The sequence below is a fragment of the Fibrella arboris genome (assembly GCF_041321095.1).
In the GTDB taxonomy this organism is placed as follows: domain Bacteria; phylum Bacteroidota; class Bacteroidia; order Cytophagales; family Spirosomataceae; genus Fibrella; species Fibrella arboris.
Window position 1 is genome coordinate 1 of sequence record NZ_JBGGWE010000011.1, and the last position, 57,520, is coordinate 57,520.

A 57,520-nucleotide genomic window follows, 5' to 3' on the forward strand; every position below is an offset into this window, starting at 1 on the left:
CGTCGCGTAGCGACCTAACAATTCAGCGTGGTCAGGTCGCTACGCGACGGAAGGAGACTCAGGCAACTCAACGTTCTATAGACATTAGGTTGCTACGCGACGAGTTGGCTAACGCAACTTAATCTTCTACAAATATTTAAGTCCGCCGATGCGGCCATGCGACGAGTTGCCTAACAAAAACAGCTTCTGAAACCTGCAACTGCTCTACTTGAACCGTTGGATACTATAGGCCGATGAGGTCAGGCTGGCGGGACTTGTGGCCGACCCTATTTCACCAATCCGGGCATTGATCGTATAGACCTGACCGTTTACAACGGTGTTTGTCGTGGCCTGGTCGTACCCCGCCGCATCGGTTTTTACGACCGAGGCCGTCGCCCAGTTATTGGCGCCGCGTAACTGGGTTACCTGATTCCGGTTGTTCACTACGTAGAGATCGTCGTTGATGAGCACCATTCCATCGCCACCGGTAACGGGGGCAAAACCACTGACTTCCGTAATCGAATTGCTGTTGGCCAGATCAATCTTGTACAACTTACCAGTGGAAGCCACCACGACGATCAAATAATTATTGGGGTGAAAAACTATACCATTCAAGCCAAACTGCCCGGTAGGTACGCCCAGAATGGGGTTATTTACCAGAATTGAGGCGGCACCATCGCTGCCCACCCGGTAAACGACCGGCGAAAAAGAGTCGGTCACATACGCTACACCCTGTCCGTCAATAGCCACGTCGTTAGCTAAGTGTTGGGCAGCAGGCAGCAACGCAGCCAGATCAGTGCGCCGTTCAATCTGTCTCGAGCTAATGTCATACACAAAAAGGCCAGCTGTTTTTCCAACCAGTTGCGTGGTGGCTTTGTCAGCTACGGCCTGAGCGGCATTACACACGTAGATCTTCCCATTGTACACTTTCACGCCCTGTGTCGAAATCAGACCCGCGTCGGTAAAAAGGTCTGCATAGTTTCCGTTCAGGTCAACGGTGCCCACTTTCCCCTGCGTCAATGACGTAACCACAAACTGGTTGAGTGAGGGCGCATAGGCGATCCCTTCGGGGTACTGCCGACTAGCGGTAAACGATGTACGCTCGGCAAAGGCTGGTGCGTTCACGTCCGTACCATTGTTCTTACAGGCATTCAGGCTCATCAGGCCAATAACCGATGCCATCATTACTCCCTTTTTCATAGTTGAATAAATAATTGTTTATACATCTAAATCATTGGCAGGACGGTTTGTTCTTCAAAACCTATTGAATTGATATAGTTATAAACCTTAACCGGTAGCTCAACCAACAAACAACCACTCCTGAAAGTGGTTTTAATGGTAAAAACAGACACTCGTTATGACTCATTTCACCACCCTTACCGAGGCTATGCAGAATTTGCAGAGCCATGGCTACACCGAAGAATTTGCGCCCGAAAAAGATTACCTCAAGGTGACCAGCAAAGACGATGTCAAGTGTAAAAGCGACGAGTTCAAAGTCGATGAGTTTCACCGCTTCGAAGGCACCTCTGATCCCGGCGACGAAATGACGCTGTATGCCATCTCGTGTACCAATGGGATGAAGGGCCTGTTCGTAGCAGCACAAGGCACGTACTCAAACGAAGTATCGTCTGAATTGATGGCTAAATTCAACGTATCTGACCGCGCCGAAGTCAACACTGAGGGGGCCGTGCAACCACTGACGACTGAGGAAAGCCAGTCGTAGGCGCCCGGGCATACCAGTCCTCCACTGCCGTGGCCAGGCAACGTACCTGGCCACGGCAGTGGAGGACTGGACTTTATCGTGCCCTCCCTGTCAGAATTCGGGGTTTTGTGTCGTATATTTGCGAACTTTCCCCATCTTATAGGCTTAATTATCAAGGGGAAATCGTGTATGAAACTAGCTGAATTTAGATTTGACCTCCCCGAAAGTCTGATTGCCAAATATCCGGTTGAACGAGGCGAAGCCCGGTTGATGGTCGTTGACCGTAAAACCAAAACCATTGAACACAAAAAATTCGGCGACATCCTGAGCTATTTCTCAGATGGCGACGTGATGGTGATCAACAACACAAAAGTATTTCCGGCTCGGCTGTACGGTAATAAAGAAAAAACGGGGGCAAAAATCGAAGTGTTTCTACTGCGCGAGTTGAACCGCGAAATGAAACTCTGGGACGTGCTGGTTGATCCCGCGCGGAAGATTCGGGTAGGTAACAAACTGTATTTTGGCGATAGCGACCTCGTTGCCGAAGTCATCGACAACACAACCTCACGTGGTCGCACCATCCGCTTCCTGTTCGACGGTAATCACGACGAATTCATGAAAGCGGTGGACCAACTGGGTGAAATGCCTATTCCCCGCGAGATCATGCGCGAATCGGTTGAGGCTGATCGGGAACACTACCAGACTGTTTTTGCCCAGCATGTGGGCGCTGTAGCTGCCCCAACGGCCGGTCTGCACTTTACCCGCGCCATGATGAAGCGCATGGAGATCAAAGGCATTCATTTTGCCCCCATTACGCTGCATATTGGCCTGGGTACGTTCCGTCAGGTAGATGTAGAAGACCTGACAAAGCACAAAACAGATTCTGAGAATTTCCGTATCGGCCCCGAAGCAACCGAGATCGTCAACGCAGGTCTTGACGCTGGCAAACGCGTATGTGCTATCGGGACAACAGCGCTGAAAGCCATAGAATCATCCGTCTCTGCCAATAGCCGCCTGAAACCCGTTGAAGGCTGGACAGATCGGTTCATTTTCCCGCCTTACGATTTCAAAATCGCTAATGCGCTGCTGACAAATATGCACCTGCCAGAGTCAGTGCTCCTGATGATGACGTCAGCCTTTGGCGGCCATGAACTGATCAAAGAAGCGTACCAGGTGGCGATCAAAGAAAAATACCGCTTCTTCACCTATGGTGATGCCATGTTGATTTTATAAAAAGTCCGGCAAGTCGTGTAAGTGGATAGTCCTGAGTCTGGTTCGTTAATGCGTAGTTGCATCTTCCAGACTCAGGACTATTCACTTATACGACTTGCCGGATTTCTACCGTGCTTATTCAGACTTCATTCTTTTGCGACGGACAACTGATTTTTATGCCATTATAGTAGCGGGCGGCAGCGGAAGCCGGATGAAAGCTGATGTGGCCAAACAGTTTCTCATGGTGCAGGATAAGCCTATTCTCCAGCATACGATTGAGCAGTTTCTCGCTTACTCCCCCGATCTGCCCATTCGGCTCGTACTACCGGAGCGCGATATGGCCATCTGGGAATCACTCTGTGCAAGCCACCAGTTTCATCCTACCACGGTTACCACGGTCATTGGCGGTGCAACACGTTTTCAGTCGGTACGAAACGGGCTTGCCACCATTCCGCCAGCGTCAGATGCAACCGGGTTGGTTGCCGTGCATGATGGTGTTCGTCCCTATGTAACACCAGCTATTATTGCCGAAAGCTTCGCTACAGCCTCACATAAAGGAAGTGCAGTCACCTGTGTAGCGGCTAAGGATTCAATACGCCTGCTGAACAGTAATGGGACCAGCAAAGCCATTGACCGTGCTCAGGTACGTCTAATACAGACGCCGCAGACGTTTCGTCTCGATTGGTTTCGTAAAGCCTTCTCTAATCCCGAACAGGCCAATTTCACCGATTGTGCCAGCGTACTTGAGTTGGCGGGCTATCCTATTTCGCTGATTGACGGTGATTACGAAAACATCAAGATCACAACTCCCGACGATCTGAAATGAGTTTACTGTTTACAGTCTTCTGTTCTCTGTGGCGCTGCTGACGTAAAAAAGGGTTAATTAGCAGCGCCACAGAAAACAGAAGACTATAAACAGTAAACTCATTCTATGCGCCCCAGACAACTTCCATCCTACTACATCGACGGCCTGCGGGCAGGCGATCGGCTGGTGCTTAGTCGGGCAATTACGTTGGTAGAAAGTCGCTTATCCACCGATCAACTGTTGGCACAGCAGGTACTGGACGGTGTTCTGCCCTACATTCCGCAAACATCCGTGCGGGTGGGTATTACAGGCGTGCCGGGTGTAGGAAAGAGCACCTTCATCGAAGTTTTTGGCACACATCTTACGGCGCTTGGCAAGCAATTGGCCGTGTTGGCTATAGACCCGACCAGCCAACGGTCAGGGGGCAGCATCCTGGGTGATAAAACCCGGATGGAGGCCCTATCGATGAATCCAAGGGCCTATATCCGACCGTCTCCGGCAGGCGATTCTCTGGGTGGTGTGGCACAACGAACGCGTGAAACCATGCTGCTATGTGAAGCTGCCGGATTCGATGTCATTCTGGTTGAAACGGTGGGGGTCGGGCAATCTGAAACACTGGTGCACGGCATGGTCGATTTCTTCCTGCTGCTAATGCTGGCGGGCGCAGGTGATGAGTTGCAGGGCATGAAACGCGGTATAATGGAACTCGCCGATGCGCTGGCCATTACTAAAGCCGACGGCGATAATACCAACGCGGCCAACCGCGCCCGGGTAGACTATCAGAATGCGCTTCACCTCTTCCCGCCTACCGGTACGGGCTGGCAGCCACCCGTAGTTACCTGTTCGGCAACAACCGGCTTGGGTATTGCTGACATATGGACATTGATTCATGAGCACCAGCAACGCTTGACAAAAACGGGAGAGCGCAGCCGTCACCGTCAGAATCAGATGCTCGACTGGTTCCGCTTCCTGCTTCGGCAACGGATTGAGCAGCACTTTTATAGTAAACCCGGCTTTTCGGAACGTGTAAGTCAGCTCGAGCAACAGGTACGTCTGGGTACGTTGCTTCCGACCCAGGCTGCCGAAAAATTGGTTTAAAAAGACCATGTCTGGTGAGCAGTTCAAGTCATTAATGGTCAAGCTTCCATCGCTGCTGGCCAGATTAAATGTTTATACATATAAACTATTCATGACGAGGCCTCTGTTGTGACTCTGTATTTGTCAATGCAAACATCCAACATGTCAACTAGCTTATTCGAACCTGCCGTCTTAGGGAATTTAACAGTAAAGAATCGGGTCGTTATGGCCCCAATGACCCGTAACCGCGCCACAGCTGGCCACGATGTAACGCCGATTATGGCGACTTACTATGCGCAGCGAGCGTCTGCTGGCCTCCTCATCACAGAAGGTATTGCCCCTTCAGCCAATGGCAATGGCTATGCTCGTGTTCCCGGTCTTTACAGCCCTACTCAGGTAGAGGGCTGGCAGGCCGTTACATCAGCCGTTCACGAAAAGGGCGGCAAAATAGTGGCTCAGCTCATGCATAGCGGCCGTATCAGTCATTTGGCCAATATGGAGAAGGGAGCCGAGATTTTGGCCCCGTCGGCCATCGCGGCGGCCGGGCAGATTTACACCGATAAGCTAGGGATGCAGGATCAGCCAACGCCCCGCGAAATGACCAAAGTCGACATTGACAAGACAATTCTTGAGTTTGTCGCTGCGGCCAAAAACGCGATTGCTGCCGGTTTCGACGGGGTCGAACTGCACGGGGCTAATGGGTACCTGATCGAACAATTCCTACGCCCCACCTCGAATCAGCGTACAGATGAGTATGGAGGCTCAACCGAAAATTATGCCCGCTTCGCCATTGACGTGACAATCGCTGTGTCCAAGGCTATCGGCGTTGATAAAACAGGTATTCGCCTATCACCGTATGGCGTATTCAACGATATGCCGTACTCGCCTGATTATGATGCCATAGCGTTATACGTTGCTGAAAAACTGAATGGCATCGCTATGTACATACACCTCGTTGACCACGAATCGATGGGAGCACCGGCGGTTGATACCAGCATAGTTGAGGCCATTCGGAAGGCATTTACCGGTACGTTGATCCTGAGCGGCGGCTACGACGCCCAACGGGCTGAAGAAACAATACGTGCTGGTCGGGCTGAACTCATTGCGTTTGGGCGCCCGTTCATCGCCAATCCTGATTTAGTTGAGCGAATGCAACATAATATGGCCTTGAATCAGCCTGATTTCAGCACTTTCTACACACCGGGAGAAGCGGGCTACACAGATTATCCGACCCTGATAGAAACTGTTGCCTAAGTTATCCGCCATTACCAATAAAAAGCTCCATGCGACCCCGTATGGAGCTTTTTATTGGTAATGGCCCAGGCACTGGCTTGTCGAAGAGTCAACGGCAACAGCTTGTTATTCTGTTGGCTATATTCTGAACTAAATATATCGGTTTTATATACGTTAGATAAATTAATTTCATAACCTTCTAAGCGCAATAATATCTTTCTATTATCCTATTGAGTATATTTGTACACGTACAGTTTCCTATTCCTAAATCCTTTCCTTTCGTTTTCACCACTGTTCCGCTTCGGCGAAGCAATTTGCTACTGAAGAACGTCAATACGCTGATCGCGATCGAGCAAGCAGTATTAACAAAAAGCCCTGACTAAATAGGTCAGGGCTTTTTGTTAATACTGCTTGCTCGATCGCGATCAGGCATATGTGTTTAACATAACCGGCATAACCAGCATCAGAATCTCTTCATTCTCCTCTTTATCGGCAGGAATGATCAATCCAGCACGGTTTGGCGCCGACATTTCGAGCGAAATCATTTTAGCACTCAGATTACTCAACATCTCCGACATCAGCTTGGCGTTGAAGCCGATCTCCATGTCGTCGCCTTCGTACTCGCAGAGCAATTTCTCATTGGCTTCATTTGAATAATCAAGGTCTTCAGCCGAGATAGTGAGGCTATTCGCCTTCATCGACAACCTGATCTGGTGTGTTGTCCGGTTGGCGTAAATCATGATCCGTTTCAGCGAGTTCAGCAGTTCGGCACGCCCAATCGTCATTACGTTTGTGTTGTTGGTCGGAATCGCGTTCTCATAATCAGGGAAGCGCTCATCGATCAGCCGGCAGATAAGCTGAGTTGCTCCAAACGTGAAGGAGGCATTTGCTTGGCTTAGTTCAACCTTTACGTCTACGCCTTCCGGAAGCGACGTTTTCAACAGCGACAGTGCCTTACGGGGAATGATCAGCGACGTACTGGCTGAAGTCTGGATGTCGGTGCGGCGATAGCGAATGAGCCGATGCCCATCGGTAGCTACAAACGTGGCGTTATCGCCGTTCAATTGTAGATAAACCCCAGTCATAGCCGGACGCAGATCATCTGTGCTCGTCGCAAAAGCCGTATTGTTTACGGCACTCAACAGGGCGTCTGACGATAGCTCGACGGATTGATTTTTGTTTACCCCCGGGATCTTTGGAAAATCAATAGGGTTCTCGCCCGATAATTTAAACCGGCCATTGTCGGTCAGAATTTCGGTACCGAATGTGTCTGTATTGATATTGACCGTAATGGGTTGCTCTGGCAGGCTACGAAGCGTATCGAGCAGTAGTTTGGCAGGAATTGCAATAGCTCCATTTTCTGACGCATCCACCGGGATTTGCGTAGTCATGGTCGTTTGCAGATCCGACGCTGTTACGGTCAACGTACCGTCTTCAATACGAAACAAAAAGTTTTCGAGAATCGGTACGATCGGGTTGGTCGCAACCACCCCATTGATGTTCATCAGGTTCTTGAGCAGAACGGACGAAGAGACGATGAATTTCATGCGCTGGAGGCGTCAGTAGGTTCTTGTGTATTTGAACAAAAGTAGCAAAAAATAGGCCTTTTTGGAAGTCCTGATTTCCCTTTTATCACTACAGATAATTGAGCTAATACGCGTACCGACGGCGCCGAACTACCTGCCAGATAAGACCACCAACAGCCAGGAACGCCAGGGGCACTACTACATTAAAAGCCTGCCACCAGGTACGTTCCTGCGCTAGTTTTACCGTATCGAGCGGGCGCAGGGGTACCTCGCGGGTACGAGCCATTATCAAGCCTTGTGGATCAACCATGTAATCGATTGCGTTCAGGACAAACTCTTTATTAGCAAACTGATTGCGCGAGAAACGATCATAGCCTAGCGGAAGTGGCGCTTTACGTTTGTAATCGACATCATTCACCATCAGGTCTCCATCCGAGCAGATAAACACTTTACCAGTTGCTGCGCTCTGCTTAAACGACCGCGCTACCGAATCGGGCACTAGTTGGTTGGCATACAACGACGTGAACTTTCCTTCCAACAATACGCTAACTGCCTTGACACCTCCCGTGTAGGTTGCCGGATCTGGCTGTTGCCGGGCCTCATTGTACGACACCAGCGTTGGCAATTTAAGAATAGTCGTGTAAGGTGATGTTTTCAGTAAAACCGTTTTCGCAACACCCCGCACTCGTATGGTATCAACCGTACTAATAAAACGGCCATATACCGCATCCAGATTTCGGGTAATGGGGCTTTCCCCAAAGGAGTTCAGCACGGGATAGAATCGCCAGGGGACCAACTGTACATTTGGCTTGTCTCCCAACGTACCTACGTTAAGCGGAATTACGCCACATGTCAGGTCTTTCACCATATCACGGTTGACACGGGCGCCCCAGTTAAAAAATAGGTCGTCAAGTCCTAAGGGCATGGGCTGTGCATACGAACCTTCTGAACTTACGCTGTCTACCCGCTGACCATCAACAAAAAACAGTGCGCTCCCCCCTTTCACCACATACTGATCTAGTTTGAATACATCGCTTTCTGAAAACGGCTTATCAGGTTTCATGATCATCAGTGCATCAACACCTTCGATTGGGCCAGGCTTCGTTAAATCGACAAAAAACAGATCGTACTGTTCCTGAATGGAGGCCAACAAGTCAGAAAATCGCTCGGGGGGTACCTGTGTGTGACCGTAGACCATGCCCACCCGCCGCCGACTCCCTTCCGGCTGCGTCAATCGCCGGATGGCTGCTGCCAGCTGATACTCTACGCCCTCATAGGACTGATTCAATTGCTCGGCAGGGGTAGCCGCTTTATTTCCCTTAAGTAACAGCACACCTATTTCTTTTCCTTCGTAACTGACTACAGCTCCTGGCACAATAAGCTGCTCAGTTCGTGTTCCCCCCTGATTGGCAAATAGGTTGGTGGGCTGCAATCCCAATTTCGCCAGGCTTTCCAACCGTTTCATTTGCTCCTCCGACGTACCTGTAATCGGATCAATGAATCGGAAACTAATGTTACTTCCAGCTTCTGATTCAAACTCCTCTACCGTTTCACGAACGGCCGTTTCAAGGCGCTTGAAGCCAGGAGGCAACTTTCCTGTCAGAAAAACATCGATATGTACACGCGCAGGCAACGTACCCAGTAGTTGCTGAGTACCTTCCGAGAGTGTATAGCGCCTGTCACTCGTCAGATCGAGCCGGGTATACACGAAAGCTGAAAGTGCGTTTATAAGTAGTAAGCCTACTCCAAAAAGCAGGAAGCGTTTAATAGTCAGTGGCATAGACCTTATTAACGAAAAAGCCGACGCCGTTAAGGCGTCGGCTCTACGAAAATTGAAAAAAGACATTAGCGCCATGCGCCCGGTAAGGCACTGGCCAGAAGTTACTCTTCTTTCTTCTACCGCATCAACTTTATGAAGTCATCAAAAAGGTAACGCGAATCGTGTGGGCCGGGCGAGGCTTCCGGGTGATATTGCACCGAGAAGGCAGGCTTGTCTTTGCGCCGAATGCCCTCAATGGTTTTATCGTTGAGGTTAATGTGGGTCACTTCTACATTGGCGTGATCCATTACCTCATCGGCCATTACGGCAAAACCATGGTTCTGTGAAGTTACCTCGCATAATCCGGTAATCAGGTTCTTGACCGGGTGGTTGAGGCCACGGTGGCCGTTGTGCATCTTATAAGTGCCGATTCCGCTAGCCAGCGACAAGATCTGATGGCCCAGGCAAATGCCAAATAGTGGTTTTTCGGTATCCAACGCCTGCTTTACAGTATCTACAGCATAGGGCATGGCGGCAGGATCACCGGGGCCATTAGAGATAAAGAAACCATCGGGACTAAATGCCTGCAATTCCGCAAAAGACGTTTTCGCTGGAAAAACCTTGCAGTAGGCCCCCCGATCAGCCAGGTTCTGAACAATGCTTTTCTTAACACCCAAATCTAGCACAGCAACCCGGAAACGGGCGTCTTGTTGCCCTAGTTCGTAGGTAGCTGGTGTACATACTTCAGATGATAATTCAAGTCCTGCCATATCAGGTACGTTGGCCAATTCATTCCGCAATAAATCAGCATCCAGTATGACAGAGGAAATGATGCAATTCATCACGCCCTTGTCCCGGATATGCCGCACAAGTTGGCGGGTATCTATTCCGTGAATCCCGACAATATTGGCCTGCTCAAAGTACTGCTGCAGTGAGCCATCTGCTAAATGTCGCGAGTAGGTTGGCGAAAAGAAATTGCAAACCATTGCCCGGATTTTTACGCCGGCCGACTCCTCTTCAGCCCCTAGCTGAACACCATAATTGCCAATGTGCGACGTTGTGTTGACGATCACCTGACCAAAATACGACGGATCCGTGTAAATTTCCTGATAGCCGGTCATGCCGGTGTTGAAACAAATTTCACCACCAGCTGTACCCATTTTGCCAAGAGCAAAACCTTTGAATACAGTACCATCCTGCAAAACCAGTAATGCTTCGGGTTGTTGAGGGCGTGTCATTATGGTATAATTGATGTTTTTGGTTAAAAAAAAGGGTTAACCGAAAACCGGTTAACCCCATTTCTTTATGACGAATAGCTTCTCACTATTCAGCGGCGGGCTTTGTTTCGTCATCCTTCGTCTCTTCAGCAGCAGGCGCTTCATCAGTTGATGTAGCTTCAGCTACAGGTGCCTCTTCGGCAGCTGCCACTGGCGCTTCGTCAACAGGAGCCTCTTCAACTACTTCGGCCGAAGGGGCTTCTTCCGTAGCTGCTGCTACGGGAGTCTCCTCAGTTGTTCCTTCTGTCTTGCGACCTGCCCCACCCCGACGGCTACGACGAGTCTTGGTAGTAGCCTGTTCAGCGGCAGCAGCCAACAACGTTTCGTTGAAATCGACCAGTTCGATCAGGCAGGTTTCAGCAGCGTCACCTTTCCGGTTGCCCAGTTTGATGATGCGGGTGTATCCGCCAGGGCGAGAAGCGATCTTATCCGACACAACGCCGAACAGTTCCTTCATGCCCTCTTTGTGGTTCAGTGACTGGAAGACAACTTTACGATTCTGGTTGTTATCTTCTTTGGCACGCGTTAGAATCGGCTCAACATACTTACGAAGCTCTTTCGCCTTCGCAACCGTAGTCTCGATCCGCTTGTGCATAATCAGCGAAACGGCCATATTCGACAGCATTGCGTCGCGGTGCGAATGGGTTCGGCTGAGGTGATTATCTTTTTTACCGTGTCTCATTGTAGTAGTTTGTCGTTTGTCGTTTGTCGTTCGAAGCGACTAAACGTCAAGCTTCGAACGGTAAACGTCAAACTGAGCTTATTCTTCGTCTAACCGATACTTCACAACGTCCATACCAAAGGTCAGACCTTTATCAGCAACCAATTGCTCTAATTCAGTCAGCGACTTCTTACCAAAGTTGCGGAACTTCATCATATCCGATATCTCCAGACGCACCAAATCGCCCAATGTCCGTACTTCGGCAGACTTCAGGCAGTTGTAGGCACGCACTGACAGGTCCAGATCAGCCAGTGACGTTTTGAGTAGCTTGCGCATATGCAGCATCTCTTCGTCAACGACATTGTCTTCTTCCGGCTTCACGGTGTCAAACGTCATCGTCTGATCCGAGAACAGCATGAAGTGTTGGATCAGGATATGAGCAGCGCCTTTCAACGCCTCTTCCGGATGAATTGAGCCGTCGGTCTCGATATCGAGCACCAGCTTTTCATAGTCCGTCTTTTGCTCAACCCGCGTGTTTTCAACACCAAATTTCACATTCTTCACGGGTGTATATACCGCATCGATTGGAATATGTCCAAACGGCAGTTCGTTGGCCCGTGGCTCATCGGCAGGAACGTACCCACGACCTTTCTCAACGAAGATTTCCATCTCCAGGTCACGTGTATTATCGATGTTACAAATAACCAGATCTGGATTCAACACTTCAAAAGAAGCTGTAGCTTTGCTGATATCACCAGCTTTGAGCACCGACTGACCTTTGATGTTTACCGTGATCTTGTTGTCGACCATGTCGTTAACCTTCTTAAACCGAACCATTTTCAGGTTCAGAATGATCTCGGTTACATCTTCAACAACGCCTTCAATCGAAGAGAATTCGTGCAGAACGCCGGGAAATTTGACGCTTGTGATGGCGTAACCTTCCAGCGACGACAGCAGTATGCGGCGTAAAGCATTTCCTATCGTAACGCCATAACCCTTTTCGAGAGGCTTAAACTCAAATACACCGTGAAAGTCGTCGGCTTTTTCCATTACGACTTTATCGGGCATTTGGAAAGCTAATATAGACATACCTTTTCGTGGTTAACAGCCTAAAATTAAGACTACAGTTGGTCGAAGCAGCTCGCAGATATACTGCCAACCACATCGACCAACTGTACTCATTTATTACTTAGAGTACAATTCAACGATCAATTGTTCGTTGACGTTCTCAGGAATTTGATCACGTTCAGGGTAGCTGATAAACGTACCAGCTAATTGTTGCTGATCCCACTCCAGCCAATTAAACCGCTTTGCATTACGAGCCGACAGGCTGGTTGTAATGGCTTCAAGCGATTTCGATTTCTCACGTACAGCGATAATCTGACCGGGCTTCAGCGAGTACGAAGCAATGTTCACTACTTCGCCATCAACAGTAATATGTTTGTGAGCCACCAACTGGCGGGCAGCCCGACGAGTTGAAGCAATACCCATCCGATAAACGGTATTGTCTAAACGGGCTTCGCAGAGTTTCAGCAGGTTTTCGCCTGTGATACCTTCCTTAACAGCAGCCCGATGAAACAATCCGCGGAACTGACGCTCCAGGATACCATAGATGTACTTCACTTTTTGTTTTGCCTGAAGCTGCTCAGCATATTCTGAGGTCTTACGCTTCCGGCCGCGTCCGTGCATACCGGGCGCATAGTTTTTCTTTTGTAAGGCTTTGACAGGGCCGATGATAGCCTCACCAAACTTACGGGCAATTTTGCCTTTTGGGCCAATATAACGTGCCATTATAAGAAATGAATAATGTGAAAAAGAGATCAGACACAACTCAATGTCGCCTAACCGTATTCATTGCTGCGGCAATAACCTGACTATAATTAACTACTATGCCAAATGATTGCAATCAACTTTAACCAATACTATACGCGCCGACGTTTGGGAGGGCGGCAACCGTTATGGGGCAGCGGGGTAATATCACGGATTGTAGTCACTTCGATACCCGTATTCTGTACAGTCCGAATAGCCGATTCACGACCAGCGCCTGGACCTTTTACAAACACTTCTGCCTTCCGCATGCCCAATTCATGGGCCACTTGTGCGCAGTTCTGTGCAGCTGTCTGAGCCGCATAAGGGGTATTTTTCTTCGAACCACGGAAGCCCATCTTACCGGCAGATGCCCATGAGATGACCTGACCGTTCATGTTCGTGATCGAAATGATAATGTTGTTGAAGGTAGCCCGGATGTGCACCTGACCTACTGACTCAACTACGACGACCCGCTTTTTAGCTTTGTCTTTACGTTTTGCTTGTGCCATTTGCTTAGATAATCGTCATTAGAATGAAGCGGTCACTTATTGTCATCAATAATCATTTGCCGAAAGCATTGTGCTAAACGATGAATGACTAGCTAATCACAATGAATGACGTTTCAATGCATGACCAGTTACTTATTTCGTTGCTTTCTTCTTGTTGGCAACCGTCTTACGTTTCCCTTTCCGAGTCCGTGAGTTATTCTTGGTTTTCTGACCACGAACGGGCAGACCTTTGCGGTGACGTAGACCACGGTAGCAACCGATGTCCATCAACCGTTTGATGCTAAGTTGCACTTCTGACTTCAGTGCACCTTCAACTTTAAACTCTTCGCTGATAGCGTTACGAACAGCACTAGACTCTTCGTCGTTCCACTCACTAACTTTTTTGTTTTCATCGATACCAGCTTTTGCCAGGATCGTTTTTGCTGCGCTCCGACCGATTCCGTAGATGTACGTCAGCGAAATAGCGCCGCGCTTCTTATCGGGGATATCAACACCTGCAATACGTGCCATGTGTGCTTAACCTTGTCTTTGTTTGTAACGGGGATTCTTCTTGTTGATCACGTACAGCTTCCCTTTCCGCCGGATCACGATGCAGTCTGCACTGCGCTTTTTAATTGACGCTTTAACCTTCATGGTTGCTTGCCTGTTTACTTGTAACGGTACACAATTCGCGCCTTACTCAAATCATAAGGCGACATCTCCAATTTAACACGGTCACCGGGCAGAATTTTGATGTAGTTCATCCTCATCTTTCCCGAGATGTGTGCAATCACTTCATGCTTGTTGGCGAGTTCTACCCGAAACATTGCGTTTGATAACGCTTCGAGGATCACACCATCTTGTTCAATCGAATTCTGTTTTGCCATATAGACGTTAAACCGCTGTTGCAGTACTCAACTCGATTTCCATACTAGTTCCGGCCGTTACTGCTTCGATGTACTCGAACGTAGTCAGTATATCGACCTTTCCTTTACGAACTGCCACGGTATGTTCAAAGTGTGCCGACGGTTTACGATCAGAAGTTCGAATAGTCCACCCATCACGTTCCTGTACAACCCCCTTCTTACCAAAATTAATCATGGGCTCAATAGCAAGCACCATACCATCTTTCAGTTTTATACCCTGACCACGCTTACCATAATTAGGTACTTGTGGCTCTTCATGCAACGATCGACCCACGCCATGTCCCACTAATTCACGCACAACAGTATAGCCAAAGTGCTCAGTGTACGATTGGATAGCATAGCCAATATCCCCAATCCGATTACCATCAATGGCCTTAGCTACGCCAACGTACAAAGACTCTTTTGTACGCGTTAGTAGCTTACGTGTACCCAAAGCAACTTCGCCAACTGGGTACGTATACGCGCTGTCTGCATGGTATCCATTTCGATAAACACCGCAATCAACCGAAATAATATCGCCTTCCTGTAGCTCGTAGCTTGTTGGAAAACCGTGTACGACTACTTCGTTCACCGAAATGCACAGAGCTCCCGGAAAACGGGTTGCTGTACCATTATTGAAGCCAAGAAACGAGGGAACGCCACCGTTATCCTTAATGAACGCCTGGGCAACGGTGTCAAGTTCCTTGGTTGTAATACCAGGACGAATCAGCTTGGCCACTTCAGCATGTGTTTTGCCTAGGACCTGACCATTCTCACGAATGATCTCGATTTCTTCGTCGCTTCGTAATGTAATCATACTGTGTATTAAGCAGGTACACCTTCTGTACGTCCCTTCACTCGACCAGACTTCATCAGGCCTTCGTAACGACGCATGAGCAGATAGCTTTCAATCTGTTGCAGCGTATCCAATACAACACCAACCATAATAAGTAATGACGTTCCACCAAAGAAGGAAGCGAAACTCGATGTCATACCTAGTTGGCTGGCCAATGAAGGAAGAATAGCCACGATAGCCAGCATAACAGCGCCCGGTAACGTAATGTGGTCAAGCACAGTACCAATGTATTCAGACGTTGACAAACCTGGCTTAACACCGGGAATAAAACCACCGCTTCGTTTCATATCATCAGATATCTGAACAGGGTTAACCGAGATAGCTGTGTAAAAAAACGTGAAGACAATGATCAGGAAGGCAAATAACAGGTTGTACTGCCAGGACGTATAGTCCTGGAAGGTATTATACAACGAAGCCATCGTCTCACTCTTCTCAGCGCCCAATCCAAAGGCAAAGCCTGGAATGAACATGAGTGCCTGAGCAAAAATGATCGGCATTACACCAGCGGCATTAAGCTTCAATGGCAAATATTGCCGTTGACCACCAACAACTTTATTTCCAACAACCTGTTTAGCATACTGGATTGGAATTCGACGCACCGCCTGAGTGAGCAATACGGCACCCATGATGACGAAGTACAGACCAACCATTTCAATAAAGAAAATAAAGATCTGTGACGTACCCCGTGATAGAGCCTCACCGTAAATAGCACCTGGAAGCCGTGATACGATACCGATCATGATGATCATAGAAATACCGTTTCCGATCCCTTTATCAGTGATACGCTCACCAAGCCACATACAGAAAATAGTACCAGCCGTCAGGATGAAAACAGCGGCAATCGTGAACAACGTCCGGTCGATAAATAAGGCATCGGCCGGAATAGTTGTACGGATGTATGTAATCGCCTGAACAGCTGTCACGAAGATGGTTAACACCCGCGTAATTTGGTTCAGCTTCTTCCGGCCCGACTCGCCTTCCTTTTGCATTTTCTGGAAGTAGGGCAGCGCCAACGTCAACAATTGAATAGCAATTGATGCCGAGATATAGGGCATGATACCCAACGCAAAGATGGATGCCTTACTAAAAGCTCCACCTAAAAACGTATCCAACAGACCTAGCAATCCCTGAGGACGCAGGTTTAAACGGGCCGGATCGACACCGGGGAGCACGATGTGCGTACCCAGCCGGAAGACCGTTATAAACAAAAGAGTGTTGAGGATACGCGTCCTCAACTCCTCAATTGAGAAGATATTCTTAATAGTCTCTATGAAACGGTTCATACAAGTCGTACGCGGCTTCCGGTGGTTAAATCGCAGACTCTTTCTTAGTAACCCGCTCGATGACGGTCACTTTACCTCCAGCTTTTTCGATCGCTTCTTTAGCAGCTGATGAAAAACCATGGGCTGATACTTCCAGGGCAGACGTTACCTCACCACGGCTCAATACCTTGATAAGGTCGTTTTTGCCAGCTAAACCATGCTCACGCAGAACAGCGAAATCAATGCTGGTCAAGTTGGCTGATGTGGCCAGTTCCTGTAGTGTATCCAGGTTGATAGGCTTATACTCTACCCGGGTTGGGTTCGTAAATCCAAATTTAGGTAAGCGACGCTGAAGGGGCATCTGACCACCTTCAAAGCTTAACTTACGGCTATAGCCAGAGCGTGATTGAGCACCTTTGTGGCCACGGGTCGACGTTCCGCCCATTCCGGAACCTTGACCGCGACCGACTCGCTTGCGCTGCTGAACTGACCCTTTTGCCGGCTTAATGTGACTGAGATTCATTGTCAGTTTAGTTTATAATAAATGGCTTACGCCAAATGTTCAATTATAACCAGATGCTCAACCTTGCGGATAACGCCAGCAATAGATGGATTGTAATCCAGCTCAATGCTCCGGTTAATTTTACCCAAACCCAGTGACTGAATAGCCAGCTTCTGAGTTTTTGGGCGTTTGATAGTGCTACGCACTTGAGTGATTCGTACCCGTGCCATGTTTCGTCTCGATTAACCGTTGAATACCTTCTTCAGCGACACCTGACGCTGGAAAGCAACCTGGTGAGGCAAACGCATCTTAATCAGCGCATCAATCGTAGCTTTGACTACGTTATGCGGATTCGATGACCCTTTTGATTTTGCCAATACATCATGAATACCTGCGCTCTCTAATACGGCGCGCATGGCACCACCTGCGATAACACCTGTACCTGGAGCGGCTGGTTTTACCAAAACGAAACCGCCGCCAAAACGACCTTCCATCTCGTGTGGTACAGTGCGTTTCAGCAAAGGCACCTGGAACAGGTTCTTCTTTGCATCTTCAACACCTTTGGTAATAGCGTCTGTTACTTCATTCGCCTTACCCAAGCCATACCCTACTACACCGTTGCCATCACCAACAACTACGATGGCCGCAAAGCTAAAGCGACGACCACCTTTCACTACTTTGGCTACCCGGTTGATCGCTACTACGCGCTCTTTCAGATCAGCCTCGTTTACTTTTGACGGTTTTACGTTCGATACCATTCTCTTAGAAATTGAGGCCACCCTCACGGGCACCGTCAGCCAGGGCTTTCACCTTGCCGTGATACAAATAGCCGTTCCGGTCAAAAACCACCGACTGTACATTCTGGGCGGCGGCCTTTTCGGCTAACCGCTGACCGACCTTCTTTGCCGTTTCAACTGTGAAACCACTTACTTCGGTCTTCAATTCCATTGAAGAAGCAGACACAAGTGTCTTTCCTGCTTCGTCATCAATGATTTGAGCGTAAATCGCTTTGTTCGAGCGAAATACGGATAAACGGGGACGCGAAGGCGAACCGGATACTTTCGACCGGATACCAAACTTGATCCGTTGCCGTCTTGATTGTTTCGTTGCTGCCATTTTATTTGATACCGACCAAATGGGCGCTTATTACTTCTTACTAGCTGATTTACCAGCTTTCCGGCGAACCACTTCACCAACAAAGCGGATACCTTTTCCTTTGTATGGCTCAACCTTGCGGAGTGAGCGAATCTTAGCAGCCACATCACCGATCAACTGCTTGTCAGTCCCTTCAAGAATAACTTTGGGGTTCTGCCCTTTTTCAGTGATGGCTGTTACTTTAATCTCCGCTGGAATGGCCAGAAAGATATTGTGCGAATAACCCAGGTTCAATTCAAGAACATTATTGGCAACCGAGGCTTTATAACCTACACCAATAATTTCCAGATCAATTTTGAAGCCCGTGCTAACGCCAACGACCATGTTGTTAACCAACGCACGGTACAGGCCATGAAGCGCCTTGTGCCGCTTCTGCTCAGTGGGGCGTGTTACCTTCACAATACCTTCTTCCAGAGACACCGTGATGTCGCGGTCGATCGCCTGTGACAGGCTGCCTTTAGGTCCTTTAACCGTTACTACATTCTCAGCGTCTACCGAGAGTGTAACGGCCGAAGGCAATTCGATTTGTTTATTCCCTACGCGTGACATAGTGTTTCTTAGGTATTAATAAACGTAACACAACACCTCGCCGCCTATGTTGAGCGTCCGGGCTTCTTTGTCCGTCATAACGCCTTTCGACGTTGATACAATGGCGACACCAAGACCATTCAATATACGGGGCAGTGTAGCGGCACCGGTATACTGACGAAGACCTGGACGGCTAACCCGCTGCAGATCAACGATCGCTGATTGCTTTGTAGTGGGGTTATATTTCAAGGCAATCTTGATTGTGCCTTGAGGACCAGTTTCATCAAACTTGTAGTTCTGGATGAAACCTTTATCGAAAAGCACTTTCGTGATTTCTTTTTTAATATTTGATGCAGGGATTTCTACCACCCGGTGCTTGGCACGGATGGCATTTCTGACGCGGGTCAAAAAATCTGCTATCGGATCTGTATTCATTTCTGCAAGGAGTTACTTGCTTGCCTGTTTCTGAAAAAGGCTTGCAAAAGTACGGAAACTGTTTGAGAAATAAAACCTTACCAGCTTGACTTCGTTACACCCGGAATCTTCCCGGCGCTGGCCATCTCGCGGAAGGTCACACGCGAAATGCCAAATTTGCGCATGTAGCCACGAGGGCGGCCCGTCAATTTGCAACGGTTGTGAAGACGAACCGGTGAGGCATTCCGTGGCAGTTTATCTAAGCCAACATAGTCGCCAGCCGCTTTCAGCGCAGCCCGTTTTGTCGCGTATTTAGCGACTAAACCTTGCCGCTTGCGCTCTCTTGCTTTGAGTGATTCTTTAGCCATGGTTGGTTTTACTTATTTTTTGTTGCTGGCGAAAGGCATACCCAAAGCCCGCAGCAATTCGATGCTTTCCGCATCTGTATTTGCCGTTGTTACAAAGGTGATGTCCATTCCTGAGATACGTGACACCTTATCGATGCTGATCTCCGGGAAGATGATCTGTTCTTTGACACCGAACGTATAGTTACCACGGCCGTCAAATCCTTTGTCGCTAATTCCTTTGAAATCACGAACACGGGGCAGAGCCACTGTGGTCAGGCGATCCAGGAATTCATACATCTTGTCACCACGCAACGTAACTTTCGCACCGATCGGCATATTCTCCCGCAGTTTGAAGTTAGATACGGCTTTCTTAGACATGGTCGGAACAGCCTTCTGTCCGGTAATTGTCGTCAATTCGTCTACACCTACATCGACCAGTTTCTTATCAGCCACAGCGGCACCGATGCCTTTGTTGATAACAATTTTGGTCAGGCGTGGCACCTGCATAGCTGACTTATACTCAAACTTTTGTTTGAGCTGTTCAGCTACTTCGTTTACATACTTATCTTTCAATCGTGGCGTGCTTGCCATTTCTTTGTCCGTTTAGTGTGTTTTAGAACACATTAGCCGATTAGAGCAGGTTGTTCGTCTTTTTAGAAAAACGCTGCAACTTCCCTTTGTCGTTCAGGCGGCGGCCCGTCCGGGTCGGCTCACCTGTGGCAGGATCAACGAGCATCAGATTACTGATGTGGATCGTACCTTCTTCTTTACGCAGTTCACCTTGTGGGTTCTGAGCCGTTGGCTTGATGTGCTTGGTGATCATAGCCACGCCCTCCACCTTTGCCCGGTCCTTTTCCCGGATTACTTCTTTGATGACGCCCCGTTGTCCTTTGCTGTTACCAGAGATTACCACTACGGTATCACCAGTTTTGATGTGGAACTTGTGCGGAACGACTACTTTCTTCTTTTCCATCCTGATGCCTTAGTTTAGATAACCTCGGGGGCTAACGAAACGATTTTCATGAATTGCTTCTCGCGCAGTTCACGGGCAACCGGCCCGAAGATGCGCGTGCCACGTGGCTCGTCGTTGTTGTTCAATAACACGGCCGCGTTGTCTTCAAAGCGGATGTACGAACCGTCTTTACGACGTACCTCTTTTTTGGTCCGAACGACAACGGCTTTAGATACCGTGCCTTTCTTCATATTACTTGACGGGATAGCGGCTTTGACCGTAACAACGATCTTATCACCTAGTGAAGCGTAACGCTTGCCAGTACCGCCCAGTACGCGGATAACCAGTACTTCTTTTGCACCGCTGTTATCTGCCACACCTAATCTTGATTCCTGCTGTACCATGGCTGCTTACTTCGCTTTCTCGATGATTTCAACTAAACGCCAACGCTTGTTCTTGCTCAACGGACGGGTCTCCATGATCCGAACCGTGTCGCCGATACCGCACTCATTGTTCTCGTCATGTGCCGTGAACTTGGTGGTGCTGGTCATAAATTTGCCATACTTGGTGTGCTTCTCTTTCCGGTCAACGGCAACGGTGATGGTCTTCTGCATTTTATTGCTGGTAACCTTTCCGATCCGCTCTTTCCGGGCACTCCGCTGGGCGGCATCCCGCTCAACTGATGCTGTGGCAACGGGTGTTGTTGCTGCTACAGGCTGAGTTTGCTCTTGTTGTGATTCCATTGCGATACGTAGCTAACGGGTTATGCCTGATTTTCCTTCTGGGTCAACTCCGTGTATAACCGGGCAATTAGCTTGCGGCTTTCCCGAATACGCATGGGATTCTCGATAGGAGATACCGCATGGGCGAAGGTCAGCTTCTGCAATTGCGCTTTTTCGGCACTGATCTGCTCAACGAGCTGGTCGACCGACAGGGCTTTGATTTCTTGCTTTTTCATGGCTTTCTGATCTCCTGTGGTTTATGCCTCTTGTTCAATGTAATCCCGACGAACGATGAACTTCGTGCGTACAGGTAGTTTCTGAGCGGCTAACCGCAGTGCTTCCTGGGCAGTAGCGAGGGGAACACCGGTCGCCTCGAACATGATCGTTCCTGGCTTCACAACGGCTACCCAATACTCTGGAGCACCTTTACCTTTACCCATCCGTACTTCGGCAGGCTTCTTGGTGATGGGTTTGTCAGGGAAAATACGAATCCAGACCTGACCTTCCCGTTTCATAGCCCGCGTTACTGATATACGAGCTGCTTCGATTTGCCGAGCCGTGATACGACCGGGCTCGAGTGATTTGATGCCGAATGTTCCGAAGGCGATCTCGTACCCGCGTGTTGCGAGTCCTTTGATCCGGCCTTTGTGCATTTTGCGAAACTTGGTTCTTCTTGGCTGTAACATTGCTGTTATAGTGAGTTAAGGAATCGTGGGTTAATCCAGGTACGTTGACGCTGAGGCCCCCACGTTTCGCTGATGTCTATCGACGACCGCCGCCGCCACCGCCGGGACGACCTGCGCCGCCACCACCACGATTGTTGCCGCCAGCTGCTCCGCCACGGTTGTTGCCTCCGCGATCATTGCTGTTGCCACCCCGGTCATTCCGACCACGGCCGCCACGATCACCGCCACGCTCATCGCCACGGTCACGACCACGACGATCACCGCGATCATTGCTTCCGCCTGCCCGATCACCAGCCGAAGCCTGTGACATCAGGGCAGCAGGAGACAGATCACGCTTACCGTACAGCTCACCTTTGAAGACCCATACTTTAATACCAATCTTACCATAAACCGTCTGAGCTTCAGACAACGCATAGTCGATATCGGCACGCATGGTGTGTAGGGGTACACGACCTTCTTTATATTGCTCTGAACGGGCAATTTCAGCACCACCTAGGCGGCCTGACACTTTTACTTTAATGCCTTGCGCACCAACACGGATAGCTGAGTTGATCGCCTGCTTCATGGCCCGACGGAATGAAATCCGCGCTTCAAGCTGCTGAGCAATGGCTTCACCAATCAGTTTGGCATCGATTTCAGGGCGTTTGATCTCGAAGATATTGATCTGGACGTCTTTACCCGTGATCTTTTTCAGCTCTTCCTTGATCTTATCCACTTCACCGCCACCTTTACCGATCACAATACCCGGACGTGCCGTGTGAATCGTTAAGGTGATACGCTTCAGCGTCCGCTCAATAACAACCCGGGCAATAGCTCCTTTGGGGATACGGGCCGAGATGTATTTACGGATTTTCTGGTCTTCAACAAGTTTGTCTGAAAACTCCTTGCCGCCATACCAACTCGAATCCCATCCTTTGACGATGCCGAGCCGGAAACCTACTGGATTAATTTTCTGTCCCATTCGAGTTACGCGTTTTCAGATGTTTCGGGTGCGGTTTCAATCGTCGGCTGAGCGGGAACTGCGCTATCAATTACCAGTGTGATGTGGTTTGACCGCTTGCGGATCCGGTGACCACGACCTTGTGGGGCCGGGCGTAGCCGCTTCAACATGGTGCCGCCATCCACGAAAATCGTTTTAATGTACAAGTCAGCGTCTTCAATGCGCTCACCCTCGTACTTCTGCTGCCAGTTGGCCACTGCTGAAAGAAGGACTTTTTGCAGTACGACAGCAGCGGCTTGCGGTTGGAACCGCAGGATACCCAACGCCCGGCTCACACGCTGACCGCGAACTAGATCGGCGATCAACCGCATTTTGCGCGGTGACGAGGGTACATTTTTAAGCTTAGCTATTGCTTCCATTTTTAAGGAGTTGCTCAGTTTGCTGTTTGCTGTCTTCTGTTGCTTCGCCAATTAGCAGGGCAACTGTAAACTGTAAACTGTAAACTGAAGACTGTTTTATCGTTTGCCTTTGTCTTTCTTCGCCGTGTGACCACGGAAGTTGCGGGTAGGAGAGAATTCGCCCAGTTTGTGACCCACCATGTTCTCCGTTACGTAGACCGGAATGAACTTGTTGCCGTTGTGCACAGCAAAGGTGTGACCTACAAAATCAGGAGAAATCATAGACCGGCGAGACCAGGTCTTAACCACCGATTTTTTGCCCGTATCATTCAGCGCTTCCACCTTCTTATCAAGGCGGTAGTCGATGTAGGGGCCTTTCTTTAGGGAACGTGCCATTTACTGCTTACTTTTTACGACGGCTGATAATCAACTTATTGGATGCGTTCTTCGGCTTGCGGGTCTTCTGACCTTTAGCGAATTGACCATTGCGTGAGCGTGGGTGACCACCTGATGCACGGCCTTCACCACCACCCATTGGGTGATCGACAGGGTTCATGGCTACACCACGTACCCGAGGACGGCGACCTAACCAACGTACCCGACCGGCTTTACCCATCGTTACGTTCATATGGTCAGCGTTCGATACCGTTCCAACCGTTGCCAGACATACGTTCAGTACGCGGCGGGTTTCACCTGATGGCAGACGCAATACGGCATAGCGCTCTTCACGAGCAACTAGCTGGGCATACGTACCTGCCGAACGGGCCATAGAACCGCCACGACCTGGTTGCAATTCAATGTTGTGAACGATGGTACCAATTGGCATTTTCGCCAATGGCAGGGTGTTACCCACGTCTGGAGTCACCCCTTCGCCTGACTGAATGATCTGGCCCACCTGAATGCCCTGAGGAGCAATGATGTAGCGTTTTTCGCCGTCTTCGTACTGCACCAGCGAGATGCGGGCCGAGCGGTTTGGATCATACTCTACCGAAACAACGGTAGCAGGCATATCAAATTTATCGCGTTTGAAGTCGATAATCCGATACATACGCTTATGGCCTCCGCCAATGTAGCGCATCGTCCGGCGGCCTGTGTCGTTACGACCACCTGATTTTTTCAGGGGTTCTAACAGGCTTTTTTCAGGCTTACTCGTGGTGATCTCCTTGAAGTCTGGAGCTACACGGAAGCGAGTGCCGGGAGTTACTGGTCTTAGTTTTCTTACGCCCATGATAATGGTTCGGTTTGTCAGCCTATGGGGTCAGGCTATAAATCTCCGTAAATGTCGATCACTTCGCCTTCAGCGACGGTCACGATGGCTTTCTTAACGAGGGGCGTACGACCTGTAACAACCCGTCCGTTAATGTTTTTCGAGCGCTTTTTGCCGAGTTTGCGCATCGTGTTCACGCTTGTCACGTTCACACCATACAGTTGCTCTACAGCTTTGGCAATCTCAATTTTATTGGCTTTTGGATCTACCGCGAAGGCATATTGACCTAGCTTGTTCAGCACAGCCATCTTCTCGGTTACGATCGGTCTTTTCAGCACGTCCATGATTTAGTTCGCTAAGATGGTTTGCAGTTTCTCCAGGGCCTCCGTGCTGATCAGCAATTGATCGGCGTTCATCAGATCATACGTGTTCACCTGCGAAGCAGTGGTCACCCGGGTTTTCTGAATATTCCGGCTCGACTTAACCACATTGATATCTACGTCGGGTAGGATCAACAGCGTCTTTTTGCCAGTCAGTTGCAATGCGTTCAGGAACGCTACATAGTCTTTCGTCCGTGGGGCGTCGAACGTAAAGCTCTCCAGTACTGATACACTGCTGGCCTGGGCTTTGGCAGCCAGGGCTGATTTACGAGCCAGCGCTTTTACTTTCTTGTTCAGTTTGAACGAATAGTCACGGGGACGTGGGCCGAAGATGGTACCACCGCCAACGAATACCGGCGACTTGATACTACCGGCACGAGCACCACCTGTTCCTTTTTGCTTCTTGATCTTACGGGTCGAGTGGGCGTTTTCAGCGCGCTCTTTCGTTTTGTGCGTACCCTGCCGCTTATTGGCCAGATACTGCTTCACGTCTAAGTAGATCGCGTGCGTGTTCGGTTCGATGCCGAAGATGGCGTCAGACAACTCGGCTTTCTTGCCGGTGTCTTCGCCTTTGCTGTTATATACGATAACTTCCATGACGGCTTACTTCTCGATAATGACGAATGAGTTTTTAGCACCTGGCACTGAACCGCTAACTACCAGCAGGTTTTGCTCAGGCATAACACGCAACACGCGAAGGTTTTGAACCGTAACCCGGTTGCCACCCATACGGCCCGCCATGCGCAGACCTTTAAATACCCGTGAAGGGAAGGAACACGCACCAATAGAACCTGGGTGACGACCCCGGTTGTGCTGTCCGTGTGTTTGACCGCCAACACCGCCGAAGCCGTGGCGCTTTACTACACCCTGGAAACCGCGACCTTTAGCCGTACCGACCACGTCAACGAAATCTCCCTCACCGAACACGTCGCCAATTTGCAACGTATCACCCAGGTTGAACGACTGCTCGAATTCTTTGAATTCAACCAGTTTCCGCTTAGGCGTTGTGTTGGCCGCTTTGAAGTGGCCCAACATCGGCTTGTTGGTGTTCTTCTCTCTTTTTTCGCCGTAACCCAACTGAATAGCTTCGTAGCCATCCTTGTCCTTGGTACGGACTTGGGTTACAACACAGGGACCAGTTTCAATTACTGTACATGCCAGAGCCTGCCCGTCCGCATTGTACACACTGGTCATCCCGATCTTTTTACCAATTAATCCAGACATTTTCTGTTTGTTAAAAAGCAGGTGAACGATTGATTAAACTATCACGGAACGCCGTGCCGCCGGTAAGCCGGACCCCGCCGAAACGGACCGCAAAAGTACGGGAAATGTGCCGTGATTGCAACGGCTTGTTTATCAGTGACAAAAAAGAGGTCAGGCGTTAGAACACCTGACCTCTTTAGGGCAACCAACGTACCTACAGGAACGTTACTGCCGCTAACTAAATCAGATGTGGTTTCCTTTCGGACCTTCACCCGCTTCTATGTCTTAAACTAAAACCGTCGCGATTGGGAGTGCAAAAGTAGAGAAACTTAATTAATAATCAAAGGTGATTGATCAAATTACTTTCGCGTCGTATCGATCATCGTGGTGGTGACGGTCGTGACGGTTGTTGTACCTGGTTTGCCCACAACAGTCTTGTCTTTTTTGCCGAATACCGAAAACGATACATTAATGTACTTCTTAGGATTCTGACGGAAATCAGTCAACAGTTTTTCGAGCCCACCTGCGGTACGGCTAACATTCACGTACAGCGAATCATCTGTGGTGAGCTTACCAAGCGACCCCTGCCCTTTCTGAATATTCCCCAGTAACTTCTGTAGGTTGTCTATGGATTTGTTCGCATTGTTCAGCGTTTGCCGAAGTTGCAATGCATTCAGTGAGTCGGTAAACGTTGAGGCCTTATTCAGAATGGGGCTGAGCTCCTGGGTGGTTTTATCCAGCGAGCGCGACAGTTGATTCACGTTGGCCAGCGCCAGCTTCAGACCGGTCCGGTTTTCGTTAAGCGCGTCATTCAACGTACCTGTAACGGTGCCCGCCCCCCGCAGTGTCTGGTTCAGCACCTCGGCCGTCTGATCAAAAGAAGACACTACGTAATTCAGTCGGCGGGTAAGTGAGTCAACGTTATTTAGCACTGGCAGCGTCTTTTCCTTAATCAATGACGAAATACCTTGCTCACTGGCAGCAACCAGTTCGCCCTCGTCCATGACAGTACCAGCTCCATTCAATTCAAGCCGAATGACTTTCCCGCCGAGTAGGCCGCCATCGGCCAGTAAGGCTTTGGACCCCTGGCGAACGACTACATTTTTGTTCAGGTCGAGTGTAACCAACAGCTTGTTTCCCTGTTCGGGCATCAGATCGATTCTGGCCACTCGCCCTACGGTTAGGCCGTTCAGCAGCACGGGGTTAGAGGTTGTAAGCCCATCAACGTTGGCATACATAACCGTGAACTGCTTATTCTTCTTAAATATGTTGCTTCCTTTCAGGTAATTAAAGCCGAAGAAGAACATGGTGAGCGTCATCAGGGCCAGAAGACCGACTTTCGCTTCCTGTGAAAGTTTCATGTGGAGTGTAATAGAGTTGGCGCACGTTTACATCGCCTCGACGTATAACTGGCAAAGAGGGGGTCAAGGTTCACTATTACCTGCGTCAACTATGTCAATTCACCCCTTCCATGTCACGCTTAAACTGCTCAAACGCTTTATAAATCGCTCCGGCCATCTGTTCCTGTCCTTCTTCCGAAGCTAAAAAGTCTTCTTCATCCGTATTCGTTAGGTAACCAGCTTCAATTAATACACTGGGCATAGTTGTTTTCCAAAGAACAATGAACCCTGCCTGCTTAACACCATTACTTTTACGCTCAGCCACACGCCGGAAGTTGTGTTCCACTTTTTCGGCAAAATTGATGCTACTTCCTAGAAAGGCATGTTGGTAATTGGCCAGCATAATGTAGGCCAGAGGCGAGTCGGGATTGAAGCCCTGATAGGTCTTTACGTAATCCCGTTCCTGTTTAATAACCTCGTTTTCACGCTTAGCAACATCCAGATTACGTTCTGTACGGTGCAGGCCAAGTGTGTATGTTTCAGTGCCATGTACGGCCTTTGAGGTGGGGTGTGCATTGCAATGAATGGAAATGAACAGGTCGGCTCGGTTACGGTTGGCAATGGCACCACGCTCATATAAATCGACAAAGCGGTCGGTATTTCGCGTATAAATGACCCGCACGTCTGGCATTTCTTCCCTAATTTTCGCCCCCAGCGCCAACACCAGTTTCAGGTTCGTTGTCTTCTCTTTAGCATATCGTCCGTGCGTACCGGGGTCTTTTCCGCCATGCCCGGCATCAAGCACAACCGTACGGATTTGATTGGCCTTTCCAGCCGGTCGGGGCTGCTGATTGGTGGTATCCTGCCAGGCTGGTTTGGGCAACATTGTTCCAGCCAATAACGGGATCAGCACTGCACAAAGTAGGATAATCTTAACAAGCATAGCCGACGTAACTAGGGTAAGGGGTTTAATAAAAATTAACAACGAATTGCGATTCAAGAACGTATTGGGTGATTGTTCGTAGGTAACTTTGTATGTCTTACTGAGGGGACTCACGGCGACAAATGTAATTTTTGATAGAACCGAAATTCACGTATATTATTTTACGGGTAACGCATTATACACTGCTACTGTGGCTATTAACAGCAGTTACGGGCCTTCTGCACGCGCAGGAACGCCCCACTAATCCGCTGAGCCCATTACCTGTGCCTCCTTCCAAGCCGGTTAACACTAGCCCGGCAGGTAGGTCTGCCACCGAGTCTTCCCGAACGGTCAGGCCTGTTATTACGGGTGTGAGTGGTCGCGACACCACCCGTCTGCGCGTAGGTAAAGACACGACGAAGACCCCGGAAGATCAGTTTGCTACTACTGTCCGCTACTCGTCGAAAGATTCCAGCCAGGTAAATGGGCAAATTGTTGAGCTCTGGGGCAATGCCGAAGTCGTTTACGGCGATATTTCCCTGAAGGCCGATTATATCAAACTCAACCAGGCTACCAACGAAGTTTACGCCCGGGGCCGATACGATTCCACCTCGAAAAAAACGGTCGGAACACCTATCTTCAAAGATCGTAGCGAAGAGTATAATACTAAGGAAATCCGCTACAATTTTAAGACCAAAAAAGCCCTGGTGCAGGGAATTGTTACACAGCAGGGAGAAGGAAACATACGGGGAAAAATAGTCAAGAAAGATGCTGAGGATAATTTGTACATCCGCGGTTCCATTTATACAACCTGTAACCTGGCCACACCCCACTTCCATATCAATGCCCCCAAGCTGAAAGTAGTTCATAACAAACAGGTAGTATCGGGGCCGTTTAATCTAGTTATCAATCAGATTCCGTTACCGCTTGGGCTACCGTTCGGCTTTTTCCCATTTCCCAAGAAAAAAGACATAGGTGTGTCGGGTATTCTGATGCCTCAATACGGTGAAGAACCCAACGGCCGGGGTTTTTATCTGCGTGATGGCGGCTACTACTGGGCCGTCAACGAGAACATCGGGTTGCAATTTACCGGACAGATTTACTCACGCGGAAGCTGGGGGCTAGGTACGTCGGGGGCTTACAACAAACGGTATCGATACGCGGGCAACTTCCAGCTTCGGTTCAACCACAACACATCGGGCGCGCTGACAGAAGCTGAGCGGCTGCTTAGTCCCGACCGGAACGACTTTGCCATTAGCTGGTCGCATGCGCCGCAGAACATTGGCCGGCGGAGTTCTTTTTCGGCCAACGTGAACGTGACCAGCAATAGCTACAACCAGTTTAACTCGTTCAGCACGCAGGCTGTTACCTCCAACGTAGCCGGGTCATCCATTCAGTATAGCCGCACGTTTGGTAAGTATGTCCGGTCGGGCGCCAATGTGCGGGTGAACCAGCAGTTTGGGCAGGTAAACCAGCAGACGGGCGTGCGGGAAAACGGCAAGACCGATGTGGGAATTGATTATAACCTGTCAGTTAATCAGATCGCCCCTTTTGCCCTGAAAGGAGGCACCGGACGCTGGTTTGAAAGCTTCCGGGTAGGTTTTCAGTTCGATGCGCAGGCATCGATCAGTAACACCATCCGCAGCCAGATTGACACCAGTGGGCTTGGTTTTACGGTGCTGCCGCCCAGAGGAACGATTCTAAGGAGCCGTGACCAGATCGTACGCGATAGTCTGGCACGAGCTGACTCGATTCGCCGTGGTTTCACAGTAACTGACCCCAACCTCATTGCCTTCAATCTGGAAAACCTGAGCCGGATTTTAGACAATCGGAACGTAACCATGCGCTACAGCATTCCGGTATCGTTACCTAACTTTAAGATTGCCCGCTATATCAATTTCACGCCCGGCTTTTCGCTACAGGGCGATATATACAGTCGGCAGTTGACCTACACGTATGATGCAGCCAAGGGGGGCGTTCAGATAGACACGGCACGCGGCTTTTTCCCGACCTATTCATTTGCAACCAACGCCAGCCTGAACACGCGGGTGTATGGCATCTACAATTTCCACGGCAAACGGCTGGAAGCTATCCGCCATACGGTGGCTCCGTCTGTGTCGATCAGCTATACCCCTGACTTCTCGGGCTCGGCGTTTGGTTTTTTCACCAAACTCCCTGCTGAAGGTTCACTGGCTGCTTTGCCCGAGTATCGCCGGACGTTATCGCGTTATCGCGGATTGGGTGGTTCGTATGGCAGCAGCCCGCCGGGTCAGAATGCCATTATTTCGTTTGGCATTGTGAACCAATTAGAGATGAAGGTCCGCTCACGGGACGACAGTTCAGGCGCCGAGTTTAAGAAGATTCCTCTTTTCGACAACATCAGCATTAACGGAAGTTACAACCTGCTGGCTCCCGAATACAAACTGTCGCCAATTAACATCAGCGCCAATACACAGATTTTCAAGAACGTCAATTTCAACCTCTCGGGCACAATGGACCCGTATGCGTATCGACCTTATTACAATGCTTACTATAGCCCCTACTCAAGCGCTTTCAACGGTTATGACCCAACTGTAGCGGCTATCATCGGTCAGGAATCTACGGCAACGTTCCCACGCATTAATCGGTACTCCGTTTTTGCCGGGCAGGGGTTGGGGCGGTTAACCAGTCTGCAAGCGTTTGTGAGTACACGGTTTGCGCCGAAGAAAGCGGATGCCCCGAAAAAGTCGCCGAATGCCTCGGATGCCACATTGAAGGCCATCAACCAGAACCCCGATCTGTACGTCGATTTCAGCATTCCCTGGACCGTCAACGTGAGTTATTCATTCGGGTATACTCGCCTCACGCCTACCCAGAGCGCTATTGTCCAAACGCTGAACCTGACGGGCGATTTCAGCCTGACGCCGAAGTGGAAATTCACGTACCAGACCGGCTACGATTTCCAGTACCATGCGCCATCGCTGACTACCATCGGCGTGAACAGGGACCTCCACTGCTGGGAAATGGCTTTCAACTGGACACCCTATGCCGGTAGTGCCAGCCGTGCAGGCAACTATTCGTTCGACCTCCGCGCCAAATCGTCGATCCTACAGGAGTTGAAACTGAGCCGCCGCCGGTCGTTCTTCGACAACGGCGGCTTCGGGGGGGGCTACCGATAAGCTTAACAAAACATTTACGGGTAGTCATGCCGTTAAGGTAGTGGTCTGTAAACAGGTCATCTACACACAACGTTATGTACAATCCGGTTTCTACCTATCGTGTGCAACTGCACGAAAACTTCACGTTTGCCGATCTCGAACGGCAACTCGATTACCTGCAACAACTGGGCGTTACAACGATTTACGCCTCACCTACGCTGGCCGCTACCCCCGGCAGCACACACGGGTATGATGGCATTGACCCGCAACGGATCAACCCGGAAATAGGTACGCTCGACCAGCTTCGTGGGTTGAGCCAGCAACTGAAGGCCCGCAACATGGGCTGGTTGCAGGATATTGTACCCAACCACCTCGCCTATCATCCGGCCAACCCCTGGATCAGCGACGTGCTCGAAAAAGGGCATCAGTCGCTTTACGCCAATTATTTCGATATCCCCGGCACTAACGAACTGTTCGACGGAACGCTAATGGCGCCATTTCTGGGGCAAAAGCTCGCCGACATTATCAAGAATGGCGAATTGCGCGTGGCTTACCTGCACCAACGGCTGGTGCTTCAGTACTATGATAGTCATTTTCCGCTGGCACCCCATACCTACGCACAGGCGCTTGTATCGGAAGAGCAACAGCAGGCCGATGTGTTTACGACCAACGTACCTGCGGCCCTTTCGCAGTGGCTTACCCAGATCGAGGGCTTATTTTCTCCCGAGTCTAGCCATCCGGTCATTGATGGCGACAGCCAGCAGCAGGTTGTCGGTAACCGGCCGGTCAACCCCAAAGAAGCCGCTGTTTTGTGGGACGACGCCCGGCTGGAGCTGGCTGCCCTTATGGCCGATGATGAAACCGTTCAGCATTATGTAGACACCCGACTGGCCTGGTTCAATCAGTCGGCCGACGATCTTCATGCGCTCTGTGAAGAGCAGCATTATCGCCTGTGCGACGGTGACGAGACCCGACGACGCATCAATTTCCGCCGCTTTTTTACAGTCAATGGCTTGATCTGTCTGGCCGTTGAACGCCCCGACGTTTTTGACCATGTGCATCATTTCGTGCGTGAACTGGTCGCTGACGGTACTTTGCAGGGCCTTCGCATCGATCACATTGACGGGCTTTTCGACCCAACTGGTTATCTGGAAAAGCTTCGGCAAACGATGGGTGATGAAACCTATATCGTGGTCGAGAAGATTCTGGAACCCGGCGAAGCAATGCCCGTCAACTGGCCAATTCAGGGGAGTAGCGGGTACGATTATCTGGCCCTGGTAAACAACCTCCTGACTGACCCTACCGGCAAAGAAGCGTTTACAACTTTCTATGAAAAACTGGTTGGCAACAGCACGGCGGTCCATGATCAGATCTTGAGCCGCAAAGCGTACATTCTGTATCATGATATGGGTGGTGAGCTGGCAAACCTGTACAAGTTTTTCTACGATCAGCAACTGGCGACCGACGCCGAACTGGCGGCTGTCAATCAGACCATGCTGCTGCTGGCCATTGCCGAACTGCTGGTGCAATGCCCCGTTTATCGCTATTATGGCAATCAGTTTCCGCTGGAGGCCGACGAAGCCAGCGCCCTCCGGCAGATGCTCGATGGTGTTCGCAGTCGAGCCGTAGAGTTACAGGCCCCGGCCGACCTGCTGGAAATGATCTGGCTGACAAAGCCGCAGCAGGGCGATGTTGATTACAATGCGCGGGCGCTTCGTTTTTATCAGCGCTGTATGCAGTTTACCGGACCGCTTATGGCCAAAGGCGTAGAAGACACGCTGCTGTACACCTACTTCCGCTTCATTGGCCATAACGAAGTGGGCGACTCGGCCGAGGCATTTGGCATGAACGTACCGCACGGCGTATCGTCTGATTTTCATCGGGCCATGCAGGAACGGCAGGCTAAGTGGCCCTTAGCCATGAACGGTACGTCGACACACGATACAAAACGCGGGGAAGACGTTCGGGCGCGGCTAAATGTACTGACTGCACTAGGTGATGAGTGGACCACCACTGCCCGGCGCTGGCTGGATCAGACGGCTGTTCACCGCCCCAACTACGCGCCTGATACAAACGATGCGTATTTCATTCTGCAAACGCTGGTTGGTGCGCATCCCTTCGCGGGGCAGGATGAAGATGAGTTTCCTACGCGGCTACACGAGTATGTGACAAAGGCCCTACAGGAAGCCAAACGGCACACCAGCTGGACGGCGCCGAACAAAGCTTACATGAAAGCCACACATGCGTACATCGATCATCTGCTCGACAAGACCAGTACGTTCTGGGTCGAATTTGACCAGTTTATGGTCCGTATTGCTGATTTCGCCGTTATTAATTCGCTGGCGCAGGTGCTATTGAAATTCACCACGCCAGGTGTACCAGATGTCTATCAGGGCTGCGAAATGCACGATCTGAGCCTGGTTGACCCCGATAATCGCCGTCCGGTTGATTATGCGCAGCGCAACCAATTGCTCCTGGCATTAAACGGACCCGAACGTACCCAGCCAATCCGGTTCGCGCCGAACCAGGCCGGTGGACCCGCCCAGCCAGGTGACCTCTGGGAAAAGCGGTTGAGCGGACAGACCAAGTTTTGGCTCACTCATCACTTACTAACGATTCGGCAGGCACAGCCCGATTTTTGGGCAACGGCCGACTATATTCCGCTGGTTGTTGAAGGCACATACCGCGATCACATTATGGCTTTCGCCCGGCAGCAAAACGGCGCTGGGTACGTTACCGTTGTTCCATTGTACCTGGCCCGGCTATGCCGCGAAACGGGCGCCAGTGATCCGACAGCGATCAGCTGGCAGGATACACGGGTTATCTTTCCTGCACATCGAGCATGGACAGATCAGCTCACCGGAACAACAGGAGGATCAACCACTATACGCGATCTGTTTGGTGGTGCTTTCCCGCTGGCTTTTATACGCTACGACATAGATTGACGGATTCGGTCTGGAGACGCATCAACGTGTAAGGCAGATACGGAGCGGGCTAAGCATAAATTGTGCTTAGCCCGTTGGTCTATGGGCTGAAGCTGGCCTTTTTTGGTCAACCATTTTGTAAGACCATGACTTTCTGTACATTCGCAAGCAGTACTCAACGGCTCTCCCTACGAGTTACTCAACGCCCTTATGCTTCCTCTTCCCTCTCCATCCGATCCTGCCAATCTATTATTAGGCATTCTTGACGGTTCGCCTAATGGTATTATCGCTTACCAGCCCGTTCGTGGTCAGTCTGGTTCGATACTCGATTACCGGACAATCTATTATAACCAGCAGGCTCAGAAACTACTGGGATATACTGACGCCGATTTTACCCACAAGACCCTATTCGAACGATTTCCGGACGGGCGAAGCTACGAGGCGAAGTACATCAGGATGGTTAAGCAAAATCAGCCTTTCATATTTGAATCCTACTTTAAACGGGCACAATGCTGGCTTGAAGTACAGGCCCGCCAACTCGGTGACGGCTTCTTTCTGTTACTGCGCGATATAACCGACCGCAAACAGGCCGAAGCCGCCCTGGTCAAGCAAAATCAGCTGCTCGATGGCGTCATAAACACGTTTTTAAGTGGCATTACCGCGCTGGAAGTGGTGCTCGACGAAGCGGGTACGGCCATCGACTTCCGGGTCACTCTGGTCAATGATGGCGCCCTGCAGCTCAGCGGTGGCCATTCGCGGGAGGATCTGTTAGGGAAAACGATCACTGCGCTGTACCCCGAAACGGCTGATCAGGGGATGCTCAAAAACTATCTGGCTGTTTACAACACCAACGAATCAATTCGAGTCAGCCATTTTTATCCAGTCCCACAGAAGTGGATCGATCTATCCATTCAGCGAACAGAAGTAGGGCTACTGGTTACCTATAACGACATTACAGAACAAAAACAGGCCGAACAGCAATTGCAGCAGAGCGCCCACATGCTTCAGAACGTGCTGGATGGGGTGCAGTCTGGCATCATTTCCTACAAATCTGTTCGTAATGCTGCGGGCCAAATCATTGATTTCGAGGTACTGTCGGCCAATCAACAGGCTTGCCACATCAGGCGTTTACCCATCGACCAGATGCTTGGTCAGCGTATGATGACGCTCTTTCCAACCAAACGGGAGGATGGGCTTTTTGATCAGTACACAACCGTTGTAGAGACAGGACAAAAAATTCAGCTAGAGCATGAATTTAAAACCGACGGCTACAGCACCTGGTTCGACATTGCAGCCATTAAACAGGGCGACGGCCTGGTGTTGACCTTTCTGGACATTTCGGAGCGTAAGCAAGCGCAGCTTGATCTGGCCAGGCAAACAGATCGGTTAACGGCCATTTTCGAATCGTCGCTAAACGGGATCGTTGCCATGCAGGTGGTTCGCGACGACGAAGGAAACCCCATTGATTTTCTGATGGAAGCGGCCAACGAATCGACGCTGACTATGACGGGTCGTACCCCGGCCGAGATTGTAGGTACGCGGCTTTTGACTACCTTTCCAGGCAATGTGGAAGCCGGTTTTTATGACCTGTATCAGCGCGTTGTCGCTACCGGCAACCCCGAACGAACCACGCAATACTACCAGGATCAGAATGGCCTGGAAGCCTGGTTCGAAGTATCGGCCGTTCGGCAGGGGACCGAACGCGTCGTGGTGACGTTCAGCGATGTTACAGCCGCCCAGCTCATTCAACAGCAACTGCGCGAATCAAATCAGAGTCTGGAGCAATTTGCGGGTATTGCCAGCCACGACTTGCAGGAACCACTCCGCAAAGTGCAATCCTTTGGAAATATTCTGGCGCAGCAGTTTGGCCCGCAACTGGGTGAGTCCGGGCTGGACATGATCCGGCGGATGCAGACTGCAGCCGACCGGATGGCCGGACTGATTCGCGATCTGCTAGCCTACTCACGGGTGACCAGCCAGGTACACGCACACGTTTCGTTAAATCTGAACAACCTTGTTGCCGACGTTCTCACCGATCTGGAAACGCGGATAACTGAAAAGAACGCCGTAATCGATGTATCAGTATTGCCTACTATTCAGGCCAACAGCCTCACTATCGGGCAGCTGATGCAGAACCTCATCGGCAACGCCCTTAAATTTTCCCGCCCTGGTGTGCCGCCACACATCCAGATTAGCGCCGAACGGGTATCTGGGAAAACCTTGCCTGCATCGCTCTCTTTAGCAGCGACCTCTACTTATTGGGCCATCCGCATAGCCGACAACGGCATTGGCTTCGATGATAAATACAGAGACCGAATTTTTGGGGCCTTTCAACGGCTCCACAGCCGCAACAGCCCCTACCCCGGAACTGGCATTGGTCTGGCGATTGTGAAAAAAGTGGTTGAGCAACATTATGGAGCGATAGAAGCACAAGGCAAAGTCGGCGAGGGGGCCACGTTTACCATCTATCTGCTGGCCTAGGTACGTTGGTTGGCCACATTGCCAGCGCCAGCAATGGCTACAGGGCAGCCTTTTCACCCCGCGTATATCCATACGCTACAGGGCGCTTAACTAGTCAACAAGGCCAGGCATTGGTTGGCCAATGGATCAACCAAGGCATCCAGCCAGGGAGCGTCTGGCTCAGCAGCTGCCCACTGGTCGATAAGCCGCACAGCCCCACCTGGTGTCTTGGCTCCCAGCAATCGATGGAAGATTTTAGCCTATCCGGCAAACCCGGACTATCGTTGATGCTCCCCGGTAAGATCCGGGCAATAGGCTACCAATGAGCAAGTTGACTCAGCCTTATTTTCTGGCATGATTTTGTCTGACCCTATCTATTAGCCCACTCTTTATCCCAACAGCTCCACCATATGGTTGTATCCATTGTTCAGTACGCCGATAGTTGCTGGTCGAGGCATCTCGTCAGTCAGTCACTGGCGGATAAAGACGCTCAACTTGTTGTTTGCTTTGCCGCCAGAGATCTGTTGCAGGATGATACGCTCTTTGCCACAGTCCGTGAGAAATTTCCCAACGCGGAAATTGCCATCTGTAGCACAGCCGGAGAGATTTACCAGGACACTGTGCAGGATAATACCCTGGTGGCCGTTGCCATGGCATTCAGCCATACCCGGATTCGGACAACCTCGGTCAATATCAATGATTTCAGCACCAGCTTCGAGGCGGCCAAACGACTGGCCGACAACCTACTGGCCGATGATCTGACCTATATGATGGTCTTGTCGGACGGCTGTATGGTCAACGGCAGCGAGCTGGTAAAGGGCCTGACGGCCAGCGCCAAAAACGTACTGGTAACGGGCGGTTTAGCAGGCGACGCCGCCCAATTCAAGTCTACCCTGATAGGGTTGAATGAAGCGCCCACAGAAGGTAAAATCGTAGCCATTGGCTTATATGGCAAGAAGCTCGTTGTGACGCATGGCTCGAAAGGCGGCTGGGACATTTTTGGCCTCGAAAAAGAGATAACCCGATCAGAACATAATGTTCTCTATGAGATTAACGAGCAGAATGCGCTGGCTATTTATAGGAAGTATCTGGGCCCCGATGCCGATAACCTACCGGGTTCAGCCTTATTATTCCCGCTTTCCGTCACGATGCCCGGCGCTGATAAACCCGTAGTACGCACTATCCTATCAATCGATCGCGACAGGAAGAGTATGACTTTTGCCGGTGACGTACCCGAAGGCTCCAACGTGCGTTTCATGAAGGCTAATTTTGATAAGCTCACTGCCGCCGCCGCAGAAGCCGCCCAACAAACCAGGTTCGCCAATAATCGAAAGCCCGATTTAACCTTATTGGTGAGTTGTGTAGGCCGGAAACTCATCTACGGGCCCCGCATCGACGAAGAAGTGGAAGCCGTAGCCGATACCTTGGGTAACGACGTACCCATTATTGGCTTTTACGCCAATGGGGAACTATCACCAGTCTACGACGGAGGGAACTGCCAGCTACACAATCAGACAATGACAATCACTTCTTTCTATGAATTATCATAAGCTACTGACGAAACAGATCATCAAGTATTTACCGGCAGACGTTCTGGGCAATGCTGGTATGAAAAAGTTTCTGAGCGTAGTGGATGAATCGTATCGGGCACTTGAGAGAGACCGGGAACTGGCCGAACGTGCATTCACCATCAGTGAAGAAGAATACCTGGAACTACACAATAAACTCAAACGTGAAATCTACGTAAAGAAGCAATCAATAGAAAAACTGAAAGAGGTTGCGGGTAAAATATCCGGCGTAGCCATACCAGACGGTTCGGATGATTTACTGACCATTTCCAGATTATTGAATCAGCAGGTCAATAAGCGCAAAAACGCCGAAGAAGTATTTACCTCGCTCATTACCAACATGCAGAGCGGCGTCTTGCTGGAAGATGAACATAGAAAAATAGTTTTTACCAATCAGGTTTTTTGCAACCTGTTCAATATAACCGCTGCACCCGAGGACTTACAAGGCGTTGATTGTACCGACACCGCAGAAAATACAAAACACCTTTTCAAGAACTCGGATAAATTCGTCGATCGAATCGATGAAATACTCACCGCAAAACAACTGGTCACCAATGAAATCCTGGCCCTCACTGACGGGTCGATTCTGCAACGAGACTATATTCCAATCTACATTGACGAAACATACAAAGGCCATTTATGGAGCTACACGAATATCACCGAGCGCAAACGAAGTCAGGATGCCCTTGAACAAAGTGAGCTGAAAAACCGGCTGATCATGAATGCCGCGCTTGACGCGATCATTACCATCGACATTGCTGGCTTTATCACGTTCTGGAACCCGCAGGCAGAACATATTTTTGGCTGGAAAGCGGCAGAAGTTATCGGCAAAAAACTAGCAGACATTATCATACCGGGCGAGCAGCGGCAAGGCCACGAACAGGATGCCAGGCATTACCTCGACACGGGCAATGGGCCTGTACTCGGTAAACAAATCGAACTGTCTGCTGTTGACCGCACGGGAAAACCATTTCTGATCGAACTGTATATCATCGCTGTCAAACAGGGAGAAAATGAATTTTTCTGTTCGTTTATCAGAGACATTTCTGAGCGGAAGAAAAACGAAGCTGAACTGGAACGGCTAGCGCTGGTGGCCAGCGCCAATAAAAATGGCGTCGTCTTCGTAAATCTCGACGGTAAAATTTCCTGGTCGAATGAAGGCTTCTGCAAGCTGACCCAGTACAGCATACAGGAAATTATTGGTAAAACGCCGGTTGACCTGTGCAAAGGGCCGTTTTCTGACCGTACCAGCCTGAAAATAATGATTGACGCGTTCGAGCGTGGGCAACCGTTTGATATAGAAGGCATTCATTACCGGAAAGATGGCACCTGGTTCTGGGCCCGGACAAATGGCCAACCCGTGGTTAATCAGCAGGGAACAATTACCCATTACTTTTCAATAATCGACGATATATCGGCGGAGAAAGTAGCGCAGTTGACACTGAGAGAATACGAAGAACGGCTACGCATGGCCCTGTCTAACGTTGGCGATAATTACTGGGAGCATAATTTCAGAACTGGCAAAACTTATTTCTCAAATCCCAGTAATAATATTCTGGGTTACCAATCAGACAAATTAGCGAATGCGGCCAACCTGTGGTGGAGTCACGTGCACCCCGACGACCGTAAGATTCTGGAGACAAATAACGAACAGTACGAGGCTGGACTGATTAGTCAGCACCATAACGAGTACCGGATGATTCATAACGATGGCACCGTTCACTGGGTGCTCGACAGAGGCGTGGTCATTGAGAAAGACGCTACTGGCAAGCCCTTAAAAATTATCGGTACCCATATTGATATAACCCGTCAGAAACAACTGGAATTCGAATTGATTTCGGCTAAAGAAATGGCTGAAGAATCGACTCGGGTCAAAGAATTATTCCTGGCCAGCATGAGCCATGAAATACGTACGCCCATGAACGAGATCATGGGTATGGCCAGTCAGCTGACCAACACCCAGCTGACGGCCGATCAACAGTTTTATTTGAGTACGATACAGTCGGCAACGGACAATCTGCTGATTATCGCCAACGACATTCTCGACATATCAAAAATTGAAGCGGGGAAATTAGCCCTTGAAGCAATCGGTTTTGAGCCCAGGCTGGTGGTTGGCAAGGCCATGCAGCTCATGCTGCACCAAGCGGAAGAAAAAGGGCTGGCATTGACCCATTCATTCTCTGACAACCGGTTAGCCCCCGTTTTGATCGGCGATCCATACCGGCTGCATCAGGTCCTGCTCAACCTCATGTCAAATGCCCTAGAATTTACGGAGAAAGGCGGGGTAGACATTCAGTGCCGGGTTATTAGCGACAACGCCACCAATCAAGTGATCGAAGTCACCGTAAGCGATACGGGCATTGGCCTGGACGACGCTTTTTCTGAAGCAATTATCCAGCCACTCAGGCCGGAAGATGCATCTATCACCCGTCGGGTTGGCGGCACGGGCCTGGGGCTCAGTATTTGCAAAAACCTGATTGAACTGATGGGAGGCACCATGCAGGTTGAGCGCAAAAAAGGGCTGGGTACGTCTATATCGCTCATTATCCCATTCACAAAAGGCATGCAGGACAACCTGCCAGCAAAAGAAGTGGAGCAGGGTGTTGCCCCGCTTCAAGCCCGGCGACGGGCGCATTCAGCTCAGGTACGTTCCTGAACATAACGTGATTTGTTGCCGCAATGAGTGGCAAGAGAACGGTGCAGCGTGTTGATAGGCAACCTGCACTAGCCGGCGGTAAAACGTAAAACCTGACAGTAACCGCCGCAGGGCATTGTCCGGTTCCTGCGGTTGTAAGGCGTCAACGACGCTTCCTTCCCTACCATCATCGACTAACTCGCGCACGTCCCTGACAGGCCATCCAGCGGTTCGATCCGATGATCCAGGCCTGGGACACCGGAGGGGGGGCTGCCAGAGGAAGCAGGCATTCCTGCCCGTCGCTGACTAGCACAGGTTACGAACGTGGTGCTCGTAGAGACGACAAACACAGATAATGTATCGAGATAGTATAATGGTACCGCAGCGGCGGACCGTGCGGTACCATCATAACCCGCGTACCATTTATCTTTATAGAACCAACCGGCATTTTCTGTTACCAACCGTACGCACTTGACCACTAAACCCCACATCCCAAACGAACGACTTGATCTGGCGCATAATTATGTGCTGCACACCAGCCAGAATGTGTTTTTGACCGGGAAAGCGGGCACGGGTAAAACCACGTTTCTGCACCAGATCAAGCAGCTGTCGGCCAAGCGCCTCGTTGTTGTAGCACCAACGGGTGTAGCGGCCATCAACGCGGGAGGCGTTACTATTCACTCGCTCTTTCAGCTCCCGTTCGGCCCTATTGTTCCCGGCGACCAGGGGCAGCTCAACCGGAAATTCAACAGCGAAAAAATCAAGCTGCTCCGCACGCTCGATCTGCTGGTGATCGATGAAATCAGTATGGTACGCGCCGATGTGCTCGACGGCATCGATGCGGTACTGCGGCGGTACCGGGGGGGCGACCGGCCGTTTGGCGGCGTGCAGTTACTCCTGATCGGTGACATGCAGCAGCTTCCCCCCGTCATCCGCGATGAAGAATGGGCGTTGCTGCAACCCTATTACCAGACCGGTTATTTTTTCAGCAGCCAGGCGTTGCAGGAGACCGAGTACGTATCCATCGAACTCACGCATATCTACCGGCAATCCGATCAGCGATTCATTGAGTTGCTGAATGGCATTCGCGAGAAAACAATTACCGCCGGGGGCCTGGCCGATCTGAATCAACGGTATATTCCCGACTTCACGCCCGACGATGAAGCGGGGTACATTACCCTCTCGACGCATAACAACATGGCCCAGCAGATCAACAACCGGAAACTGGCCGAACTATCGTCGCCGCTCCGGTCCTACACGGCTACCATCCTCAACGATTTTCCCGAACACATGTACCCCACCGAGTACAAACTCGACCTGAAAGTGGGGGCGCAGGTAATGTTCATCAAAAATGACGCCTCGCGCGACAAGCTGTTCTACAACGGTAAAATTGGCCGGATCATCGCGTTTGAAGACGATTATATCGAAGTGAAATGCCCCGGCGAAGTGATGAGCATTGTAACCGGCCCGGTTGAATGGCAGAACATCCGCTATACGCTCGACCCAACCACCAAAGCGATCAAGAGCGACATCATCGGCTCGTTCATGCAGTTCCCGTTGCGGCTGGCCTGGGCTATCACCGTTCACAAAAGCCAGGGACTAACCTTTGAACGCGCCATTATCGACGCGGGGAAGGCTTTTGCGCATGGGCAGGTATACGTGGCCCTGAGCCGGTGCAAGACGCTGGAAGGGCTGGTGCTGCAAACGCCTATTCCGGCCAGTAGCATCAAGACTGAATACAACCTGGAGCGTTTCCATGCCGATGTGCAGGAACGTACCCCCACCGAGCAACACCTTCAAAGCGCCAAACGGGTAAATCAGGAACAACGACTGTATGATCTGTTCTCATTCGAGCAGGCAGCTTACTGGCTGGGACGTACCCGGAAAGTCGTGGGCGATTCGGCCCGCAGCCTGCCAATGAACCTGATGCCCGAGCTAACTGAGCTGGCCGCGATCCTGACCGACAAAGCCCGCTTGATGGCCCATCGCTTTCAGAAACAGTTGCCCGAGTACTTCGCGCAGGAACCGCTGCCCGAGGCCAACGAGGCCCTTCAGGTACGTATCCGCAATGCCAGTGTGTATTTCCATAACCTGCTTACCGACGAGCTATTACCCAAGCTGCGCGCGCTCCCCACCGAATCGGATAACAAACAGGTACGAACGGCACTGCTTGACTACCTCGACGAAACCGAAAAAGCGCTGGTTGTCAACCTGGCCACCTTCGCCAAATGCCGCACCGGCTTCGATGCCCTGCTCTATGGTGAAGCCCGCAACCGTGCCGAACTCGACTTTGTAGCCGCCCGGAAACAGGCCACGGCACCAGCGATTGGCACCCGTCAGCGGGGAGCTACCGGCCGTCGGGACGATTCGAAGCCAAGCGCGTTGTATTTCGAACTGATGAAATGGCGTAACAATATGGCGTCAGAACATAACGCCACGGCCTATCAGATCATGGCCCAGCAAACCCTGATGGAAATAGAGCGTGTTCGGCCCGAAACCATGGAGCAACTCGCTAAGATCAAAGGGGTAGGCAAGGCAAAAGCCAAGCGTATTGGCGATGAATTGCTCAGCATTATCCGCAACAATCCAGATTATGGCAGTGCGGGCTATAGTCGTAGTGCAACGTACCCGGCTCAGCAACGTACCCAGCCCAACGTACCCAGCGCAGCCGCTCATGAGGCTACACGCACCTTGTTTCTAGGCGGAAAATCCATCTCCGACATTGCTACGGCACGGGGTCTATCGCCGCAAACGGTAGAGAATCACCTGGCTGTTTGCATCCGGGAGGGGTCGTTGCCTGTCGAGGTAGTTGTCTCTGTCGACAAATTGTCGCTGATCTACAGCACCTTCGGCACCGAGCGCCCACTCAGCTTAACCGAGGCCGTGAAGACGCTGGATGGCAAAGTCACCCAACGCGAGTTGCGCCTGGCTTACGCGGCCGGTTAAGACGTTTCCGCAAACTCGTATTTATACGTTGATCTGCTATTGAAAAGGCTTTTCCGTTATGTTTATAGTAAATCTATAAGCCAAATGGGAAAACCTGCTGCCCGCGTAGGTGATCTACATACCTGCCCTATTCCGACCCACGTAGGTGGTCCGGTAGCCCCACCCGGCCATCCGACGGTATGGATTGGTGGCCTACCCGCCGCTACAGTCACCACCCTATGCACCTGCATAGGCCCACCCGATATGATCATTCAGGGGTCAGCTTCAGTCTTCATCAACAGCCTGCCTGCCGCCCGTATGGGCGACGCAACGATGCATGGTGGGCTGATCACGATGGGCTGTTTCTCGGTGTTCATCGGCGATGCTGGTGCTGGAAGTGGCTTATCCATCGACTGGCCAGATCTGCTATCACCGGCTGAGTTAAAAGCGATCCGTCAAACTATAGCCCTGAAGCTGGCAGCCAGTAGCGGGGCCATATTCTGCGAAACCTGCTAGCCAGATGCTGACGATCCACGCGCACCAGCTTCAACGCCTCGACGCCCATTTTGAGGCTGAACTGATCAGCCAGATCCGAGACCATATTCACGATCAGTTTCCCGACGAATATGCGCAGCTAATCGCACCAGACAGGCAAAACAGCGTGATCCGACAAGCTATAAAAGCCGGGCACTATTACAGCCTGACAACCGACGCCAACCTGACCATTTTCACTGATTTTCGGTTGATTTTTGGGCCTACCTTTCCGCTGGATGACCCCTGGGCGCTGACGATTCTAGCCAATGATGACCTCAGCGAAGACGCCAAAACTGAACAGCTGATTGCCTGCCTCGACTCATTTATTGCGGAAGACAACCAGTAGCCATGCACGATGAACACACAGAAACCTCCATCTGGCACCAAACCGGCTCCCGGCAAGGCAGCGCAATTAAAAGCCGCGGCACAGAGCGTCCAGAAAACGGGCAAAGTGAGCAAGAGTACGCAGCCCTGTGCCAGCGCAACGCCACCCAAAGACTGGGCCTGTGTTAGCTATCATAAGCTGAAAGGACCCAAATACAATAACAAGAAGAACCAGCAGCCCATGAAAGATTATGGTCGTTGGCACGCCATGATCGATAGCGGCAAAATTACCGAGACAGACGCCAAACTGATGATGATCATGTCGCCCAATGAAGGCGATTTCAATTCGGTACAGGCATTCGACAACCAGGCGATCACGGCGGGGGCGATGCAAAAAACCATCGACAGTAGCGGCAAAGGCGAATTAACCACGCAATTGAAAGACTTCAAGGCTGCCAATCCAGACAAGTACAAATCACTGTTTCAGGATAAAGGCTGGGATGTGGAAGAGGTGGATGTACAGAAAACACAGGGGAAAGGAAAGCGAAAGCGGACAATCACCGTCAAAGAGACACGGGCCAAATACACCTATACCGACAAAGATGGCAAGACCGTTACCATAGCGGGCGATGAGCTGTATGCCTTTATAAAATCGTATTGCGACCCGGCCACGAGTAAAGAAAAAAAGGCTGAGGTAGAGAAAGCCCTCGATTCAATGCGGCAGGGTGTCGAAGACGACGCTTTTAAGGATCAGCAGGTGATTGATTTCAAAAAACGAATCGATGAGGCCACATCGCAGAAGCCGGTGGGCTACGATCATCCAATCTCCGACTATGCCACGTCGGCCAAAAGCAGGGCGGCTGTGCTGGACCAAAGTGTCAATCGGCCAGCCTACGTTGACGATGATTATGGAAAGGCCCTGGATGATTTCTACAAAAACAACCCCAAGGTATCGAAAGACCCAGCCACCTGGGGCGACCAGCGGAGCAAATACGAAGACGAGATCAACGAATCATACGGCCTGAACAGGCGGGGAACCGACATGGCTGATCGCTATAAACGCATCAAAAAGGCGGCAGACCCCGTTATTCCGCCCGATATTACGCCTAAATAGGCCATTCCCCAATGAGACAACAACCGTATAGAATCCGCCTATGCTACGCACTCACTTTCTGGCTGATGTTGCTGGCAAGTCAGCAACTGGTGGCTCAGAAACGAACAGTTCCCAAAAAAAATAAGCCTATGCTGGTCATAACGCACCCAGTTTCAAGGATCAGACTTACGTTCCAGGAGCCCGCATTACTGGAAAAAACGGGCGCCGTAGCGGCCTGGCGAAAGTTGACCATCAAGCTCCCCGACGATGAATTCACTGTCGATGCGGGGTCTGCTGATGGGTACATGGTGGACCCCAGCGTAAAAGCAGAACGAAGCTGGTCGCCCGATGGGAAGTACATAGCCTTATACCGCGCCTATAGCATCGGCAACAAACAGACGATGTCGGGCATCAGCCTTATTTTTCTTAACCTGGAATACGGCGAAGAGGTCGATTTTCAAGATAAGAATGGCAATGTGGTCAACAAAGACACCTTCACCGGCTGGTTGGCCAGCAAGCCACACACAATCCGTAGGGGCACAGCCAAAGCAGAGACCTTTACCGAGGCCTACGCCACTGATGAGTCCGCTAAGTTGATCAGGCACTAACCAAACCCAGCTTAGTCAGTATGGCTTATTGCTTACTGGATGCCGCCCGGATGGATGAGGCGATGGAACAGGCAAAGGACCTGGCTGGCGAGAACAACTCCCGCTGTTTGTACGCCGGCAGTGCCGAGCAGACACTCAGCCATGTGGCACCTTACCTGTTTATGTTACAAAAGCCCGATTTTGTCGATTGGGTCTTTACCGAAGGCTGGGGCCACTCATGGGGCGTGTATCTGATTACGGAAGCAGCGCCGGAGGCACTCTTCAGCCACCTGAAGCGCTTTCTCTACGTACGGTCGCCCGACGGAACTGCCCTGTATTTCCGTTTCTACGACCCGCGTGCGCTCCGGTTGTTTCTGCCCACCTGCGATATGGATCAGCTCACCGCTTTTTTCGGGCCGGTACGCTACGTCATCACCGAAGATGAAGACACGGATTATGCCATCAACTTTTCCCTTCACCAGGGGCAACTCCAGCAGGAACGCGTATCGCGGGCCGACGTGCAAACGTACCTGAAGCAATACCTGCAGACCCGCTATCCGTCTGCCTGGTAGCCTGCCATTGCCCTAGTTACGCAGAATCACTTTCGAGACAGGCCCATCCTGCGTGGTGAGTGTAAGCAGATACGTACCTGGCCCACGGCTAAACTGGTCTGACGCCAACACCCGTTCGAACGTACCTGCAGGCTGGGCCGTCCACTGCGCCTGATACAGTGGGCGGCCCTGCATATCGCTCAGCTGTAAGGATACGTGACCAGAAACGGCCAAAGCAAGCGTTACCCGCACATCGCCAACCGATGGATTAGGCCCAAGGAGCAATGCGTTTGATTCGGTAGCCAGTGGTGCAATGCCAAAGGGTTCAATCGCTGCATCCATCCAGCTCAACCGTTGGTTAATCCAGGTTTTCAGGTACGCTGTCTCCTGATCATAGCTCGCCCCAACGTACCCATTCGGCCAGACATATACCCCAATCACGGGCCACTTTGTGAAATTACGGACCCTGGCCTCGGTCAGCACGCCGCTGGTCGAGTCAATGAAGGCTTCCAGCCGCTGGGGTGTTAACACCTTCTTGCGCAGCGCTTTATACTTTTCTTTTACTTTCTTGCCAAATGTCAAATCCTGTAGTAGTCGACTCCACCAGAACGGTATCTGGTTCGCCTCTTTAGGGCAAACGGTATTGAAGTCGAACACCCAATCCTGGAAACTATTTCCATTACAGTAATCGGCATTTCCGTAGGTCAGGTTGTAGTCCCAGATTGGGCCCATGACTAGTTTCGGATTTTTCGAGTCGCGGTCTTTGTAGAAGTAAGCACTCAGCCGATACCCGTCAACGTTCTTACAGACCTCGGTCAGCAGCAGGTAGTCAATAAAGGAATCTTCATCAATAAAGTGACGGAAGCCTTTGTCAGGATCAGTAAAGTCAGGGCCGTTCAACGCATTTTCAAAACTGGTAACGTACCTGTTGATGTATTGGATCTGTTCGGTAGCCAGGTCTTCAGGCTTGGGCCGGTCAATCTGTATACGAAGTGGTACTCGGTTAGGGCCAGCCGGGTAGGGTGATGTCCAGCTTATGGATGGGGAACCCTCTGTTTTATCAATCTTCAGGATATAGCCGCCGGTGAGTGCATCACCCGATACGTCCGTCTTTTTGATACTGGCAATATTGACCCGGTTCTTATCCCGCTTCAGCCGCTCCATGAGAATATAAATACCACGATATTCCCCGTTCAATACCAGTTCACAGTAGCGAAAGCGCGACGCATAGTAGGGGCTCATCTGGCGGTAAAAAGCATACGTCAGGGTTTCGCGTACCAGCGTCTTATCATTATAAGTGGCGTTGAGCACCCAGTCGCTTTCTGATGGCATACCCAATAGCGATTTCGTGACCGAGTTTGTACCGGTCGAATCCCGAAGTTCAATACCATACGGTTTCTTCGGAAAGAAAAGCTGTGAAGTAGCCCCGCGCAACTCAATACCGATCACGCTGCTAAACGACGCCCTGTCTGTCACCGCATTCCGCTTACCCGCTCCGTTATCGACAAGGTACATGTCGGCTACGATTTTCGGTTCGTCTACGATAACAGCGCTACGCGTATTGATCAGGATAATCGGTAAATTAGAGTCCGTAAATGTTTGGCCTGCTGCACGCAGCGAGAGCAGCAATAGACTCAGCAGTATAAATCGTAGGATGTGCATACAGATGTGGTGCAGAAAAGCCAACATGTTCGTACCGAAAGCGTTTACCACCCGCATCCTTACTGATGCCATTGGTATGGCGTTTGCTCGCTGAACAAGGTCTTGAAACCGTTGTTTGTTTGTTTGGCTGTACATTTGTTTACCTTGCTTGTAGCTTGTTTTCGGCAATACCAGACTGGACCGGGGCGTTGATAGTGTATTTACTCGTTATGCCATTGATTTTCACATCCTATAGCACCGCGACACCGGCTTTTCCGGGCGTTCGGATATGGCCACGATTGCTGGTCGGCTTCTGCCTTTGCCTGCCCGCTCCCTTGCTGGCTCAGCAAAAGCCGGCAGCCCCTACCCCTCCGGCCGCAGTGACCCCCGTTGATAACGGAGCCATTGCCCAGCCAGTTAGTAAGTCAGACAAGGCCGTTGCCGAAGAAACCGAGTTCACCGACGCGTTCCGCTTTCTGCTGGTCGATGAGCCCACCAAAGCCATCACGGCCCTTGAGAAAATGGTGGCCAAGAATCCAGCCAATTCAGCGGCCCAGTATGCCCTGGCAACGGCTATGGTTAAGGCGGGCAAAACGACCGAAGCACTTCCTTATGCGCTGAAAGCCTATCAGCTCGATAAAGACAACGCCTATTATCTGTTGCAGGTGGCCGAACTGTATGTGAAACAGAAACGCTACTCCGACGCAGAAGAACTCTACGAAAAGCTGCTGGCCAAAGGCACCGAAACGATCGAGTACGGCGTTGAACTGGCCGCTATTTACCTCTTCGACGATAAACCCGATAAAGCCCTGGCCACCTACGACCGCGTAGAGAAAGCCATGGGCCTGAATGAAGAAATCACTCGCCAGAAGCAACGGATCTACCTGAAACAAAACAAGGTCGACAAGGCCATTGAAGAAGCCGAAAAGCTAATCGCGGCTGAACCGGCCGACCCTGAGTTTCTGGTCGAAGGGGCCGAACTGCTCCTGGCCAACGACCGGGTGCCCCTGGCCATGTCCTGGCTCGAACGTGCCCTGAAACTGAACCCCGATAACCCACAGGCCAACATGATGCTGGCCGACATTTACCGGCGTCAGGGCAACCTCGACAAGTCGAACCAGGCTATTCAGAAAGTATTTGCTAACCCGAATCTGGAAGCAGGCCTGAAAGCCCGGATCCTGTCTAACTATGTTGGTACAACCGGAGACAGTCCCACGGCTAAACAGGATGCCCTTAAAATGGCGCAGGAACTTACCCGCCAGAACCCGAATGATGCCAAAGCGCAGGTCATGATGGCCGATTTGCTGGTGCAGCAGGGCCAGAAAGCCGAAGCCCGCGACGCCTATGTGCATGCTGCCCGCCTCGACCCGTCAATTTATGAAGTGTGGGGCGCCATTGTTCAGTTAGACGGCGAACTGAACCAGGTAGACAGTGTCTTGGTGCATACCGAAAAGGCACTCGAGGTATTTCCTAACCAGGGGTTACTCTGGTACTCGAACGGATCGGCCAATCTGTTTAAGCGACGCTATCAGGAGGCTGTCGATGCCCTGGAAGAAAGCCGGAAGCTACTGGCCGCCAACGAAAAAATACAGCCAGAAATAAACGGATGGCTCGGCGACGCCTATAATGGCCTTCGCGACTATCCGCATTCAGATGAGGCCTACGAAGCAGCGCTGAAAGCCGATCCTGCCAACGACCGGGTACTGAATAACTACAGTTATTTCCTGTCATTGCGCAACGAGAACCTGTCGAAGGCTAAAACCATGTCGAACAAGCTGGTTGAGCTACACCCCACCAACGCAACGTACCTGGACACACACGCCTGGGTACTCTACGTGTCGAAAGATTATGCTGGTGCGAAAAAGTTTCTGGAAAAAGCGATCCAGTCTGATTCGGGGCATATCAGCGGAACGATTCTGGAGCACTACGGCGACGTGTTATTCCAGCTGGGAGATAAAGCAAAAGCCATTGAACAGTGGAAATTAGCCAGGCAAAAAGGAGGAGCCAGCGATAAGCTCGACCAGAAGATTGCAGGCGGAAAATTGTATGAATAAAGTCTTAGTGTATGCCTTGTTGGCCAGTGTCCTGTATAGTCAGACCGGGTGTCACCGTCAGCGCATCAGAAGTACCCCCCAAGCCATTACCATACAGGCCGATACAGTGGCACTAAGCCAGCCACAGGCAGTGACGGCAACACCAGCTTCGCCAACGGTAGTGGCTAGTGTTACCCCGCCCGCCGCCACAACAACGACCAGGCCAGGCATAGACGAAGCCCGCACCAATGTCGCCGAAGTTGACTTCAAATACCTCACAGCTAAATCAAAACTGTCGTTCAAGAGTAAGACACAGGACATTAGCAATGCGAACCTGAACCTACGCGTTCACAAAGACAGCGTTATCTGGATCAGTATTTCCAAAGTAGGGATCGAAGCCGTTCGTGCCCTGATCACCCGCGACTCCGTAGCCATAATGGACAAGCTGGAACGGCGCTATGCCATTTACGACTTTCCTACGCTAAGCCGCCAGTTCAATTTCGACATGAATTTTGATCTCCTGCAGGCACTCATTGTCGGTAACCTACCCTTACCCAAACGGCCAGCCCAGAAGATTAAGAACGAACGCGATTACCTGCTCCTTCGTCAGAGCGCGGGTAAAGTGCTGGTTGAAAACTATATCGGCGAAAACGACCGCAAGCTGAAGCGACTGATGGTGACAGAACAGCCGACCAAAAATGCACTTCGCCTCGATTATGAAGATTTTAACGCCCTGAACAACTTCCTCTTTCCCTATTCAAGCCTGGTCACGCTCGATTACAAATCGCAGACTGATGGGCAGTTCTATCAAACACTGATCCAGATCAAACACAATAAAGTAGAGTTGATCGACAAAGACCCCGGCTTTCCGTTCACCATTCCGGCTAAGTACCAACGCAACTAAACTGCTGGCAATCAACGGGTAACCGTATATGGTCGGGAAAGTAGACTAGCTGCTACAAGAACGACCCTTTAGGCTACGCACTGCTCCCGACTGCTTTCCAAGGCTACTTACGACTATTTTTGCACATGCGCCTATTCTTCCTTGTCCTGATAAGCTTGTTCATCTCGGCCCCACTGATTGCTCAGAAACGGGATCGACAAGCGTTGGAACGTGAGAAAAAGAAGAATATAGAGCAATTAAATGAGCTCCGGGCGGTCCTGAAAAAGACATCATCAGAAAAGCAGGTATCGATTACCCAGCTGAAAACGCTGACGGCCGAAATTGATGCGCAGTCGAAACAGATCAATCTGCTCTCCGACGAGATTAAACTGAGCGAGGTAGAAATTGCTGATCTTCGCAAAGCGAGTCAGGCCTTAAATCGTGACCTCGACAAGCTTCGGGTCGAATACGCCCAGATGATCTACGCGGCCGACAAACGCCGTCAGCAACTGAACCCCTTGGGGTTTCTTTTTTCGTCCGAAAATTTTAATCAGCTCGTTGCCCGATATCGGTATCTGAAGCAGTATGCCAAAGCCCGACAGACACAAAAACGGGAGATGGAAACCGTTCAGACCGAACTGACAGGCAAGCGCACCGCCACCGAACAAAAGCGCCGTCAGCAAACGGTTGTGCTGACAACCAAAGTGCGCGAGTCAGAAAAACTGGAAGATCTGAAGCAGGATAAGAACAAGGTTGTTCAGCAGCTAAGTCAGAAAGAAAGCGAGTTACGCACCGAACTGGCCGAGAGCCGGAAAAATATTAATCGGCTCGAGAACATGATCACGAGCATTATTGCGCGTGAAGCTCGGGAACGGGCGGAGCGGGCCGAACGAGAACGCGCCGAACGTCAGCGACTCGCCAAACTGGAAGCAACCAGGTTGGCCGCCGAACGCCGGGAAGCTGAACGCAAACGGGCCGAGGCCGTTGCCAAAGCAAAAGAGGAAGGCAAGCCTGCCCCCCCGCCTGTTATCATTGCCGACCCCGACCTGGGCGTAGCCAAATCAGACAACACACGTACCCCTACCAACCTGAACCGGGAAGAGCTGGCGCTTGGCTCGTCTTTTGCGGCATCGCGCGCCCGGTTACCCTGGCCTGTTCAGCACGGCTTTGTGTCTGAACGGTTCGGCGTTCATCCCCACCCTGTCCTTAAAGGGCTGAAGGTGTCAAACCCGGGCATCGATATTCAGACCAACGCCGGTGAGCCGGTACGGGCCATTTATGATGGCATCGTCATGAACGTAGAATTTGTGATGGGCAGCCAGAATGTTGTGGCCATACAGCACGGCGATTATTACACCATTTACGCTAAACTAAAGAACGTAACCGTGAAAATGGGCGACCGTGTCAAAGCGCGCGAAACCATCGGCAGCGTAGGGACCGACAGCCGTGGTAACTCCGAACTCCAATTCCAGATCTGGAAAGAGTTTGCCAAAATGAACCCAGAATCCTGGTTGGCACCCAGGTAAAAAAGTGTACAGTTTTCTGTCTACTGCCTTCTGTTGCTCCACTACAAGCCGTAGTATGAGTTAGCAGCGCAACAGAAAACTGTAAACAGAAAACTGTAAACTAAATTATGTCTGTTCACAATCCCGATATTAAGCGCGTTACTACCCATACGCTTCAGGAATTGAAAAGCCGGGGCGAGAAGATCTCGGCCCTTACCGCCTATGATTATTCGATGGCGCGCGTGGTCGATACCGCCGGCGTAGAAGTTATTCTGGTTGGCGATTCGGCGTCCAACGTGATGGCCGGTCACGAGACAACGTTGCCTATCACACTCGATCAGATGATCTATCATGCTGGTTCGGTAGTACGAGCGGTGAAACGGGCGTTGGTGGTCGTTGACCTGCCATTTGGTTCGTATCAGGGCAACTCATCAGAGGCGCTTCGCTCGGCCATTCGGATCATGAAAGAGTCGGGTGCCCATGCCGTAAAGATGGAAGGCGGCAGCGAAATCCGCGAGTCGGTGTCCCGGATTTTAAGCGCTGGTGTACCCGTGATGGGGCACCTTGGCCTTACCCCTCAATCGATTTATAAATTCGGCACCTACGCTGTGCGGGCGAAAGAAGAAACTGAAGCGCAGAAACTGATCGATGATGCGTTGATGCTTCAGGATATTGGCTGTTTCGCTACCGTACTGGAAAAAATACCGGCGGCACTCACCAAACAGGTCTCAGAGCAATTGGTCATTCCCACCATTGGTATAGGAGCCGGCCCCGATGCCGATGGCCAGATTCTGGTTATTCATGACATGCTGGGTATCAATACAGAGTTTAAGCCCCGCTTTTTACGTCGCTACGCCGACCTGCATACGGCAATGCTGGAGGCCATCACGCATTACGTGGATGATGTGAAAGCCAATGACTTCCCGAACGAATCGGAAGCGTACTGAGTTAGTACTAGGCTTTACCGTTGCTAACTGGCCCTGCGCTACGCCGTTATTTATTGTTCACGACAAACGACAGCGTAGGACTAGTTGACAAGGGTAAAGCCTAATGACATTATTATGAAGAAGCGCTTACCTTATTCGGTGGTCTACGAAGACAACCACCTGCTGATTGTCAATAAAGAACCGGGGGTGCTCGTCCAGAGTGACCGGACTGGTGATGTCTCGCTTACTGAATTGCTTAAAGAGTATATAAAAGAGCAATACAATAAACCTGGCGATGTCTTCTTAAACCCTGTTCATCGCCTCGACCGGCCCGTTAGCGGTCTGGTCGTATTCGGACGTACCTCGAAGGCGGTTGAGCGCATGACGGAGATTTTCCGGAAACGGCAGATACAAAAAACGTATTGGGCTGTTGTCAGGCAGCATCCGGCCGAGAAAAAAGGGAAGCTGGTGCATTACCTGGTAAAAGACGAAGCTAAAAATCAGGTAACGGCTTATGACTATGAAGCGCCCGGTTCGCAACGGGCAGAGCTATCGTATCGGTTGCTGGGAAAGATAAACGAACACTATCTGCTGGAAGTAGAACCACTCACGGGCCGCCCCCATCAGATACGTGCGCAACTGGCCGCAATGGGCTGTCCAATTCGTGGTGATGCCAAGTACGGCTATGACCGTGAAGTGCCAGGCAAGAAAATTTACCTGCACGCCCGCCGCCTCTATTTCATCCATCCGGTGAAAAAAGAACCCCTGATTTTACGGGCTGGCCTGCCAGTTGATCCATTTTGGGAAGAGTTCCTCGAGTTGGATAACGAAGAATTCAAAGACAAAAACCTGGATTTCATCTTCTAAACCGGATGAGTACAGCGCAAAATGGCCCTGACACTGTGCATAGGCAGTGTCAGGGCCATTTTTATAGGCACTAAGCCAACCAATCAGCTAAGCTTCCGGCTGTACTGACGTACCTGGCTGCTTATAACTAATATCTGTGCTCATTTGATCGATCACCCGTTCAGCCATGAGAACGGCACCACGAAGCGCGCCGAATACCATGCAAAGCGGTAACAAGATGGGCAGAAACAACACCCATTGCAGAATCATATACAACCGAATCGTTCTCATCTCTCTTACAGGTATTTTTTATGGGTTGGCCAGTCAATCAGAACTGACTATCAATTCCTTTTCAAAACTTGTGCCAACTTTTGTACGGTGGTAAAAATTTGTTCTTTCAAAGTTAATCTTGAGATAATACTAAAACAACAAGATGCCTTTGAATTCGCCTATTAAATTAATTAATTTAACTTAACGTCAATAAAACAAGTCTATAGGTTTACTATTTATACTTATTAACCGTTTGATAACTAATACGTTGACTAAAAAAAAAGCTTTCTAAACCCCGCATGAGGCCTAGAAAGCTTTTTAGATTCGACGAGATTTGTCTACAGGTTTTGTTTCTTTAACTCCTTAACCGCGAAATCAGCAGCGCGGGCCGTCAGGGCCATGTAGGTAAGCGACGGGTTCACACAGGAGGCTGAGGTCATGGCTGCGCCATCGGTCACAAACACGTTCTTAACTGCGTGAATCTGATTGTTGGCATTCAGCACCGAAGTTTTGGGGTCACGACCCATACGAGCTGTGCCCATTTCATGGATACCGATACCAAGGTGTTTCGATTCATCATTGTAGCCGCGCACGTTCTTCAGACCAGCCGCCTCCAACATTTCTACGGCGTCGTTCATCATGTCTTTACGCATCTTTTTCTCGTTCTCGCCATAGGCAGCGTCGAACACGATTTGCGGTAACCCCCAGCGGTCTTTCTGATCGGGCGACAATGTCATACGGTTGTTTGGATCAGGCAGCACTTCGCCGAATCCGCCAATGCCGAAGTTCCAGGGGCCGGGTTTCGTTAGATCTTCTTTGAAATCGGCACCGAAACCATCCACACCAACGCCACGATTCCAACCTGAACGGCTGGCGCCCCCCTGGTAGCCAAATCCACGTAGGTAATCGCGCTTGTCGCCATCCCAGTTACGGTAACGTGGAATGTAGATACCGTTGGCCCGACGGCCGTAATAATACTGATCTTCCATGCCGTCGAAATCGCCAGATGCACCTACGCCAAGGTGGTGATCCATGATATTCCGGCCCAGTTGATCTGAATCATTTCCCATTCCGGTTGGGAAACGGTTCGATTTCGAGTTCATCAGAATTGCCGTAGTACCAAACGCCGAGGCGTTAACGAAGATGATTTTCGCAAAATATTCGCGCACAGCCTTCGTGTTCTGGTCAATGATACGAACACCCGTAGCGCGACCTTTCTTTTCATCGTACAGAATTTCCGACACAATAGAATCGGGGCGCAACGTAAGGCGACCAGTAGCCACTGCCGCTGGCAGCGTGGCCGACTGGGTGCTGAAATAAGCACCGAATGGGCATCCCCGCATACACTGGTTCCGGTACTGGCAGGCAGCACGGCCCAGGTTAGTGTGAACAGCTTTAGGATCGGTCAGGTGAGCAGTACGTCCCATGATGATATGCCGTTTACCAAACGACTTCTCAACCCTCGCTTTCACTTCCTTTTCCACGCAGTTCATCTGCATAGGAGGCAGGTAATTACCGTCTGGTAATATACTGAGGCCGTCTTTTCCACCGCTGATACCGGCAAATCCTTCCACGTATGAGTACCAAGGCTCAATGTCTTTATACCGAATAGGCCAGTCGATCCCAACACCTTCTTTCAGATTGGCCGTAAAGTCGGCATCCCCATGGCGGTAGCTTTGCCGCCCCCACATCAATGACCGGCCACCTACGTGATAGCCACGAATCCAGTCCATCGGTCGTTTTTCGATGTATGGATTCAGGGAATCGTTTTCAAAATGGTGGCGCCACTCTTCGTTGGCCGTATAGCCTGTACGCATGTTGGCCCAGTACTCTTCAGCCGCCTGTGTGGTGATTCGGCCCCGGTGAGGAAAATCCCAGGGATTGTTGGTGGCCGTAACGTACCCCTCAACGTGTTTAATGTCGCGGCCCCGCTCCAGCATCAGTACACGCAGTCCTTTTTGCGTCAGTTCTTTTGCGGCCCAGCCACCGGATATACCCGACCCAACCACGATAGCGTCGTAGGTCATGTCTTTCTGAGCGTCGATATTGAGATTCATCTTCTTAAGTTTGCAGTTTTCAGTTTACTGTTTTCTGTTGCTTCGCTTTGGATTCAGTAGCACTAAGCAGCGCAACTGTAAACAGCAAACTGAAAACAGTAAACTCTTTTTAGATTGCCCAGGCCTTCTGACCGGGTTTCAGGGGAACACAACCGTCGTAACGGCCAGGAATAGCGACGTACTCGAGCGCCTGTGTAGCGCCAATTTCGGAGGTGAAATAGCCCATTAGCGTCAGGTCTTTCAGCATGGCAAAAAATGGCGTTACATTACGCTTCTCGGCGGCAATCTGCACATCCTGTTGCCCGGCTACCGCACGGGCTGCATCAGCTTTCTGTTGCTTGGCGGCTGCTTCCAGCTTTTTCATCAACTCAATT

At 50.7% G+C, this 57,520-nt stretch carries 60 protein-coding genes (1 of these 60 cut by a window edge); 21 read left to right on the forward strand and 39 right to left on the reverse strand.

What is annotated here, in order from left to right; genetic code table 11:
* Positions 1–204: 204 nt before the first annotated feature.
* Positions 205–1,179 (reverse strand): gluconolaconase, encoded by a 975-nt coding sequence (locus ACAW75_RS18395; protein WP_370730219.1) that lies wholly within the window; start codon positions 1,177–1,179, stop codon positions 205–207.
* 157 nt (positions 1,180–1,336) lie between these two features.
* Between ACAW75_RS18395 and ACAW75_RS18400 the strand changes: the two genes are divergently transcribed.
* From ACAW75_RS18400 to ACAW75_RS18420, 5 genes are all read left to right on the forward strand, one after another.
* Entirely contained in the window at positions 1,337–1,702 is a 366-nt protein-coding gene (locus tag ACAW75_RS18400) for a hypothetical protein (protein WP_370730220.1), read from the forward strand.
* A 168-nt stretch (positions 1,703–1,870) separates the two neighbouring features.
* Positions 1,871–2,914 carry a tRNA preQ1(34) S-adenosylmethionine ribosyltransferase-isomerase QueA gene (queA, locus tag ACAW75_RS18405; protein WP_370730221.1) on the forward strand — a complete coding sequence of 348 codons (1,044 nt, stop codon included), beginning with the start codon at positions 1,871–1,873 and terminating at the stop codon, positions 2,912–2,914.
* A 133-nt stretch (positions 2,915–3,047) separates the two neighbouring features.
* Entirely contained in the window at positions 3,048–3,719 is a 672-nt protein-coding gene (locus ACAW75_RS18410) for a 2-C-methyl-D-erythritol 4-phosphate cytidylyltransferase (protein WP_370730222.1), read from the forward strand.
* A 105-nt stretch (positions 3,720–3,824) separates the two neighbouring features.
* The gene (gene meaB, locus ACAW75_RS18415; protein WP_370730223.1) at positions 3,825–4,796 is read left to right on the forward strand and encodes a methylmalonyl Co-A mutase-associated GTPase MeaB; all 972 of its coding nucleotides are present in this window, start codon (positions 3,825–3,827) and stop codon (positions 4,794–4,796) included.
* Between the two features lie 141 nt (positions 4,797–4,937).
* Positions 4,938–6,029, forward strand: a complete 1,092-nt coding sequence (locus ACAW75_RS18420; RefSeq protein WP_370730224.1) for an alkene reductase — start codon at positions 4,938–4,940, stop codon at positions 6,027–6,029.
* A gap of 404 nt (positions 6,030–6,433) precedes the next feature.
* Here ACAW75_RS18420 and dnaN read toward each other — a convergent pair whose 3' ends face one another.
* The 34 genes from dnaN to ACAW75_RS18590 form a co-directional block, all read right to left on the reverse strand.
* A complete protein-coding gene (gene dnaN / locus ACAW75_RS18425) occupies positions 6,434–7,555 on the reverse strand; it encodes a DNA polymerase III subunit beta (protein WP_370730225.1) in 1,122 nt (373 codons plus the stop codon).
* Between the two features lie 103 nt (positions 7,556–7,658).
* A complete protein-coding gene (gene gldG, locus ACAW75_RS18430) occupies positions 7,659–9,314 on the reverse strand; it encodes a gliding motility-associated ABC transporter substrate-binding protein GldG (RefSeq protein WP_370730226.1) in 1,656 nt (551 codons plus the stop codon).
* Between the two features lie 116 nt (positions 9,315–9,430).
* A complete protein-coding gene (gene carA, locus ACAW75_RS18435; protein WP_370730227.1) occupies positions 9,431–10,531 on the reverse strand; it encodes a glutamine-hydrolyzing carbamoyl-phosphate synthase small subunit in 1,101 nt (366 codons plus the stop codon).
* A gap of 85 nt (positions 10,532–10,616) precedes the next feature.
* Positions 10,617–11,252 (reverse strand): 50S ribosomal protein L17, encoded by a 636-nt coding sequence (gene rplQ / locus ACAW75_RS18440; protein ID WP_370730228.1) that lies wholly within the window; start codon positions 11,250–11,252, stop codon positions 10,617–10,619.
* A 78-nt stretch (positions 11,253–11,330) separates the two neighbouring features.
* Positions 11,331–12,320, reverse strand: coding sequence for a DNA-directed RNA polymerase subunit alpha (locus ACAW75_RS18445; RefSeq protein WP_370730229.1), 990 nt, complete (start codon positions 12,318–12,320; stop codon positions 11,331–11,333).
* A gap of 96 nt (positions 12,321–12,416) precedes the next feature.
* Positions 12,417–13,022: a 30S ribosomal protein S4 gene (rpsD, locus tag ACAW75_RS18450; RefSeq protein WP_085412267.1), complete on the reverse strand. Its 606-nt coding sequence runs from the start codon at positions 13,020–13,022 to the stop codon at positions 12,417–12,419.
* A gap of 131 nt (positions 13,023–13,153) precedes the next feature.
* Positions 13,154–13,549, reverse strand: coding sequence for a 30S ribosomal protein S11 (gene rpsK, locus ACAW75_RS18455; protein WP_085412266.1), 396 nt, complete (start codon positions 13,547–13,549; stop codon positions 13,154–13,156).
* 132 nt (positions 13,550–13,681) lie between these two features.
* Positions 13,682–14,059 carry a 30S ribosomal protein S13 gene (rpsM, locus tag ACAW75_RS18460; protein ID WP_370730230.1) on the reverse strand — a complete coding sequence of 126 codons (378 nt, stop codon included), beginning with the start codon at positions 14,057–14,059 and terminating at the stop codon, positions 13,682–13,684.
* 6 nt (positions 14,060–14,065) lie between these two features.
* Positions 14,066–14,182: a type B 50S ribosomal protein L36 gene (gene ykgO, locus ACAW75_RS18465; RefSeq protein ID WP_085412264.1), complete on the reverse strand. Its 117-nt coding sequence runs from the start codon at positions 14,180–14,182 to the stop codon at positions 14,066–14,068.
* Positions 14,183–14,196: 14 nt separating this feature from the next.
* Positions 14,197–14,415 carry a translation initiation factor IF-1 gene (gene infA, locus ACAW75_RS18470; RefSeq protein WP_009284801.1) on the reverse strand — a complete coding sequence of 73 codons (219 nt, stop codon included), beginning with the start codon at positions 14,413–14,415 and terminating at the stop codon, positions 14,197–14,199.
* Positions 14,416–14,422: 7 nt separating this feature from the next.
* Entirely contained in the window at positions 14,423–15,250 is an 828-nt protein-coding gene (map, locus tag ACAW75_RS18475) for a type I methionyl aminopeptidase (protein ID WP_370730231.1), read from the reverse strand.
* A gap of 8 nt (positions 15,251–15,258) precedes the next feature.
* Positions 15,259–16,572, reverse strand: coding sequence for a preprotein translocase subunit SecY (gene secY, locus ACAW75_RS18480; RefSeq protein ID WP_370730232.1), 1,314 nt, complete (start codon positions 16,570–16,572; stop codon positions 15,259–15,261).
* 25 nt (positions 16,573–16,597) lie between these two features.
* Positions 16,598–17,074 (reverse strand): 50S ribosomal protein L15, encoded by a 477-nt coding sequence (gene rplO / locus ACAW75_RS18485; protein WP_370730233.1) that lies wholly within the window; start codon positions 17,072–17,074, stop codon positions 16,598–16,600.
* Between the two features lie 26 nt (positions 17,075–17,100).
* Positions 17,101–17,283 (reverse strand): 50S ribosomal protein L30, encoded by a 183-nt coding sequence (gene rpmD / locus ACAW75_RS18490; protein ID WP_370730234.1) that lies wholly within the window; start codon positions 17,281–17,283, stop codon positions 17,101–17,103.
* 12 nt (positions 17,284–17,295) lie between these two features.
* Positions 17,296–17,811, reverse strand: coding sequence for a 30S ribosomal protein S5 (gene rpsE / locus ACAW75_RS18495; protein WP_085412259.1), 516 nt, complete (start codon positions 17,809–17,811; stop codon positions 17,296–17,298).
* Positions 17,812–17,815: 4 nt separating this feature from the next.
* Positions 17,816–18,169, reverse strand: a complete 354-nt coding sequence (gene rplR, locus ACAW75_RS18500) for a 50S ribosomal protein L18 (RefSeq protein WP_085412258.1) — start codon at positions 18,167–18,169, stop codon at positions 17,816–17,818.
* Between the two features lie 30 nt (positions 18,170–18,199).
* Positions 18,200–18,757, reverse strand: a complete 558-nt coding sequence (rplF, locus tag ACAW75_RS18505) for a 50S ribosomal protein L6 (protein ID WP_370730235.1) — start codon at positions 18,755–18,757, stop codon at positions 18,200–18,202.
* 15 nt (positions 18,758–18,772) lie between these two features.
* Entirely contained in the window at positions 18,773–19,171 is a 399-nt protein-coding gene (gene rpsH / locus ACAW75_RS18510) for a 30S ribosomal protein S8 (RefSeq protein ID WP_370730236.1), read from the reverse strand.
* Between the two features lie 77 nt (positions 19,172–19,248).
* Positions 19,249–19,518, reverse strand: coding sequence for a 30S ribosomal protein S14 (rpsN, locus tag ACAW75_RS18515; RefSeq protein ID WP_085412255.1), 270 nt, complete (start codon positions 19,516–19,518; stop codon positions 19,249–19,251).
* Positions 19,519–19,530: 12 nt separating this feature from the next.
* Positions 19,531–20,088 carry a 50S ribosomal protein L5 gene (rplE, locus tag ACAW75_RS18520; RefSeq protein WP_370730237.1) on the reverse strand — a complete coding sequence of 186 codons (558 nt, stop codon included), beginning with the start codon at positions 20,086–20,088 and terminating at the stop codon, positions 19,531–19,533.
* 40 nt (positions 20,089–20,128) lie between these two features.
* Positions 20,129–20,470, reverse strand: a complete 342-nt coding sequence (gene rplX / locus ACAW75_RS18525; protein ID WP_370730238.1) for a 50S ribosomal protein L24 — start codon at positions 20,468–20,470, stop codon at positions 20,129–20,131.
* 14 nt (positions 20,471–20,484) lie between these two features.
* Complete coding sequence (rplN, locus tag ACAW75_RS18530) at positions 20,485–20,853, reverse strand: 50S ribosomal protein L14 (RefSeq protein ID WP_015334425.1); 369 nt, start codon at positions 20,851–20,853, stop codon at positions 20,485–20,487.
* Positions 20,854–20,859: 6 nt separating this feature from the next.
* The gene (rpsQ, locus tag ACAW75_RS18535; protein WP_370730419.1) at positions 20,860–21,087 is read right to left on the reverse strand and encodes a 30S ribosomal protein S17; all 228 of its coding nucleotides are present in this window, start codon (positions 21,085–21,087) and stop codon (positions 20,860–20,862) included.
* Positions 21,088–21,212: 125 nt separating this feature from the next.
* Positions 21,213–21,407, reverse strand: coding sequence for a 50S ribosomal protein L29 (gene rpmC / locus ACAW75_RS18540; protein ID WP_370730239.1), 195 nt, complete (start codon positions 21,405–21,407; stop codon positions 21,213–21,215).
* A gap of 21 nt (positions 21,408–21,428) precedes the next feature.
* The gene (rplP, locus tag ACAW75_RS18545; protein WP_370730240.1) at positions 21,429–21,857 is read right to left on the reverse strand and encodes a 50S ribosomal protein L16; all 429 of its coding nucleotides are present in this window, start codon (positions 21,855–21,857) and stop codon (positions 21,429–21,431) included.
* 76 nt (positions 21,858–21,933) lie between these two features.
* Positions 21,934–22,818 carry a 30S ribosomal protein S3 gene (gene rpsC / locus ACAW75_RS18550; RefSeq protein WP_370730241.1) on the reverse strand — a complete coding sequence of 295 codons (885 nt, stop codon included), beginning with the start codon at positions 22,816–22,818 and terminating at the stop codon, positions 21,934–21,936.
* 5 nt (positions 22,819–22,823) lie between these two features.
* Complete coding sequence (rplV, locus tag ACAW75_RS18555) at positions 22,824–23,216, reverse strand: 50S ribosomal protein L22 (RefSeq protein WP_207329608.1); 393 nt, start codon at positions 23,214–23,216, stop codon at positions 22,824–22,826.
* Positions 23,217–23,312: 96 nt separating this feature from the next.
* On the reverse strand, positions 23,313–23,591 hold the full coding sequence (gene rpsS / locus ACAW75_RS18560) for a 30S ribosomal protein S19 (protein ID WP_085412247.1): 279 nt from the start codon (positions 23,589–23,591) through the stop codon (positions 23,313–23,315).
* 7 nt (positions 23,592–23,598) lie between these two features.
* Positions 23,599–24,423 carry a 50S ribosomal protein L2 gene (gene rplB, locus ACAW75_RS18565; protein WP_370730242.1) on the reverse strand — a complete coding sequence of 275 codons (825 nt, stop codon included), beginning with the start codon at positions 24,421–24,423 and terminating at the stop codon, positions 23,599–23,601.
* Positions 24,424–24,458: 35 nt separating this feature from the next.
* On the reverse strand, positions 24,459–24,746 hold the full coding sequence (gene rplW / locus ACAW75_RS18570) for a 50S ribosomal protein L23 (RefSeq protein ID WP_370730243.1): 288 nt from the start codon (positions 24,744–24,746) through the stop codon (positions 24,459–24,461).
* 3 nt (positions 24,747–24,749) lie between these two features.
* Entirely contained in the window at positions 24,750–25,379 is a 630-nt protein-coding gene (gene rplD / locus ACAW75_RS18575) for a 50S ribosomal protein L4 (protein ID WP_370730244.1), read from the reverse strand.
* A gap of 6 nt (positions 25,380–25,385) precedes the next feature.
* Entirely contained in the window at positions 25,386–26,006 is a 621-nt protein-coding gene (gene rplC / locus ACAW75_RS18580) for a 50S ribosomal protein L3 (protein ID WP_370730245.1), read from the reverse strand.
* A 338-nt stretch (positions 26,007–26,344) separates the two neighbouring features.
* Positions 26,345–27,346, reverse strand: coding sequence for an MlaD family protein (locus tag ACAW75_RS18585; protein ID WP_370730246.1), 1,002 nt, complete (start codon positions 27,344–27,346; stop codon positions 26,345–26,347).
* A gap of 94 nt (positions 27,347–27,440) precedes the next feature.
* Positions 27,441–28,268 (reverse strand): N-acetylmuramoyl-L-alanine amidase family protein, encoded by an 828-nt coding sequence (locus ACAW75_RS18590; RefSeq protein ID WP_370730247.1) that lies wholly within the window; start codon positions 28,266–28,268, stop codon positions 27,441–27,443.
* Between the two features lie 131 nt (positions 28,269–28,399).
* On the opposite strand from ACAW75_RS18590, the gene ACAW75_RS18595 reads away from it, so the two are divergent.
* The 11 genes from ACAW75_RS18595 (at position 28,400) to ACAW75_RS18645 (ending at position 47,006) form a co-directional block, all read left to right on the forward strand.
* Positions 28,400–31,405 carry a putative LPS assembly protein LptD gene (locus ACAW75_RS18595; RefSeq protein WP_370730248.1) on the forward strand — a complete coding sequence of 1,002 codons (3,006 nt, stop codon included), beginning with the start codon at positions 28,400–28,402 and terminating at the stop codon, positions 31,403–31,405.
* Positions 31,406–31,479: 74 nt separating this feature from the next.
* A complete protein-coding gene (gene treY / locus ACAW75_RS18600) occupies positions 31,480–34,329 on the forward strand; it encodes a malto-oligosyltrehalose synthase (RefSeq protein ID WP_370730249.1) in 2,850 nt (949 codons plus the stop codon).
* A 189-nt stretch (positions 34,330–34,518) separates the two neighbouring features.
* A complete protein-coding gene (locus ACAW75_RS18605) occupies positions 34,519–36,789 on the forward strand; it encodes a PAS domain-containing protein (protein WP_370730250.1) in 2,271 nt (756 codons plus the stop codon).
* A 389-nt stretch (positions 36,790–37,178) separates the two neighbouring features.
* Entirely contained in the window at positions 37,179–38,318 is a 1,140-nt protein-coding gene (locus ACAW75_RS18610) for an FIST signal transduction protein (protein WP_370730251.1), read from the forward strand.
* Positions 38,305–40,992, forward strand: a complete 2,688-nt coding sequence (locus ACAW75_RS18615) for a PAS domain S-box protein (RefSeq protein WP_370730252.1) — start codon at positions 38,305–38,307, stop codon at positions 40,990–40,992. The genes ACAW75_RS18610 and ACAW75_RS18615 overlap by 14 nt, the downstream gene beginning before the upstream one ends.
* 450 nt (positions 40,993–41,442) lie before the next feature.
* Positions 41,443–43,917: an HRDC domain-containing protein gene (locus tag ACAW75_RS18620; protein WP_370730253.1), complete on the forward strand. Its 2,475-nt coding sequence runs from the start codon at positions 41,443–41,445 to the stop codon at positions 43,915–43,917.
* An 84-nt stretch (positions 43,918–44,001) separates the two neighbouring features.
* Complete coding sequence (locus ACAW75_RS18625; protein ID WP_370730254.1) at positions 44,002–44,412, forward strand: PAAR domain-containing protein; 411 nt, start codon at positions 44,002–44,004, stop codon at positions 44,410–44,412.
* A gap of 4 nt (positions 44,413–44,416) precedes the next feature.
* Positions 44,417–44,776 carry a hypothetical protein gene (locus tag ACAW75_RS18630; RefSeq protein WP_370730255.1) on the forward strand — a complete coding sequence of 120 codons (360 nt, stop codon included), beginning with the start codon at positions 44,417–44,419 and terminating at the stop codon, positions 44,774–44,776.
* A 9-nt stretch (positions 44,777–44,785) separates the two neighbouring features.
* A complete protein-coding gene (locus tag ACAW75_RS18635) occupies positions 44,786–45,868 on the forward strand; it encodes a hypothetical protein (protein ID WP_370730256.1) in 1,083 nt (360 codons plus the stop codon).
* Positions 45,869–45,879: 11 nt separating this feature from the next.
* Positions 45,880–46,455 (forward strand): hypothetical protein, encoded by a 576-nt coding sequence (locus ACAW75_RS18640; RefSeq protein ID WP_370730257.1) that lies wholly within the window; start codon positions 45,880–45,882, stop codon positions 46,453–46,455.
* Between the two features lie 20 nt (positions 46,456–46,475).
* Positions 46,476–47,006: a DUF4123 domain-containing protein gene (locus ACAW75_RS18645; protein WP_370730258.1), complete on the forward strand. Its 531-nt coding sequence runs from the start codon at positions 46,476–46,478 to the stop codon at positions 47,004–47,006.
* A gap of 12 nt (positions 47,007–47,018) precedes the next feature.
* Here ACAW75_RS18645 and ACAW75_RS18650 read toward each other — a convergent pair whose 3' ends face one another.
* Entirely contained in the window at positions 47,019–48,647 is a 1,629-nt protein-coding gene (locus ACAW75_RS18650) for a CotH kinase family protein (RefSeq protein ID WP_370730259.1), read from the reverse strand.
* Positions 48,648–48,856: 209 nt separating this feature from the next.
* Between ACAW75_RS18650 and ACAW75_RS18655 the strand changes: the two genes are divergently transcribed.
* From ACAW75_RS18655 to ACAW75_RS18675, 5 genes are all read left to right on the forward strand, one after another.
* Positions 48,857–50,680, forward strand: a complete 1,824-nt coding sequence (locus ACAW75_RS18655) for a tetratricopeptide repeat protein (protein ID WP_370730260.1) — start codon at positions 48,857–48,859, stop codon at positions 50,678–50,680.
* Positions 50,673–51,563 carry a lipoprotein insertase outer membrane protein LolB1 gene (lolB1, locus tag ACAW75_RS18660; protein ID WP_370730261.1) on the forward strand — a complete coding sequence of 297 codons (891 nt, stop codon included), beginning with the start codon at positions 50,673–50,675 and terminating at the stop codon, positions 51,561–51,563. Before ACAW75_RS18655 ends, lolB1 begins: the two co-directional genes overlap by 8 nt.
* Before the next feature lie 125 nt (positions 51,564–51,688).
* A complete protein-coding gene (locus ACAW75_RS18665; RefSeq protein ID WP_370730262.1) occupies positions 51,689–53,068 on the forward strand; it encodes a murein hydrolase activator EnvC family protein in 1,380 nt (459 codons plus the stop codon).
* Positions 53,069–53,175: 107 nt separating this feature from the next.
* Positions 53,176–53,994, forward strand: coding sequence for a 3-methyl-2-oxobutanoate hydroxymethyltransferase (gene panB, locus ACAW75_RS18670; RefSeq protein WP_370730263.1), 819 nt, complete (start codon positions 53,176–53,178; stop codon positions 53,992–53,994).
* Between the two features lie 114 nt (positions 53,995–54,108).
* The gene (locus ACAW75_RS18675) at positions 54,109–54,840 is read left to right on the forward strand and encodes an RluA family pseudouridine synthase (protein WP_370730264.1); all 732 of its coding nucleotides are present in this window, start codon (positions 54,109–54,111) and stop codon (positions 54,838–54,840) included.
* A gap of 87 nt (positions 54,841–54,927) precedes the next feature.
* On the opposite strand, the gene ACAW75_RS18680 is transcribed toward ACAW75_RS18675, so the two are convergent.
* From ACAW75_RS18680 to ACAW75_RS18690, 3 genes are all read right to left on the reverse strand, one after another.
* Positions 54,928–55,110 carry a hypothetical protein gene (locus ACAW75_RS18680; RefSeq protein ID WP_370730265.1) on the reverse strand — a complete coding sequence of 61 codons (183 nt, stop codon included), beginning with the start codon at positions 55,108–55,110 and terminating at the stop codon, positions 54,928–54,930.
* Between the two features lie 317 nt (positions 55,111–55,427).
* On the reverse strand, positions 55,428–57,146 hold the full coding sequence (locus ACAW75_RS18685; protein WP_370730266.1) for a GMC oxidoreductase: 1,719 nt from the start codon (positions 57,144–57,146) through the stop codon (positions 55,428–55,430).
* Positions 57,147–57,255: 109 nt separating this feature from the next.
* On the reverse strand, positions 57,256–57,520 hold the end of the coding sequence (locus ACAW75_RS18690) for a gluconate 2-dehydrogenase subunit 3 family protein (protein WP_370730267.1). It continues 371 nt past the right edge of the window; the window shows 265 of its 636 coding nt (coding positions 372–636); its start codon lies beyond the right edge, outside the window; the stop codon is at positions 57,256–57,258.

Bases quoted from the DNA above. Each gene is read 5' to 3' on its own strand.
- ACAW75_RS18650 (WP_370730259.1), bottom strand. From the start codon at position 48,647: ATGCACATCCTACGATTTATACTGCTGAGTCTATTGCTGCTCTCGCTG.
- rpsC (WP_370730241.1), bottom strand. From the start codon at position 22,818: ATGGGACAGAAAATTAATCCAGTAGGTTTCCGGCTCGGCATCGTCAAA.
- rpsM (WP_370730230.1), bottom strand. From the start codon at position 14,059: ATGGCACGTATTGCAGGTGTTGATATCCCCGATAAGAAGCGCGGCGCT.
- rpsK (WP_085412266.1), bottom strand. From the start codon at position 13,549: ATGGCACAAGCAAAACGTAAAGACAAAGCTAAAAAGCGGGTCGTCGTA.
- secY (WP_370730232.1), bottom strand. From the start codon at position 16,572: ATGAACCGTTTCATAGAGACTATTAAGAATATCTTCTCAATTGAGGAG.
- rplF (WP_370730235.1), bottom strand. From the start codon at position 18,757: ATGTCACGCGTAGGGAATAAACAAATCGAATTGCCTTCGGCCGTTACA.
- ACAW75_RS18685 (WP_370730266.1), bottom strand. From the start codon at position 57,146: ATGAATCTCAATATCGACGCTCAGAAAGACATGACCTACGACGCTATC.
- rplN (WP_015334425.1), bottom strand. From the start codon at position 20,853: ATGGTACAGCAGGAATCAAGATTAGGTGTGGCAGATAACAGCGGTGCA.
- ACAW75_RS18420 (WP_370730224.1), top strand. From the start codon at position 4,938: ATGTCAACTAGCTTATTCGAACCTGCCGTCTTAGGGAATTTAACAGTA.
- rpsE (WP_085412259.1), bottom strand. From the start codon at position 17,811: ATGGTATCGAACGTAAAACCGTCAAAAGTAAACGAGGCTGATCTGAAA.
- rplD (WP_370730244.1), bottom strand. From the start codon at position 25,379: ATGGAAGTTATCGTATATAACAGCAAAGGCGAAGACACCGGCAAGAAA.
- ACAW75_RS18635 (WP_370730256.1), top strand. From the start codon at position 44,786: ATGAACACACAGAAACCTCCATCTGGCACCAAACCGGCTCCCGGCAAG.
- rplX (WP_370730238.1), bottom strand. From the start codon at position 20,470: ATGGAAAAGAAGAAAGTAGTCGTTCCGCACAAGTTCCACATCAAAACT.
- ACAW75_RS18605 (WP_370730250.1), top strand. From the start codon at position 34,519: ATGCTTCCTCTTCCCTCTCCATCCGATCCTGCCAATCTATTATTAGGC.
- rplR (WP_085412258.1), bottom strand. From the start codon at position 18,169: ATGGCAGCAACGAAACAATCAAGACGGCAACGGATCAAGTTTGGTATC.
- rpsH (WP_370730236.1), bottom strand. From the start codon at position 19,171: ATGAATACAGATCCGATAGCAGATTTTTTGACCCGCGTCAGAAATGCC.
- treY (WP_370730249.1), top strand. From the start codon at position 31,480: ATGTACAATCCGGTTTCTACCTATCGTGTGCAACTGCACGAAAACTTC.
- ACAW75_RS18630 (WP_370730255.1), top strand. From the start codon at position 44,417: ATGCTGACGATCCACGCGCACCAGCTTCAACGCCTCGACGCCCATTTT.
- ACAW75_RS18610 (WP_370730251.1), top strand. From the start codon at position 37,179: ATGGTTGTATCCATTGTTCAGTACGCCGATAGTTGCTGGTCGAGGCAT.
- ykgO (WP_085412264.1), bottom strand. From the start codon at position 14,182: ATGAAGGTTAAAGCGTCAATTAAAAAGCGCAGTGCAGACTGCATCGTG.
- ACAW75_RS18395 (WP_370730219.1), bottom strand. From the start codon at position 1,179: ATGAAAAAGGGAGTAATGATGGCATCGGTTATTGGCCTGATGAGCCTG.
- ACAW75_RS18655 (WP_370730260.1), top strand. From the start codon at position 48,857: ATGCCATTGATTTTCACATCCTATAGCACCGCGACACCGGCTTTTCCG.
- ACAW75_RS18665 (WP_370730262.1), top strand. From the start codon at position 51,689: ATGCGCCTATTCTTCCTTGTCCTGATAAGCTTGTTCATCTCGGCCCCA.
- panB (WP_370730263.1), top strand. From the start codon at position 53,176: ATGTCTGTTCACAATCCCGATATTAAGCGCGTTACTACCCATACGCTT.
- ACAW75_RS18590 (WP_370730247.1), bottom strand. From the start codon at position 28,268: ATGCTTGTTAAGATTATCCTACTTTGTGCAGTGCTGATCCCGTTATTG.
- rpsD (WP_085412267.1), bottom strand. From the start codon at position 13,022: ATGGCACGTTATATTGGCCCAAAAGGCAAAATTGCCCGTAAGTTTGGT.
- rplV (WP_207329608.1), bottom strand. From the start codon at position 23,216: ATGGAAGCAATAGCTAAGCTTAAAAATGTACCCTCGTCACCGCGCAAA.
- map (WP_370730231.1), bottom strand. From the start codon at position 15,250: ATGATTACATTACGAAGCGACGAAGAAATCGAGATCATTCGTGAGAAT.
- rpsN (WP_085412255.1), bottom strand. From the start codon at position 19,518: ATGGCTAAAGAATCACTCAAAGCAAGAGAGCGCAAGCGGCAAGGTTTA.
- rplW (WP_370730243.1), bottom strand. From the start codon at position 24,746: ATGGACGTGCTGAAAAGACCGATCGTAACCGAGAAGATGGCTGTGCTG.
- queA (WP_370730221.1), top strand. From the start codon at position 1,871: ATGAAACTAGCTGAATTTAGATTTGACCTCCCCGAAAGTCTGATTGCC.
- infA (WP_009284801.1), bottom strand. From the start codon at position 14,415: ATGGCAAAACAGAATTCGATTGAACAAGATGGTGTGATCCTCGAAGCG.
- rplC (WP_370730245.1), bottom strand. From the start codon at position 26,006: ATGTCTGGATTAATTGGTAAAAAGATCGGGATGACCAGTGTGTACAAT.
- rplP (WP_370730240.1), bottom strand. From the start codon at position 21,857: ATGTTACAGCCAAGAAGAACCAAGTTTCGCAAAATGCACAAAGGCCGG.
- ACAW75_RS18615 (WP_370730252.1), top strand. From the start codon at position 38,305: ATGAATTATCATAAGCTACTGACGAAACAGATCATCAAGTATTTACCG.
- rplE (WP_370730237.1), bottom strand. From the start codon at position 20,088: ATGGCAAGCACGCCACGATTGAAAGATAAGTATGTAAACGAAGTAGCT.
- ACAW75_RS18675 (WP_370730264.1), top strand. From the start codon at position 54,109: ATGAAGAAGCGCTTACCTTATTCGGTGGTCTACGAAGACAACCACCTG.
- rpsS (WP_085412247.1), bottom strand. From the start codon at position 23,591: ATGGCACGTTCCCTAAAGAAAGGCCCCTACATCGACTACCGCCTTGAT.
- rplB (WP_370730242.1), bottom strand. From the start codon at position 24,423: ATGGGCGTAAGAAAACTAAGACCAGTAACTCCCGGCACTCGCTTCCGT.
- ACAW75_RS18400 (WP_370730220.1), top strand. From the start codon at position 1,337: ATGACTCATTTCACCACCCTTACCGAGGCTATGCAGAATTTGCAGAGC.
- lolB1 (WP_370730261.1), top strand. From the start codon at position 50,673: ATGAATAAAGTCTTAGTGTATGCCTTGTTGGCCAGTGTCCTGTATAGT.
- rpmD (WP_370730234.1), bottom strand. From the start codon at position 17,283: ATGGCACGGGTACGAATCACTCAAGTGCGTAGCACTATCAAACGCCCA.
- dnaN (WP_370730225.1), bottom strand. From the start codon at position 7,555: ATGAAATTCATCGTCTCTTCGTCCGTTCTGCTCAAGAACCTGATGAAC.
- rplO (WP_370730233.1), bottom strand. From the start codon at position 17,074: ATGAATCTCAGTCACATTAAGCCGGCAAAAGGGTCAGTTCAGCAGCGC.
- carA (WP_370730227.1), bottom strand. From the start codon at position 10,531: ATGACACGCCCTCAACAACCCGAAGCATTACTGGTTTTGCAGGATGGT.
- rplQ (WP_370730228.1), bottom strand. From the start codon at position 11,252: ATGAGACACGGTAAAAAAGATAATCACCTCAGCCGAACCCATTCGCAC.
- ACAW75_RS18680 (WP_370730265.1), bottom strand. From the start codon at position 55,110: ATGAGAACGATTCGGTTGTATATGATTCTGCAATGGGTGTTGTTTCTG.
- gldG (WP_370730226.1), bottom strand. From the start codon at position 9,314: ATGCCACTGACTATTAAACGCTTCCTGCTTTTTGGAGTAGGCTTACTA.
- meaB (WP_370730223.1), top strand. From the start codon at position 3,825: ATGCGCCCCAGACAACTTCCATCCTACTACATCGACGGCCTGCGGGCA.
- ACAW75_RS18445 (WP_370730229.1), bottom strand. From the start codon at position 12,320: ATGTCTATATTAGCTTTCCAAATGCCCGATAAAGTCGTAATGGAAAAA.
- rpmC (WP_370730239.1), bottom strand. From the start codon at position 21,407: ATGAAAAAGCAAGAAATCAAAGCCCTGTCGGTCGACCAGCTCGTTGAG.
- ACAW75_RS18645 (WP_370730258.1), top strand. From the start codon at position 46,476: ATGGCTTATTGCTTACTGGATGCCGCCCGGATGGATGAGGCGATGGAA.
- ACAW75_RS18625 (WP_370730254.1), top strand. From the start codon at position 44,002: ATGGGAAAACCTGCTGCCCGCGTAGGTGATCTACATACCTGCCCTATT.
- ACAW75_RS18585 (WP_370730246.1), bottom strand. From the start codon at position 27,346: ATGAAACTTTCACAGGAAGCGAAAGTCGGTCTTCTGGCCCTGATGACG.
- ACAW75_RS18640 (WP_370730257.1), top strand. From the start codon at position 45,880: ATGAGACAACAACCGTATAGAATCCGCCTATGCTACGCACTCACTTTC.